General features: G+C 38.6%; 54 protein-coding genes (1 of these 54 running past the window's edge). 35 read left to right on the forward strand and 19 right to left on the reverse strand.

The genetic code is table 11. The annotated features are described in order from the left end of the window. Positions 1 to 188: 188 nt before the first annotated feature. The 3 genes from I6F54_RS17495 (at position 189) to I6F54_RS17505 (ending at position 2,309) form a co-directional block, all read left to right on the forward strand. Positions 189 to 716: a VC2046/SO_2500 family protein gene (locus tag I6F54_RS17495; RefSeq protein WP_165728208.1), complete on the forward strand. Its 528-nt coding sequence runs from the start codon at positions 189 to 191 to the stop codon at positions 714 to 716. Between the two features lie 179 nt (positions 717 to 895). Next, positions 896 to 1,198, forward strand: coding sequence for a DUF6172 family protein (locus I6F54_RS17500; protein WP_002961433.1), 303 nt, complete (start codon positions 896 to 898; stop codon positions 1,196 to 1,198). Between the two features lie 193 nt (positions 1,199 to 1,391). Then, the gene (locus tag I6F54_RS17505; protein WP_024598317.1) at positions 1,392 to 2,309 is read left to right on the forward strand and encodes a GGDEF domain-containing response regulator; all 918 of its coding nucleotides are present in this window, start codon (positions 1,392 to 1,394) and stop codon (positions 2,307 to 2,309) included. Between the two features lie 74 nt (positions 2,310 to 2,383). Here the strand turns inward: I6F54_RS17505 and I6F54_RS17510 are convergent, their stop codons facing one another. The 3 genes from I6F54_RS17510 to I6F54_RS17520 all read right to left on the reverse strand — a co-directional run bounded on the left by I6F54_RS17510 (position 2,384) and on the right by I6F54_RS17520 (position 4,099). Continuing rightward, positions 2,384 to 2,863 (reverse strand): YchJ family protein, encoded by a 480-nt coding sequence (locus I6F54_RS17510; RefSeq protein WP_010555087.1) that lies wholly within the window; start codon positions 2,861 to 2,863, stop codon positions 2,384 to 2,386. 38 nt (positions 2,864 to 2,901) lie between these two features. Further along, positions 2,902 to 3,336 (reverse strand): SulA-like leucine-rich domain-containing protein, encoded by a 435-nt coding sequence (locus I6F54_RS17515; RefSeq protein ID WP_007583705.1) that lies wholly within the window; start codon positions 3,334 to 3,336, stop codon positions 2,902 to 2,904. A 298-nt stretch (positions 3,337 to 3,634) separates the two neighbouring features. Next, the gene (locus I6F54_RS17520; protein WP_007583707.1) at positions 3,635 to 4,099 is read right to left on the reverse strand and encodes a tetratricopeptide repeat protein; all 465 of its coding nucleotides are present in this window, start codon (positions 4,097 to 4,099) and stop codon (positions 3,635 to 3,637) included. 118 nt (positions 4,100 to 4,217) lie between these two features. Here I6F54_RS17520 and I6F54_RS17525 point away from each other — a divergent pair, with 118 nt between their 5' ends. Beyond that, positions 4,218 to 5,510, forward strand: a complete 1,293-nt coding sequence (locus I6F54_RS17525) for an NCS2 family permease (protein ID WP_010555089.1) — start codon at positions 4,218 to 4,220, stop codon at positions 5,508 to 5,510. Between the two features lie 74 nt (positions 5,511 to 5,584). Here I6F54_RS17525 and I6F54_RS17530 read toward each other — a convergent pair whose 3' ends face one another. Then, entirely contained in the window at positions 5,585 to 6,343 is a 759-nt protein-coding gene (locus I6F54_RS17530; protein WP_007583833.1) for a hypothetical protein, read from the reverse strand. A gap of 324 nt (positions 6,344 to 6,667) precedes the next feature. On the opposite strand from I6F54_RS17530, the gene cysB reads away from it, so the two are divergent. Further along, positions 6,668 to 7,645 (forward strand): HTH-type transcriptional regulator CysB, encoded by a 978-nt coding sequence (cysB, locus tag I6F54_RS17535; RefSeq protein ID WP_002961670.1) that lies wholly within the window; start codon positions 6,668 to 6,670, stop codon positions 7,643 to 7,645. 77 nt (positions 7,646 to 7,722) lie between these two features. Here the strand turns inward: cysB and I6F54_RS17540 are convergent, their stop codons facing one another. The 3 genes from I6F54_RS17540 to pabB form a co-directional block, all read right to left on the reverse strand. After that, positions 7,723 to 9,099, reverse strand: coding sequence for an L-serine ammonia-lyase (locus I6F54_RS17540; RefSeq protein WP_010555091.1), 1,377 nt, complete (start codon positions 9,097 to 9,099; stop codon positions 7,723 to 7,725). Positions 9,100 to 9,202: 103 nt separating this feature from the next. Next, positions 9,203 to 9,778: an NUDIX hydrolase gene (locus I6F54_RS17545; protein WP_165741846.1), complete on the reverse strand. Its 576-nt coding sequence runs from the start codon at positions 9,776 to 9,778 to the stop codon at positions 9,203 to 9,205. Positions 9,779 to 9,784: 6 nt separating this feature from the next. Then, positions 9,785 to 11,143 (reverse strand): aminodeoxychorismate synthase component I, encoded by a 1,359-nt coding sequence (gene pabB / locus I6F54_RS17550; RefSeq protein WP_165728211.1) that lies wholly within the window; start codon positions 11,141 to 11,143, stop codon positions 9,785 to 9,787. Positions 11,144 to 11,298: 155 nt separating this feature from the next. Between pabB and I6F54_RS17555 the strand changes: the two genes are divergently transcribed. From I6F54_RS17555 to I6F54_RS17575, 5 genes are all read left to right on the forward strand, one after another. After that, entirely contained in the window at positions 11,299 to 12,825 is a 1,527-nt protein-coding gene (locus tag I6F54_RS17555; protein WP_007583843.1) for a fumarate hydratase, read from the forward strand. Between the two features lie 426 nt (positions 12,826 to 13,251). Continuing rightward, entirely contained in the window at positions 13,252 to 14,292 is a 1,041-nt protein-coding gene (locus I6F54_RS17560) for a Leu/Phe/Val dehydrogenase (RefSeq protein WP_197142467.1), read from the forward strand. A 136-nt stretch (positions 14,293 to 14,428) separates the two neighbouring features. After that, positions 14,429 to 15,067, forward strand: coding sequence for a CatA-like O-acetyltransferase (locus I6F54_RS17565; protein ID WP_165728271.1), 639 nt, complete (start codon positions 14,429 to 14,431; stop codon positions 15,065 to 15,067). Between the two features lie 187 nt (positions 15,068 to 15,254). Continuing rightward, complete coding sequence (locus I6F54_RS17570; protein WP_002961680.1) at positions 15,255 to 16,079, forward strand: M90 family metallopeptidase; 825 nt, start codon at positions 15,255 to 15,257, stop codon at positions 16,077 to 16,079. A 105-nt stretch (positions 16,080 to 16,184) separates the two neighbouring features. Next, positions 16,185 to 19,364: an amidohydrolase family protein gene (locus tag I6F54_RS17575; RefSeq protein ID WP_197142469.1), complete on the forward strand. Its 3,180-nt coding sequence runs from the start codon at positions 16,185 to 16,187 to the stop codon at positions 19,362 to 19,364. 40 nt (positions 19,365 to 19,404) lie between these two features. Here the strand turns inward: I6F54_RS17575 and I6F54_RS17580 are convergent, their stop codons facing one another. Next, the gene (locus I6F54_RS17580; protein ID WP_197142471.1) at positions 19,405 to 19,977 is read right to left on the reverse strand and encodes a TetR/AcrR family transcriptional regulator; all 573 of its coding nucleotides are present in this window, start codon (positions 19,975 to 19,977) and stop codon (positions 19,405 to 19,407) included. Positions 19,978 to 20,081: 104 nt separating this feature from the next. Here I6F54_RS17580 and I6F54_RS17585 point away from each other — a divergent pair, with 104 nt between their 5' ends. After that, positions 20,082 to 20,558 (forward strand): HPP family protein, encoded by a 477-nt coding sequence (locus I6F54_RS17585; protein ID WP_197142473.1) that lies wholly within the window; start codon positions 20,082 to 20,084, stop codon positions 20,556 to 20,558. 31 nt (positions 20,559 to 20,589) lie between these two features. Here the strand turns inward: I6F54_RS17585 and I6F54_RS17590 are convergent, their stop codons facing one another. Beyond that, positions 20,590 to 20,931 (reverse strand): hypothetical protein, encoded by a 342-nt coding sequence (locus tag I6F54_RS17590; protein ID WP_002961684.1) that lies wholly within the window; start codon positions 20,929 to 20,931, stop codon positions 20,590 to 20,592. A 150-nt stretch (positions 20,932 to 21,081) separates the two neighbouring features. Between I6F54_RS17590 and I6F54_RS17595 the strand changes: the two genes are divergently transcribed. Continuing rightward, on the forward strand, positions 21,082 to 21,834 hold the full coding sequence (locus I6F54_RS17595; RefSeq protein WP_010555099.1) for a Nif3-like dinuclear metal center hexameric protein: 753 nt from the start codon (positions 21,082 to 21,084) through the stop codon (positions 21,832 to 21,834). A gap of 24 nt (positions 21,835 to 21,858) precedes the next feature. Here the strand turns inward: I6F54_RS17595 and I6F54_RS17600 are convergent, their stop codons facing one another. The 3 genes from I6F54_RS17600 to I6F54_RS17610 form a co-directional block, all read right to left on the reverse strand. Then, positions 21,859 to 22,623, reverse strand: coding sequence for a YdcF family protein (locus I6F54_RS17600; protein ID WP_165740294.1), 765 nt, complete (start codon positions 22,621 to 22,623; stop codon positions 21,859 to 21,861). A 54-nt stretch (positions 22,624 to 22,677) separates the two neighbouring features. Further along, entirely contained in the window at positions 22,678 to 23,565 is an 888-nt protein-coding gene (locus tag I6F54_RS17605; protein WP_002961689.1) for a LysR family transcriptional regulator, read from the reverse strand. 412 nt (positions 23,566 to 23,977) lie between these two features. Then, a complete protein-coding gene (locus I6F54_RS17610) occupies positions 23,978 to 26,347 on the reverse strand; it encodes a GGDEF domain-containing protein (protein WP_197142475.1) in 2,370 nt (789 codons plus the stop codon). A 290-nt stretch (positions 26,348 to 26,637) separates the two neighbouring features. On the opposite strand from I6F54_RS17610, the gene pyrC reads away from it, so the two are divergent. From pyrC to I6F54_RS17655, 9 genes are all read left to right on the forward strand, one after another. Further along, complete coding sequence (gene pyrC / locus I6F54_RS17615) at positions 26,638 to 27,690, forward strand: dihydroorotase (protein WP_165740288.1); 1,053 nt, start codon at positions 26,638 to 26,640, stop codon at positions 27,688 to 27,690. Between the two features lie 440 nt (positions 27,691 to 28,130). After that, positions 28,131 to 28,334, forward strand: coding sequence for a cold-shock protein (locus I6F54_RS17620; protein ID WP_002961702.1), 204 nt, complete (start codon positions 28,131 to 28,133; stop codon positions 28,332 to 28,334). A 1,097-nt stretch (positions 28,335 to 29,431) separates the two neighbouring features. After that, positions 29,432 to 30,202 (forward strand): DUF3450 domain-containing protein, encoded by a 771-nt coding sequence (locus tag I6F54_RS17625; RefSeq protein ID WP_024590812.1) that lies wholly within the window; start codon positions 29,432 to 29,434, stop codon positions 30,200 to 30,202. A 6-nt stretch (positions 30,203 to 30,208) separates the two neighbouring features. Continuing rightward, positions 30,209 to 31,573, forward strand: coding sequence for a MotA/TolQ/ExbB proton channel family protein (locus I6F54_RS17630; protein ID WP_007583865.1), 1,365 nt, complete (start codon positions 30,209 to 30,211; stop codon positions 31,571 to 31,573). Then, entirely contained in the window at positions 31,573 to 32,097 is a 525-nt protein-coding gene (locus tag I6F54_RS17635; RefSeq protein WP_002961709.1) for a MotA/TolQ/ExbB proton channel family protein, read from the forward strand. Before I6F54_RS17630 ends, I6F54_RS17635 begins: the two co-directional genes overlap by 1 nt. A 14-nt stretch (positions 32,098 to 32,111) precedes the next feature. Beyond that, the gene (locus I6F54_RS17640; RefSeq protein ID WP_007583867.1) at positions 32,112 to 32,516 is read left to right on the forward strand and encodes an ExbD/TolR family protein; all 405 of its coding nucleotides are present in this window, start codon (positions 32,112 to 32,114) and stop codon (positions 32,514 to 32,516) included. Continuing rightward, the gene (locus tag I6F54_RS17645; protein WP_165728220.1) at positions 32,516 to 33,133 is read left to right on the forward strand and encodes an energy transducer TonB; all 618 of its coding nucleotides are present in this window, start codon (positions 32,516 to 32,518) and stop codon (positions 33,131 to 33,133) included. The genes I6F54_RS17640 and I6F54_RS17645 overlap by 1 nt, the downstream gene beginning before the upstream one ends. Before the next feature lie 11 nt (positions 33,134 to 33,144). After that, complete coding sequence (locus I6F54_RS17650; protein ID WP_197142477.1) at positions 33,145 to 34,404, forward strand: tetratricopeptide repeat protein; 1,260 nt, start codon at positions 33,145 to 33,147, stop codon at positions 34,402 to 34,404. Positions 34,405 to 34,465: 61 nt separating this feature from the next. After that, positions 34,466 to 35,509 carry a hypothetical protein gene (locus I6F54_RS17655; RefSeq protein WP_165742005.1) on the forward strand — a complete coding sequence of 348 codons (1,044 nt, stop codon included), beginning with the start codon at positions 34,466 to 34,468 and terminating at the stop codon, positions 35,507 to 35,509. 16 nt (positions 35,510 to 35,525) lie between these two features. On the opposite strand, the gene I6F54_RS17660 is transcribed toward I6F54_RS17655, so the two are convergent. After that, positions 35,526 to 35,852, reverse strand: a complete 327-nt coding sequence (locus I6F54_RS17660) for a TraR/DksA C4-type zinc finger protein (protein ID WP_024590816.1) — start codon at positions 35,850 to 35,852, stop codon at positions 35,526 to 35,528. Between the two features lie 61 nt (positions 35,853 to 35,913). Further along, on the reverse strand, positions 35,914 to 36,894 hold the full coding sequence (locus tag I6F54_RS17665; RefSeq protein WP_007583877.1) for a tRNA-dihydrouridine synthase: 981 nt from the start codon (positions 36,892 to 36,894) through the stop codon (positions 35,914 to 35,916). Positions 36,895 to 37,119: 225 nt separating this feature from the next. Between I6F54_RS17665 and I6F54_RS17670 the strand changes: the two genes are divergently transcribed. The 12 genes from I6F54_RS17670 to adk all read left to right on the forward strand — a co-directional run bounded on the left by I6F54_RS17670 (position 37,120) and on the right by adk (position 49,548). Then, a complete protein-coding gene (locus tag I6F54_RS17670; protein ID WP_197142479.1) occupies positions 37,120 to 37,593 on the forward strand; it encodes an HvfA family oxazolone/thioamide-modified RiPP metallophore in 474 nt (157 codons plus the stop codon). A gap of 69 nt (positions 37,594 to 37,662) precedes the next feature. Next, positions 37,663 to 38,520, forward strand: a complete 858-nt coding sequence (locus I6F54_RS17675) for an HvfB family MNIO-type RiPP peptide maturase (protein ID WP_165728225.1) — start codon at positions 37,663 to 37,665, stop codon at positions 38,518 to 38,520. A gap of 36 nt (positions 38,521 to 38,556) precedes the next feature. Next, positions 38,557 to 39,309, forward strand: coding sequence for an HvfC family RiPP maturation protein (locus tag I6F54_RS17680; protein ID WP_165728226.1), 753 nt, complete (start codon positions 38,557 to 38,559; stop codon positions 39,307 to 39,309). A 72-nt stretch (positions 39,310 to 39,381) separates the two neighbouring features. Continuing rightward, on the forward strand, positions 39,382 to 39,504 hold the full coding sequence (locus tag I6F54_RS20440) for a hypothetical protein (protein ID WP_002962301.1): 123 nt from the start codon (positions 39,382 to 39,384) through the stop codon (positions 39,502 to 39,504). A 169-nt stretch (positions 39,505 to 39,673) separates the two neighbouring features. Beyond that, positions 39,674 to 40,219, forward strand: a complete 546-nt coding sequence (gene apt / locus I6F54_RS17685; RefSeq protein WP_007584093.1) for an adenine phosphoribosyltransferase — start codon at positions 39,674 to 39,676, stop codon at positions 40,217 to 40,219. A gap of 3 nt (positions 40,220 to 40,222) precedes the next feature. Continuing rightward, entirely contained in the window at positions 40,223 to 42,748 is a 2,526-nt protein-coding gene (gene dnaX / locus I6F54_RS17690) for a DNA polymerase III subunit gamma/tau (protein ID WP_197142481.1), read from the forward strand. Positions 42,749 to 42,808: 60 nt separating this feature from the next. Further along, entirely contained in the window at positions 42,809 to 43,135 is a 327-nt protein-coding gene (locus I6F54_RS17695; protein ID WP_002962306.1) for a YbaB/EbfC family nucleoid-associated protein, read from the forward strand. Between the two features lie 7 nt (positions 43,136 to 43,142). Continuing rightward, on the forward strand, positions 43,143 to 43,751 hold the full coding sequence (gene recR, locus I6F54_RS17700) for a recombination mediator RecR (RefSeq protein ID WP_165728228.1): 609 nt from the start codon (positions 43,143 to 43,145) through the stop codon (positions 43,749 to 43,751). Between the two features lie 296 nt (positions 43,752 to 44,047). Next, the gene (locus I6F54_RS17705; protein WP_197142482.1) at positions 44,048 to 45,949 is read left to right on the forward strand and encodes an MFS transporter; all 1,902 of its coding nucleotides are present in this window, start codon (positions 44,048 to 44,050) and stop codon (positions 45,947 to 45,949) included. Positions 45,950 to 45,953: 4 nt separating this feature from the next. Then, complete coding sequence (locus I6F54_RS17710; protein WP_165728230.1) at positions 45,954 to 46,679, forward strand: RluA family pseudouridine synthase; 726 nt, start codon at positions 45,954 to 45,956, stop codon at positions 46,677 to 46,679. Positions 46,680 to 46,797: 118 nt separating this feature from the next. After that, complete coding sequence (htpG, locus tag I6F54_RS17715) at positions 46,798 to 48,711, forward strand: molecular chaperone HtpG (protein ID WP_007584077.1); 1,914 nt, start codon at positions 46,798 to 46,800, stop codon at positions 48,709 to 48,711. Between the two features lie 192 nt (positions 48,712 to 48,903). Beyond that, the gene (gene adk / locus I6F54_RS17720; RefSeq protein WP_007584076.1) at positions 48,904 to 49,548 is read left to right on the forward strand and encodes an adenylate kinase; all 645 of its coding nucleotides are present in this window, start codon (positions 48,904 to 48,906) and stop codon (positions 49,546 to 49,548) included. Between the two features lie 88 nt (positions 49,549 to 49,636). On the opposite strand, the gene tpx is transcribed toward adk, so the two are convergent. Then, positions 49,637 to 50,218: a thiol peroxidase gene (gene tpx, locus I6F54_RS17725; protein ID WP_024598337.1), complete on the reverse strand. Its 582-nt coding sequence runs from the start codon at positions 50,216 to 50,218 to the stop codon at positions 49,637 to 49,639. 233 nt (positions 50,219 to 50,451) lie between these two features. Here tpx and I6F54_RS17730 point away from each other — a divergent pair, with 233 nt between their 5' ends. Together I6F54_RS17730 and I6F54_RS17735 are read left to right on the forward strand one after the other, a co-directional pair. After that, positions 50,452 to 51,456 carry a response regulator gene (locus tag I6F54_RS17730; protein WP_007584074.1) on the forward strand — a complete coding sequence of 335 codons (1,005 nt, stop codon included), beginning with the start codon at positions 50,452 to 50,454 and terminating at the stop codon, positions 51,454 to 51,456. Positions 51,457 to 51,459: 3 nt separating this feature from the next. Next, the gene (locus tag I6F54_RS17735) at positions 51,460 to 52,431 is read left to right on the forward strand and encodes a sensor domain-containing diguanylate cyclase (protein WP_024592692.1); all 972 of its coding nucleotides are present in this window, start codon (positions 51,460 to 51,462) and stop codon (positions 52,429 to 52,431) included. A 98-nt stretch (positions 52,432 to 52,529) separates the two neighbouring features. Here the strand turns inward: I6F54_RS17735 and I6F54_RS17740 are convergent, their stop codons facing one another. The 4 genes from I6F54_RS17740 to I6F54_RS17755 form a co-directional block, all read right to left on the reverse strand. After that, a complete protein-coding gene (locus I6F54_RS17740; protein WP_197142485.1) occupies positions 52,530 to 54,044 on the reverse strand; it encodes a SpoVR family protein in 1,515 nt (504 codons plus the stop codon). Positions 54,045 to 54,063: 19 nt separating this feature from the next. Beyond that, positions 54,064 to 55,347, reverse strand: coding sequence for a YeaH/YhbH family protein (locus I6F54_RS17745; protein ID WP_024605317.1), 1,284 nt, complete (start codon positions 55,345 to 55,347; stop codon positions 54,064 to 54,066). A 31-nt stretch (positions 55,348 to 55,378) separates the two neighbouring features. After that, complete coding sequence (locus I6F54_RS17750; protein ID WP_165728232.1) at positions 55,379 to 57,301, reverse strand: PrkA family serine protein kinase; 1,923 nt, start codon at positions 57,299 to 57,301, stop codon at positions 55,379 to 55,381. Positions 57,302 to 57,511: 210 nt separating this feature from the next. Further along, positions 57,512 to 57,671, reverse strand: the 3' portion of a protein-coding gene (locus tag I6F54_RS17755; RefSeq protein ID WP_002960323.1) for a superoxide dismutase. 422 nt of this gene lie beyond the right edge of the window; 160 of the gene's 582 nt are visible here — the last part of the coding sequence; its start codon lies beyond the right edge, outside the window; it ends in the stop codon at positions 57,512 to 57,514.

The raw sequence follows: 57,671 nt of genomic DNA on the forward strand, positions 1-57,671 counted from the left end.
GAGCTGGATTCGAACCAGCGAAGGCTGAGCCGTCAGATTTACAGTCTGATCCCTTTGGCCGCTCGGGAACCCCTCCAATGCAACGGCGCTGATAATAGCAAATTGCGTATTTAAGTAAAGAAAAAAGCTAAAGAAAATTGAAATAAAGCCGATAAATATCTATCAGTTACCACAATCGGCTAAAGACTATGCAAATAGATGATTTGTTAATCACAGAGAGTCAGTTAAACAGTAGACTCAATAATAGTGTGCATGAAAATCGCCGTGGCGAATTTGCACTATTATTAGCGATGCTGTCACATGACGCACTCGACTTTAGTCAATTTCATTTACCAAAAACTGAAATAGATAATTTAGTTATAGAAGAAGAGGCGTTAAGAAAGCAATTTGGCGCAGGTCCAAAGCAACTTTTAGCCCCTGATGAATATAATATGTTGGTTGGACAATTTAATGCATCATTAATATCTCAAGAAGGAGAGCACTGTGGTATGACAAGTATTAAGTTAAGACAATGCTTAAGCCCTGAACCACTTGCGATTAGAAATGATGATAAGCATATTCCACTTAATATAATAGATAACTGTGAGCTTGCCGTCAGAAGAAGAATTAAAAGCGAACAAACCCAACTAGCTAATCCCCCTATAGATGCAGCTGCTTTTTACGACAGCCTTAATAATGATGCATTACATCAACCACTTCAGCTCATTGCGGTGTGATATATGATTGTAATAATCACCAGTTAATATATGCTTTATAACGGGTCTGCTTTATATATTTGCTAATAATTGATTTAATGAAAAAAAAGCATCCAAAAATTAAATGCAATTGCTATAATGGCGTCAAATGGTATGACATGAAATGCCATTATCATTAAACCAAGGTAATTAGGAACGTAATGAAGAAAACATTCACGCTAAATCACGAGAAAATCAAATACCCTCGTATGGTTGATGCTGCAAAGCACGAAGTGAAAAAATATTTGAAAAGAGAGCGTAATAAAACGCTACCTGAAGATGCTGACTATTGGGCATTTGACTGTAAGTTTGGTAACACAGCTGAAGATGCGCAAGTTGTGCACGTTGCTGAATTAAGTAACCAAATTGGCGAAATTGAAAAGCAAGGTTTGACCTCTTTCTATGTAGAGATTTTAGCTCGACCTGCTCAACGTCAACAGTTAGATTTAGATGATGACGAATAACACTTAATTTAATTAAGTGTTCGAAGTTTTAAAATGAGCCCAAGTGGCTCATTTTTTGTTTTTATGCATTAAAGATTCACCATAAATCATTTTTATTAGTAACCAATAAGTAGAATCTTACTTTATTAACATTTGCATAACAAAATGTAGTGATATAGGGTGTGTTTAATAAAAAAAACAAAACAGTTGTACCATGCCGATAAATTACTCTGACCACCAATTGAAATTAAGCTTAAAGAGCTCTAAGGTACTTGTCGTTGACGATCAGCTATTAAGCTTAATTGTATTAAAAAAAATATTATCAGAGCATTTTAGTGTAACAACAACGAGCTGTGGTGAGGATGCGATTGAAATTTGTAAACATAATCCGCCAGATATAATACTACTCGATATTAATATGGAAGGAATGAGTGGTATTGAAACATGTCTAAAATTAAAAAATATATCTGAAACACAAGATATCCCCGTTATTTTTGTAACCTCATCTGAAAATCAAGAAGAAGAGTGCTGGGAAGCCGGAGCTGTAGATTTTATAAAGAAACCAACTAACTCGGAAACTTTATATAGAAGAGTGCGCGCCCATATTACGATGAAACTTCAACATGACTTACTCAATCAAAAAGTATTTCTAGATGATTTAACAAAGGTATTCAATCGTCGTTATTTTGATGCGCATTTTTCTAAAATGGAACGAAGCGCCTTACGAGAAAAAGTCGACTATGCACTATTACTCATCGATATAGACTACTTTAAGCAATACAACGATCTTTATGGTCATGTGCAAGGCGATACGGTTTTAAACCTTGTTGCACAAACTATTACTAATAGTTTGCAAAGGCCAACCGATTTTGTTGCGCGTTACGGCGGCGAAGAGTTTGTAGTTGTTTTACCGCATACAAGCACTGAAGGTGCGATTTGTGTTGCTGATAAAATTAAACAAAATGTGGTCGATTTAGGAATATTACACAGATATTCAGAATATGACTTTGTGACTATTAGTATTGGCGGTGCAACCCTACAACCGTACGTAAATAACAAAAACACCTTGCAGATCGCAGATGAAAAAATGTATGAGTCCAAAATGCAAGGTCGTAACCAAGTGTGTTTTTAAGTTTAGCTAGCTAATAAATCACTTTGCCACTTAAAAACACCTTGTAGGTGATAAATATTAAATAAGATTATTTATTACACGCTATGACATTTTTTGTACTTTTTATTGCTACCACATGGGCAGTCATCATTTCTGCCCACTTTAATATCTTCAACAGGATATATAGTGCCATCTAAATAACGCCATTGAGTGTTTTCTTTAATAAACTGCGATTTTTCGTGGAGCTCACAAAATAAGTTTTGATAAAAATATTGGGCTTTAAATTCTACAGTACCGGTATCGCCATCATGGCTTGACCCAATTACATCAAGATTTATAAATCGACAGCTGTTAGCAAAATCATTGATTTCTTTAACCGGATTTTCAGCTTGTTTTTCTTTTGCGTAGGTTTGATAAACATATTCTGCATTTTTAATAACATAAGCACTGAATCGTGAGCGCATAAGTTGTTCAGGAGAATCAGCTTGCTTAACAGATAAGTGAAGCGGCTCGCAGCAATCAGCATAATTGTGCCCACTGCTGCAAAAACATAATGTGGTATTGAGTGAAGTCATAATAATAATACAAAGTCTAAAACATTAGTTTAACAAGCTTATTGGGCGAGTGATATCTCTGTTGTTTGAGACTTTTTAGTAAAACAGTATAGTTTTGTATTCGTTTTACTTAAATCGAACGATAAATTCGTAAGTAGTTGGTTATTAACTATATCGGTCCAGGTAATTACCGCTGCAAAGTTTCCGTTATGTAATGCAGAATTTAATACATACTCTAAATTTACTAGGTGCTTTTGTCTAATAACAAGTAATTTACTTGTATCAATAGAGCATGAGTCAAGTAAAGCTTTGCTAGGTACGTGATCTGGAGCAATTAGTAACGTCCATGCATTAGAGCTATTGTATTGGTGTAATACTTTTAAAAGCTCAAAGGTCGCTGAAATTTCATCTTCAATTTGAATCAAATTCACGCAATCGCTTTGCTCATCTTGTTGGTAACTTTTAACTGTTCTTACGGTAATAGGCTGTAACATAATTTCACTCACTGGGTTTTTATACAGTATTCATATACAGTAGTTTATACAGTGCTTTCGTGCAAGCCTTTTATGCTATTTATTTGTACAGTTATTCAGCTTTTGATCATTGTTTTTATTTTTTTAATTTATAATTCTTTATTAATCAGGTTGTTATAGGGTTGTTTTTGAGAAGGTATTCTAAAAATAATTTTTTTCGTAGTGTCTTCATTTTGGGGTTTTATACTGTATAGGATTATCTTTGTAACCATATACAGTATTTTTTTACACTGCATACAGTACTTCTGCCATAGCTAGCTTATGTGTTTTCACTCGTGCGAGGGATCATATGAGAAAACTGGAGTTGGTGGATTTGTTCGTACAAACTTGCCGCATAACACTGAGCATCTTTAAATCGCTTAGTTTCGATATGTTTGCGTATATCTGTAACCGCTGCAGTGGCAGGGGCGTACCCTTGGCTACTTGCTAAGCTTAACCAAGCTACAGCATGAAATACACTTTGTGGCACGCCTTCACCTTTCACAAAAAATAAACCTAAATAAAACTGTGCTCTATGGTTTCCCGCCATTGCAGCAAGTCGCATCCATTTTGCAGCCAATGGAGCTTGATTATTTTTTAAATAATATAGGGCTTTATTTAACGTACTTTGCTCATCTTTTTTATTATCAACGGGCACAGAGGTATTTTCGGGTTGAGTAACAAAACCTAAAATATTATCTAGCTGTTGCTCTAAGTCTTGCTCACAAGGTGTTGTTTTAAGCATATTGGTTCATTTATTATTTTAACTACTCTAACAGTTTAGTATATAGCAAGGTAAAATGTCCTGTAAAAGATAATTTTTATGTTAAAATCTCGCCACTTTTTACTATCACAAGTTTATTATGTTCGAAGCCTTATTTAAACTGAGCGAAAATAATTCAACAGTTAAACGCGAATGCGTTGCTGGCCTAACTACCTTTATAACTATGGTATACATTGTATTTGTAAACCCGGCTATGCTCGCAGAGGCTGGGATGGATCAAGGGGCTGCATTTGTAGCGACATGTATAGCAGCTGCGATAGGCTGTTTTATAATGGGTTTATGGGCTAATTATCCATTAGCATTAGCGCCTGGTATGGGACTAAATGCCTTTTTTACGTATGGTGTCGTATTAGGAATGGGTTATACCTGGCAAGCCGCGTTAGGGGCTGTATTTATGTCGGGTTGTATATTTTTGTTTTTAAGCTTATTTAAAGTCAGAGAGTGGATTATTAATGCCATACCTCTGGTGCTCAAGCGAGCAATCGCAACGGGTATAGGTGCTTTTTTAGCATTAATTGCCCTTAAAAATGCAGGCATTATTGTCTCAAGCCCGGCAACATTAGTGCAGTTGGGCGACATTACTTCTCCAGGACCGTTATTGGCTATATTAAGCTTTTTTGTAATTGCAGCGCTTTTATACCGCGATTTTAAAAGTGGCGTGCTTATTAGTATTTTATTAGTGACTGGCATTGCTTTAAGTTTGGGGCTTGTTGAATATCACGGTGTTATGGCTATGCCACCATCAATAATGCCTACTTTTATGCAGCTAGATTTTGCAGCCGCTTTTGATATATCAATGATGAGTGTTATTTTTGCTTTCTTGTTTGTCGATCTTTTTGATACTTCGGGTACATTAGTTGCGGTAACTCAAAAAGCAGGTTTAGCTGATGAAAAAGGTAACATGCCTCGTTTAGGGCGCGCATTAAGTGCTGACAGCTCAGCAACAATTGCAGGTGCGATGCTAGGTACGTCTACGACTACATCGTATATAGAATCGGTTGCTGGTGTATCTGTTGGCGGACGTACTGGCTTAACAGCTGTAGTTGTAGGCATTTGCTTTTTACTAATGATGTTTTTTGCACCGCTTGCACAAATGGTACCGGCTTATGCTACGGCAGGCGCTATTTTATATGTCGCTGTTCTGATGCTGCAAAATTTAAAGTTTGTAAACTGGGATGATATGACCGATGCAATTCCTGTTACTGTGGTATTACTAATGACACCATTAACGTTTTCGATTGCGCACGGTATTGCACTTGGTTTTATATCTTATACGGCGGTTAAAGTCTTGTGCGGTAAGCAAGATCAAGTCAGTATTAGTGTTTGGATATTAACAGCCTTGTTTGTTTTCAAGTTTGCATTTTTGTCTTAATAGCTAACAAAAATACAAAAAAGCCTGCACAAATTTTAATTTGTGCAGGCTTTTTTAATGCTTTTATAAAAGCACTACCATTTCTTTTTAGGAGCAAACAGTATATCTAAGTCGTCTTGCTCTTCTTCTGTTTTCTTTTTAAGTGCGCTTGCATTAGAAGCTCTCAGTTCAACACTAATTGCCTCTAAGTAACCCTCAACTTCTAGCCGTTTTGTTGTTACGTATTCATCAGAGTAGGTGACTGCACTGAGTGTTGCCTGCGCTTTTTCAAAGTACTGTCTTGCAGAGCCAACCATACTTGCTGAACGGGCAGATAGGCCCCGTTTTATTTGGCTTTCAATATTAATACGCAGTTGTAGTTTTTCGAGACGTTTATCTTCTAAAACAAAAACTTGGCTATCAATACGACCTTTGCTGTGTTCAGAGCGTAAAATTGAGCGTAATTTTTTAATGCCTTGAATTAGGCCTACAAGTTGTTTGTCATTACTCGGTAGCGTTAAAGCTTCACTGCTATTATCTTGAACTGGATTAGATAAGTGCGTTTTTGCTTCACTTAAGCGGCTTTTAAGTGCTTTAGATGTTTGCGAGTTAGTAACCATTGTATTTAAGGCTTCGTAAATACGGCGCTGTAATGTACGAATTAGATTTTCAGAAAGGGGGATGTTAGCACTATTCATTAGTGCCTCTTCCGTTTCTTCTATTATAGCTTTCTGTTTTGTAAGCTCTTTACGGCGTTCTGCCTCTTGTTTTTCTTTGTGTTGTTGTACAGCACTTACCCAAAGTGCAATCACAATCAATGCAACTATAAGCACTATTATAATAGAAACGATCATGGTGTAATTCTCGGATATATAACCTAATTATTTAATCTTACATTAAATATACGTTAACAGGGTAGCTTTGCGCCGATTAACTTAAAAAATATACCAAAAAATTGATAGGTTGAGCTCTTTATAAACTGCAGTAAGCCTAAGGGCTTATAAACTAAAGCTGAATAATCATCGCTACCTGAAGCATATTTATTATGCTAGCCTTGAGCTCTAATCAGATAATTGCACACCTAAAGACCTAAAGTGCTATTTTACGTAAATAACACTTGGTTTTAAGCGGTATTGCCTTTATAAATAATATGAATAATAACGTTAAAATTTGCAGCCATGAAATTACAACAACTCAGATACATCGTAGAAGTACAAAATCATAAATTAAATGTTTCAGCGACTGCTGAGAGTTTATTTACCTCGCAGCCAGGAATTTCTAAACAAGTACGCATGTTAGAAGATGAGTTGGGTGTGCAAATTTTTGGTCGCAGTGGTAAGCATTTAACGCATGTAACCGGTGCCGGCGAAGATATTATTAATATTTCTCGTGAAATACTCTCTAAAGTAGAAGGTATTAAAGCCGTTGCTAATGAGCATACGCTACCTGATCAAGGTAAGTTAAATATTGCTACAACACATACCCAAGCGCGTTATGCTTTGCCTAACGTAATTCAAGGGTTTATGAAAAAATACCCTGCGGTATCGCTTCATATGCACCAAGGTACTCCACAGCAAATATCGGATGCTGCAGCACGCGGTGATGCCGATTTTGCTATTGCAACAGAAGCACTGCATTTGTATTCAGATTTAGTTATGCTGCCTTGCTACCATTGGAATCGCAGTATTGTTGTCGCTAAAGACCATCCGTTGGCTAAAAAGGCAAATAGTTTAACCGTTGCTGATATTGCTCAATATCCACTCATTACATATGTATTTGGTTTTACGGGCCGCTCAGAGTTGGATAAAGCGTTTAGCGCACACGGGCTTGAACCACACATTGTATTTACCGCAACCGATGCTGATGTTATAAAAACATACGTACGACTGGGTTTAGGAGTTGGTGTTGTTGCTTCAATGGCGATAGATCAAGTAAGCGATACCGATTTAGTGTGTATTGATGCAAGCCACTTATTTGAAGCTAGCACGACCAAAATTGGTTTTAGAAAGGGCAGTTTTTTACGTACTTATATGTATGATTTTATCGAACGTTTTGCACCGCATTTAACTAAAGAGCGCGTGGAGCGAGCAAGCTTATTACGTAACCAAGATGACGTAGATAAGTTATTTGCAGATATAGAGTTACCCGTTAAATAATGTCACTACATTAAACGAATAATAAAAAAGCCGCCTATTTTAAAAATAGGCGGCTTTTTCTTTTTATAGCGAGCTGATTAACATTCGATAATATTAACAGCCAATCCACCGCGAGCGGTTTCTTTATATTTAGTTTTCATATCGTTACCAGTTTCAAGCATGGTTTTAATCACTTTATCAAGCGATACCTTTTGCTCGCCACTGCCACGTATAGCTAAACGTGAAGCGTTAATTGCTTTAATAGCGCCCATTGCATTACGTTCAATACACGGCACTTGTACTAAGCCACCAACGGGGTCGCACGTTAGGCCTAAATTATGTTCCATACCAATTTCTGCTGCGTTTTCTACTTGCACAACATTGCCACCAACAATTTCTGTTAATGCGCCTGCAGCCATAGAGCACGCAACGCCGACTTCACCTTGGCAACCTACTTCGGCACCCGATATAGAGGCATTCTTTTTATATAAAATACCAATAGCAGCAGCGGTTAATAAATAACGCGTGGCTATATCGCGGTCTACTTCTTTCACAAATGTGTGATAGTACATAAGCACAGCCGGTAAAATACCCGCAGCACCATTAGTTGGTGCAGTAACTACACGGCCACCTGCCGCATTTTCTTCGTTTACGGCAAGGGCAAATAAATCAACCCAGTCCATTGCACGAAGCGGGTCGTTACTGACCTCTATATTTAGTTTTAAGTATAAGCTGGGCGCACGGCGCTTTACTTTTAAGCCGCCAGGTAAAATACCTTCGGTGCGCATACCACGGTCAATACAAGCCATCATTACTTTCCAAATATGGAACAATGTGTCTTTTACTTCGTCTTCAGTGCGCAGTGTTTTTTCGTTTTTCATCATCAAGGTAGAAACACTAAACCCAGACTCTTTACACATCTCTAGTAGTTCTTTTGCGCTACCAAATGGGAAAGGGGCTGGATTTTCTTCTCTAATATCGAGGGCAGCCTGTTTTTCGTTTTCAAACTCTTCGTCGGTAACAATGAAGCCACCGCCAATAGAGTAATATACTTTGCTGTAAACTTTTTCGCCGTTGTTTGAGGCGATAATTTCCATTGCATTAGAATGCTTAGGCAGTGTTTTACGACGATGGAAAACAATAGCACCTTGTTTTGGGAATTTGGCTTTGTGTGTTTTGTTTAGATAAATAACCTGATCTTTTTCAATGGTTGCTAAAATGTCGTCGACTAAATCGGCATCAATTGTTTCAGGATCGTAACCGGCTAAACCAAGAATTACGGCTTTACCCGAGCCATGGCCAACACCTGTTTGACCAAGAGAGCCATAAAGCTCTACTTTAATATCGGTCACATTTGCTAATAATTGTTGTTCTTGTAGGTCATTAACAAATAAGCGTGATGCGCGCATTGGGCCAACGGTGTGTGATGACGAAGGGCCAATACCAATGCTAAACATATCAAATGCACTGATCATAATGTGTGTGTCTCTACTTTGTTTTATCAGCACGAAGCTGCTCTTTGAACGGTCGAGCATGATAACGTGGAATTGTGATTGTGTAACTACTAATAACGAAGATTTAAACTGGTAAGGCGAGTTGTTTTGTAAAGTTTTTTATAATGCTTGCCGTCGCACCCCAAAGTAAACCATGCGGCGTTTTAAAACCTTGCAAAATAACCGTTTTCCCAAATCGTTGAAAAGGTAAGGGTTGCCAGTTAGCTTCGTTATTTAATTCAGTAACAGAGAGCAAAAAGCTCGCTTGTACTTCATTATAGTCATTTTCCCAGGTGGTGTTTTTTTTGAGTAAACCCACATAGGGGCTAATATTAAAACCCGTTAAGGTTGAATACTCAGGTAAGTGACCTAATACATTAACGTTGCTTTGGGCAATATTTAGCTCTTCTTTTAGTTCGCGAAGTGCTGTGGTGCGAAGGGTAATGTCGCTTACTTCAAACTTGCCTCCGGGCAAACAAATCTCCCCAGGGTGATGGTGTAAATAAGTAGGGCGTTTACACAGTAAAATATGTGCATGGTTATCTATATCAATAATTGGCAGCATAACCGCGCTAGCGCGTTTTTTACGTGTGTCTTTTAACTGATTTGGCGCAGCTGTAGGGCTTAACAGAAACCGCGCCATAATGTGTTCACTATTCAAAACGACCTACTGTTTTAATAAAGGGAGGATTTTATTTACTTTATCGTAAGTTTCTTGATATTCCAATTCGACTTTAGAATCAGCGACTATTCCGCCACCTGCCCAGCAGTAAATTTGCGCTTTGTGGCACACCAAGGTGCGAATAGTAATACTCGTATCCATATTTCCACATGCACTTAAATAACCAATCGAACCACAATAAATGCTGCGGCGATGTGGTTCTAGTTCTTCAATTATTTCCATCGCTCTAATTTTGGGCGCACCGGTGATTGAGCCACCCGGAAAAGCCGCTTTTAGCTGATCGACCGCTGTTTTACCTTCATCAAGTTCTGAGGTTACCGTGCTTACTAAATGATGCACTGCCGGAAAGCTTTCAATAGCAAAAAGGGAAGGGACGTGAACGCTGCCTGGTTTTGCTACTTTGCCTAAGTCGTTACGTAGTAAATCAACAATCATTACATTTTCAGCGCGATCTTTAGCTGATGCTGCGAGTATTTTCGCTTGGCGTTGATCCTCTAGTGCATCTGCTTTTCGCGGCAGTGTGCCTTTAATTGGCTTGGTTTCTACAACGTTATTGTTTACAGATATAAAGCGCTCAGGAGAAATTGATAAAATAGCCCCTTGAGGGTGATTTATAAAGCTTGAAAACGGCGCTTTATTTGCCTCACGCAGTTTAATATAAGCTGCCCAAGGGGAGCCTTCAAACTGAGCGTTAAAGCGCTGCGCTAAATTAATTTGGTAACAATCGCCACTTTTTAAATACTCCTCAATTTGGGCAAACTTTGCAGCGTATTCCGTTTCGCTCATATTTGATTGCCAGTCGCTGTTTAGGGCAAAGGACTGCGTATTAACTTGGGAGTTAGGGTGTGTATTTAAGTATTGCTCATAAAGCGCTAATCGATCGGTGTTTGGCTGCGATACATAAAACCAGCTTTGTTGCTGCTTGTCGTAAATAAGGGCATCTAAGTAAAGGCCAATAGCCATTTGGGGAAGATTAATGTCTTCAATAGCACGAGTGGGGATGTTTTCAATTGTACGGCCTAGGTCGTAGCCAAAGTAGCCAAGCCAGCCGCCGTTAAAGGGTAAATCGTAATCGGCTTTTGTTTTATCAAGATGCGAAAGCTCATTATTCATAATTTCAAAGCAGTTATCACTACTTTCTATATTATTTAAAAAGCTTTTATTATTTTTTACTTCAAGGGTACTTTGCGGCTCAATGGCAATAATATCAAAACGGCTGTTTATATGATTACTATTTGCAGAATCTAATAGAATTGCATAAGGCAAATGTGAAAAATGCGCAAAAACGTCAATGCAGTTTTGTGTTATGCCTAATTTAATACAATTTTTTTTATTGTTTAGCATTTACTGCCCCTTTAAGAACTGGCTCGAAACGGGCTGGGAGGGTATCATAAGTCAAATTTTTTGGCAGCACTAAGCTGTAAAAAACAGTGCAAACCACCGTCACCGGTTTGATTTAGATTACGCGACAACGCGTAACGGTAACTTAAGGAACCACTATGAGTACAATTTGTCAGCAAGACTTTATTGATAGCATTGAAGATGCATTGCAATATATTTCGTTCTATCACCCACTTGATTTTGTTCAAGCTCTCGAAAAAGCTTACAACAAAGAACAAAGTAAAGCGGCTAAAGACGCCATTGCACAAATTTTAATTAACTCACGCATGTCGGCTGAAGGCAAGCGTCCACTTTGCCAAGATACCGGTATTATTACCTGTTTTGTTAAAGTAGGTATGGATGTTAAGTGGGATAAAACAGATTTAACCGTTCAACAAATGGTTGATGAAGGTACTCGTCGTGCATATTTGAATCCAGATAACCCTTTACGTGCATCTATTGTTGCAGACCCTGCTGGCACGCGTAAAAATACTAAAGATAACACGCCTTCGGTTGTGCATATTGATTTAGTAGCGGGTGGAAAAGTAGAAGTAATGGTTGCAGCTAAAGGCGGCGGCTCTGAAAACAAAAGTAAAATGGTTATGCTAAACCCGTCTGATGACGTTGCTGAATGGGTAGAAAAAACATTACCAACAATGGGTGCTGGTTGGTGTCCGCCAGGCATGCTAGGTATAGGTATTGGTGGTACGGCTGAAAAAGCGGCAGTGATGGCTAAAGAGTCGTTAATGGACCCGGTTGATATCCATGAACTAATGGAGCGCGGCGCAGAAACGACTGAAGAAAAACTACGTTTAGAAATTTTTGACCGTGCTAATAAGTTAGGCATTGGCGCACAAGGCTTAGGCGGTTTAACAACGGTTGTTGATGTTAAAATTAAAACGGCTCCAACGCATGCTGCTTCAAAACCTGTAGTAATGATCCCAAATTGCGCGGCAACTCGCCATGTACATTTTACGCTTGACGGTTCTGGCCCTGCGAATTTAAAAGCGCCTAAACTAGAAGATTGGCCACAAGTAACATTTGAAGTGGGCGAAGGCACTCGCCGTGTTGACTTAAATACACTGACTAAAAAAGATGTTCAAGAATGGAAAATGGGCGAAACCGTTTTACTTTCAGGCACTATTTTAACAGGTCGTGATGCAGCGCATAAACGTCTGCAAGATATGATCAATTCAGGTGAAGGTTTACCAAAAGGCGTAGACTTTGATAATAAATTTATTTATTACGTTGGACCAGTAGACGCGGTACGCGATGAAGCAGTTGGTCCTGCAGGCCCTACAACAGCTACTCGCATGGATAAATTTACCGATATGATGCTAGAAAAAACAGGCATTGTAGGCATGATTGGTAAAGCTGAACGTGGACCTGCGACTGTTGAGTCTATTAAAGAGCATAAATCTGTTTATTTGATGGCTGTAGGCGGCGCAGCTTACTTAGTATCTAAAGCGATTAAAAAAGCACGCGTAGTTGCTTTTGAAGATTTAGGTATGGAAGCTATTTATGAATTTGAAGTAGAAGATATGCCAGTGACCGTTGCAGTAGACAGTGAGGGCGCCAATGCGCATACACAAGGCCCTGCAATCTGGAAAGCTAAAATAGAAGAGCTTGATAGCAAGCTAAAATAACCTAAGTTGTGTTGTTAAAAGCGAGCCTGGTGCTCGCTTTTTTGTTTTTTAGATATAGCTATGATCAGGTTTGCACATCTGACCAGTTGTTCTAAATCATCATTTTTTACTGTAAACCTATAGAATATAGCGCTTAGCGGGCAGTTAGTACTTGTATATTAAACTTTACATATAGCAATGCCATTACGTTCACGTAAACGTAAGTTAGTGTGGTTTTTATATTTGCAGTTTTTAAAACTGCCTAATGATGATTTTATGGGTTTTTTATCTGTATAAAGGTTTTAATTTGATTATTTAATCTAAGAGTCATGTTTTCATCGGTTTTATCATCTGTGAGTGTAGCGAACTCTAATATGAAGTGATAAAGTCTCGTCAATTTCCAGCGCGCATACCCTCTCACGGGTTAACTATTTCGGAGTATTTTAAGTGGCTGTGTTTAATCGAGTTGAATTTGATAACCATGAACAAGTAGTTTTTTGTTCTGATGAAGAGTCGGGTTTAAAAGCAATTATTGCTGTACATAATACCAATCTAGGTCCTGCTGTTGGCGGATGTAGAATGTGGGATTATGCGAACGACGAAGATGCCGTTTACGACGTGCTACGTTTATCAAAAGGCATGACGTATAAAAATGCAGTAGCGCGCCTACCATTTGGTGGCGGTAAATCTGTTATTATTGGTAATGCAAAAGAAATTAAATCTGAGCAATTATTCCGTGCATTTGGTCGTCAATTAGAGCGATTAAATGGCAGCTATTACTCAGCAGAAGATGTAAATATCACATGTGCTGATGTCGCTATTATGAATAAAGAAACTAATTACGTACTGGGCCTTGAAGGTAAAAGTGGTAACCCATCGCCATTTACAGCATACGGTACGTTTTTAGGAATTAAAGCAGCGCTACAGCATCAACGTGGTCATCAAAATTTTGCAGGTGTGAAAGTGGCCGTTCAAGGTTTAGGTGCTGTTGCTTATGGTTTATGTAAACATTTACATGATGCGGGTGCTGAACTGTTTGTAACTGATATTAACCAAGCAGCAATTGACCGTGTAGTTAATGATTTTGGCGCCACTGCAGTTGGTATTGATGAAATTTACGACTTAAGCGTTGATGTTTATGCACCATGTGCATTAGGTGCAACGGTTAACGACTTAACGATACCGCGTTTAAAGGCGACTATTATTGCAGGCTGTGCTAATAATCAGCTGGCAGAGTCTCGTCACGGTGAAGTTATTCGTGAAAAAGGTATTTTATATGCACCAGATTACGTAATTAACGCCGGTGGTATTATTAATGTTTATTACGAAACAGCGCCAGAAGGTTACAGTGCAGCAGCGTCTAATAAACATGTTGAAGGTATTTTTAATACGTTAACTGAAATTTTTGCCCGTAGCGAAAAAGAGCAAAAATCAACGCATTTAATTGCCGACGAATTAGCGCAAGAGATCATTAAAAACGGTCTGTAATCTAAGTTTGAATTTATATAAAGGTGTGCAATTGCACACCTTTTGTTTATCTGTAAGTTAATGCAATTATTACTGAACAGCGGTACACTTTATTTTTAATTTTGTGCGGCAAATTATGACTCCCTCAACTTCTCTCATGCAGCCTATCGATTTAGATAATTGGCCTAGAAAGCAACACTTTGAATTATTTAAACACTTTTCTCAGCCTTACTTTAATGTGTGTGTGCGTTTAGATGCTCAAGCACTTTACGACTATTGCAAAACCAATCAATTTTCTTTTTTTCAAGCGTATGTATATTGCACCTTAAAAGCGTGCCATGAGTACGATTCAATAATGCTACGTATAATAGATAATCAACCATGGTTACTTAATAGTGTTCGCGCAAGTGTGGTTGAGTTGTCTGAAAACGATACGTTTGTTTTTAGTTATTTTAACAGCACAGGCGAGTTTAAAGAGTTTGCAAATCATGCAAGTGGCGTAAGCAAAAAAGCGAAATTACAGCCGTTATTTTCTGATGCATTTGCTCAAACAGAAGGGCAGGCTGATTTAATTCATATATCTGTTTTGCCGTGGCTGAATTTTAGTGCGTTTTCGCATGCATTTAGTGAAGGGCAGAGTTTAGGCATTCCTAAATTTGTATTTGGTCAGTTTGATAAACACACAGGCACAATGCCTTTAGCTATCGATGTACACCATTCATTAATGGATGGTTTGCACGTAGCGAAATTTATAAGCACATTGCAGGGTACATTTGATACCTTTTGCAAAGGTTAACTTTAAACACATCAGTAACGGCAGTGCAAAGCAGTAAACAATTTATAAGTAATCTATAAGTAATCTATAAGTAATCTATAAGCAATGCGATGTGAATTACTTTATATTCAAATACATAACCTTGTATGCTTGAAAAACACGTGTGCTGGACATATTTATATACCATACCTTAGCTCAGGAAATCCCCATGATAAATGGACTGTTAATTGTTGTTTTAATTCTTTTTGTGGTGATTTTCTGGCGTTGGCCATCAATTCAAAACCGATTATGGCGCAGTAAATATAAAGACTTTGCTTTAAATTCGCAGCAAAAAGATATTTTACTGCGTTGCATGCCCATCTATAAAAAAATGACCGACGCCGACAGAGAAAAATTAGAGCGACATATTACGTGGTTTTTAAACGAAAAACGCTTTGTCGGTTGTGATGGCTTAAGGCTAACGTCTGCAATGAAGTTAATTGTTGCCGCCGATGCGTGTGTATTAGTACTTAATAAACCGTGGCCGTTATATAGAAATGTAAAAGAAATTTTATTATATCCAAGTGCTTATTATGCTCCGCAATCAACTCGCGATAGTGCAGGACTTGTGAGTTACCATAATACGGTAAGACTAGGCGAGTCATGGCCTGGCGGCACACTCGTTTTAAGCTGGCATGATGTACTTGAGGGTAATCGTTTACCAAGCGATGGACATAACTTGGTATTTCATGAGTTTGCGCATCAACTCGATCAAGAAACAGGTAAAACAACGGGTACGCCCATTTTAAAAAGCTCAGCAGATTACAAAGAGTGGGGCAGGGTATTTAGCCGCGCCTTCACCCAGTTAAAAAGCCATGTTGCCTATAGCATGCCGCATGTTATTCACAGCTATGGTGCGACTAACGAAGCTGAGTTTTTTGCTGTACTCACCGAAACCTTCCTCGAAAAACCCGCAGAGCTTCGCCGATACGATCCTGAAATTTACAGTATGCTAGTTAATTACTATCAATTTGACCCTATTGTTTGGCATTAAACCTACATAAACCGCGCTTTATCATATAACGCTGGCAAGTTGCGTTTGTTTTTGTTGCAATCATGTGAAATAGTTTTTACTGCAACAATAACAAGAGAGAAACGCATGAAAAAAATGCTTCATACAGTATTGGCGCTGTCGGTGTCATTAGCGATAGGGCAGGTAAATGCCGCTGAAAAAGACGAAAAAAAATGGCAAGTAGATTCACCTAAGGGGCAATTTGTTGACGCTGCAATTAGCGTTGAGCAGGGCACATGGATGAATATTGATGTAAGCCCTGATGGTAAAACCGTGGTGTTTGACTTACTTGGTGATATTTACACTATGCCAATGAGTGGTGGTACAGCCACCAAGCTCACCTCTGATATTGCATGGCAAATGCAACCACGCTTTAGTCCTAATGGCAAAAGTATTGCGTTTACCTCCGATCAAGGTGGTGGCGATAACATTTGGATAATGGACTTAAATGGCGAAAACCAACACGCAGTTACCGACGAAACTTTTAGATTACTAAATAGCCCTGCATGGAGCCCTAATGGCGACTACTTAGTTGCGCGTAAACACTTTACGGCTAGCCGTTCACTAGGTGCCGGTGAAGTGTGGTTGTACCACAAAGCCGGTGGCAAGGGTGTTCAGCTTACAAAACGTGAAAATGATCAAAAAGATTTAGGTGAGCCAATGTTTTCACCTGATGGTCGTTATGTATACTTTTCGCATGATGCAACACCCGGTAAAACCTTTCATTACTCAAAGGATTCTGTAGCGGGCATTTATAAAATTAAACGTTACGACCGCGAAACGGGTGAAATTGAAACTGTAATCGATACGATGGGCGGTGCTATTAGGCCTACACCATCACCAGATGGTAAAAAACTGGCGTATATAAAGCGTGATGACTTTCAAACTAGCTTGTATTTATATGACTTAACCAGCGGTGAGCACACTAAGCTTTACGATAAGCTTGAGCGAGATATGCAAGAAACATGGGCTATTCATGGTGTATACCCAACTATTGCATGGACACCCGATAATGAAGAACTGGTATTTTGGGCTGGTGGTACAATTCACAAGCTAGATGTTGCAGACAAATCTGTAAAAACCATTCCTTTTAAAGTGCAAACCACTAAAAAAATTCAAAAAGCGGTGCGCTTTACACAAAACTTAGATACTGATGAGTTTGATGTAAAAATGCTGCGTAATGTGCAAGTAAGCCCAGATGGCGAAGCGGCAATTTTTGAAGCGCTTGGGCATATTTATAAACGTGATTTAGAGTCGGGTAAAATTAAGCGTTTAACAAAGCAAACAGATCATTACGAATTATTTCCACAGTATTCTCGCGATGGTAAAAAAATTGTGTACACCACATGGGATGATAACAAGCAAGGGTCCGTAAAGGTTGTGTCTGCACGCAGTGGCCGTGGCGATACCATTACTACGCAGCCAGGCAAGTATGTAGAGCCAACGTTTAGTCCAGATGGTAAAACGGTTGTTTATCGTAAAGCCACTGGCGGCAGTATTTTAAACCCTAAGTGGTCACTTAATCCGGGGGTTTATAGCGTAAGCGCTAAAGGTGGTAAAAGTGAGCTTATTTCAAAAAGTGGTTATCAACCACAATTTGGAGATGCAAACGATCGTGTTTTCATTATGAGTCCTTGGCCAAAACCAACGCTTAGCGTAGTAGAGCTTGAAAGTAAAAAAGTTCGCAAACTATACGAGTCAGAGCATGCGACAGAATTTAGAGTATCACCAGATGGGCAATACCTCGCTTTTGCTGAGCGATTTAAAGTATTTATAACGCCGTTTGTTCAAAGTGGTAAAACAATTAATATTGGGCCTAAAGACAGTCAATTTCCAATAGAGCAGTTATCGGTTCGTGCTGGTGAAAACATTAGTTGGAGTGCAAAGAGCAACAAACTTTATTGGACATTAGGGCCTGAGCTTTATCATGCAAGCCTTGAAGGAATGTTTGCTATTAACAAAGCCGAAGATACCGACTTTAAAGTGAAAAGTGGCGATAATATCGGTTTCAGTAAAAAAATGGCAGAGCCTAAAGGTATGATTGCGCTCACTGGTGCAAAAATTATAACTATGGATGGCGAAAAGGTTATTGAAAATGGTGTAATTATCACTGATGGCAAGCATATCAAAGCAATTGGTACAGCCAGCGATATAAGCATTCCTAAAGGTGCTGAGGTTATTGATGTAACAGGCAAAACTATTATGCCTGGTATTGTTGATGCTCATGCACATGGCTCGCAAGCAAGTGATGAAATTATACCTGAGCAAAACTGGAAAAACTTTGCAGGTTTAGCGCTGGGTGTAACTACAATTCACGATCCATCAAACGATACCTCCGAAATATTTACCGCAAGCGAAATGCAAAAGGCAGGCATGATTGTTGGCCCGCGTATTTTCTCAACGGGTACTATTTTATATGGCGCAAATATGCCAGGTTATACGTCGCATATTGACTCGTTAGACGATGCTAAATTTCATTTAGAGCGCCTTAAAAAAGTAGGTGCATTTAGTGTTAAGTCGTATAACCAGCCACGCCGAGAGCAGCGCCAACAAGTTATTGAAGCAGGCCGGATGCTTGAAATGATGGTAGTACCAGAAGGCGGCTCATTATTACAACATAACTTAAGTATGATTGTAGATGGACACACAGGTATTGAGCATTCAATCCCTGTAGAGCACATATACGACGATATAAAGCAGTTATGGTCGCAAAGTGATGTAGGTTACACACCTACGCTTGTAGTGGCTTATGGTGGCATTTGGGGTGAAAATTACTGGTACGATAAAACTGATGTGTGGAATCACCCGCGTTTAAGTAAATTTGTGCCAAAAAATCAATTATTACCACGCTCTATGCGCCGCATTAAAGCGCCCGATCATCACTATAATCACTTTAATAACGCACGCGTTGCTGCTGAGCTGCAAGACCTAGGTGTATTAGTTAACTTAGGTGCTCACGGTCAGCGTGAAGGCTTAGGTGCACACTGGGAGATGTGGATGTTTGCACAAGGCGGAATGACATCACTTGAAGCTATACGTGCATCAACACTCGATCCGGCTAAGTATTTAGGGCTTGATAAAAACGTAGGATCACTTGAAGTTGGCAAGCTTGCTGATTTAATGGTTATAAATGGCGATCCGCTTAAAAATATTCGAGATTCGGATAAAGTAGATTACACCATGATCAATGGTCGATTATTCAATGCAGAGACAATGAGTGAAGTGGGTAAAAAAGAGCGCGAACCACTTTACTTCGAAAAGCTATAATTTATTTTGATCTTTCGAAAGCGGCTACATAGCCGCTTTTTTAGCTTTGTATTATGTGTTTTAGCAACGCAGTGCTTGGCATAATAAGTGGTTGAGTATGCATGACACGTGCTTGGCATATAAGTCCTTCCTTTAGAATAAATAATGTTTGTGCGACATTTTCGGCTTTAGCTTTATTGTTTTTTAGCTGAGGAGTGGCAAGTAAAGCGTTCAATATAATTTTAAGTACAGCTTGTTTATGTGCTTTACACTTTATTGCAATAGTATGCGCTGCGAGTGGATATTCTGCTGCTGCGTTTATAAAAAAGCACCCATTAAAATCGCCCAATTCCGGCACTGCACTATTAAACCAGCTCGTTAACCCTTTAAATAATCCATTAGCAACGTCAAGGGCACTTTGTTTTTCACAGACTTGTTCTAGCCAATTATTAAAGTTTTTATCACGCGTGGCTAAGCAAGCAAGTATTAGCTCATCTTTGCTTGCGAAGTGATTATAAAGCGTTTTTTTAGCGATACCTGAAACGGCTAGAATTTCATTAATACCCACAGCATGTAAGCCTTTGCTATAAAAGAGATTAAGTGCTGTTGTAATAATTTGCTCTCGTTTATTCATAAAACCCCTTAAATATTAGCTGAAAGGTATCTTGACATAAGTAGACAGACTTGTCTATCATTGCCAGGTAGACAAGTTTGTCTACTCTTATTTAAGGATGTAGCATGAATATTGAAGATATTAAATTAGCCTGTGTTGCTGGCTTTTTTTCAGCGCTAGTATTGGGTTTTTTATCTTGGCTAAATAATATAGGAGGCTATGGACTGTGGTTAATGGCACCTTTTGGCGCAACGGCAGTACTTGTATTTGGCATACCAAATAGCCCATTAGCACAACCAAAAAATGTGATTTTTGGTCATCTTTTAACAGCATTTGTGGGGATCGTTTTTGTAACTTATGTTGGTGACGGTAGTGTATCTATTGCATTAGCTGTTGGTTTTGCAATTACACTCATGATGCTCACTAAAACAGTGCATCCTGCGGCGGGTGCTAACCCTATTCTGATTATTGTATCTGGACAAAGTTGGGACTTTTTAATTATGCCAGTATTAGTCGGGACGATGTTCATTGTTATTTGTGGCTTTGCTGCAAAGTGGTTACTGTCTTCCTCGGTAAATCGCGCACATAAAAAAACCGCTTAACGCGGTTTCTTTTAAAAATCATAAATGTTGATTAAACAACACCACGCGGTAAGCGACAGTCATGATCTTTACGAGCTAAAATTACAATCCAAAGTTCTTCAGCTGTGTAACCTTCTTCGTTTTCGGTAACAACAGTGAATGGCGCTTTTTTCTGTGCTTTAACAGGCGCAGCTGCTTTTGGTTTTTTCGTTTTAGTTGTTTTACCAGAGTTTAACTTTTTAGTAAGCTCTGCTACGTCAGCTAGGCGTAAATTTTTACCGCCATCAATGCTGTACCAACCAGGTTTAGTTGTGATTTCAGGTTTTTTACCATTGGCAGTTTCGTACGCTGCTTCAAAGGCAGATAACACTTCTGTTTTGTCTAGTTTGCTCATCAGAGACCCTATACGTTGTGAACACAGATAAAGAAGCCGTATTTATACCTATTTTAAAACAGTTTTTCAATTTTTTGCGATTTTCCTTCCATTTTAGAGCTATAAACGCCAAAATTTGCACAAAATTCAGTGCTAAGTAAGGTAAGTTATATGCAACGTAGAGAATTTAACCAACTCCTAAATGACATTTTAAAACCTCAATTAATTAAAGATTTTTGCCCAAATGGCTTACAAGTTGAAGGTAAAAACGAAATTAAAAAAATTGTGACGGGTGTAACCGCAAGTCAAGCATTAATAGATGCTGCCATTGAGCAACAAGCAGATGCTATTTTAGTTCACCATGGATTTTTTTGGAAAGGGGAATCCCAACCAATAACGGGAATGAAAAAGCGTCGTATAGGTGCGTTATTAGCACACGATATTAATTTATTTGGCTATCACTTACCACTCGATATTCATCCAGCAGTTGGCAATAACGCGCAACTAGCAAAGTTATTGGATATTGAAATTGAAACAGGGCTAGAGCCAACTTCAAATAGCGTAGCAATGAAAGGGCGTTTAAAAACACCATTAAGTGGTGAAGATTTTGCAGATAAAATTGCAAAAGTGCTAAATCGAACCCCACTCACAAGTTTAGTACGTTCAACAAAAATTGAAACCATTGCACTGTGCACCGGTGGTGGGCAAGGGTATATTGATTTAGCTGCAGAGCAAGGCATTGATGCCTACCTAACAGGTGAGGCATCGGAGCAAACTATTCATAGCTCTCGTGAGCAAAATATTGATTTTTTTGCAGCTGGGCACCATGCAACAGAGCGCTATGGCGTAAAAGCTTTGGGTGAGTTGCTTGCTCAAGAACATGGCTTTGACGTCACGTTTATAGATATAGATAACCCTGTTTAGTAGTATCTGTTTCTTAGTGAAAAACTAAAGCGCTTCTGGGTTTGCCCAGCGGCGCACTGTGATCCATGCATTTCCAATTACTTCATGAGCATACTGCGTTACTACCATTAAAGCCTGAGCATTAGGTATAAATTGTTTATGCCACGGTAATACAGCAAAGTTATGGTAATCAGTGGCTGCGGTTATTACTTCAATACCTTGAGCATTAAATAAGTCTTTGGCGCGAGGCATGTGCAGCACAGATGTTACTAGCGCGACTTTAAAATCAACTAATTTAGGTGCTAATAATTTAGCTTCTGCTGCGGTATCCATCGCTTTTGGGTTTTGGAATATACGACTCTTATTAACACCTAAACTAATTGCCGTTTGATACATAAGCCCGCTATTAGTGGTATTTTGATAACCCCCGCCTGACACTATAAGCTCTGCATTAGGGTAGTGCTTTGCTAGCTTTACACCTTCTACTAAGCGCGTTAGCGCACAATTGCCTAATTGATTATTAGCACTGAGTGCAGGATTTGGGTTTATATCGCAACCTAGTACAACTATTTTGTCTATTTTTGGATGCTTTAGGGTATTAAATGCAAGCGACGCAGGTTCATTATTTTGGATAATTAAATTGGCGATAAAGGGTGTGCTCAATGCAAGTAATACAATTAAGCTTAAAGTAGATAAGAAGAGAGCTGATTTGCGGCCTTTAAATGCGAGTAGGAGCATCAGGCACGCAAATAAACCAAATAGAGGCAGTGGCATAAGTAAGCCACCAATCATTTTTTTAATAACAAACATAAGAGTTAAACGCTGTAGAGTTAATTACAGCGATATTACTCATTATATTGATGATTATCGACCGTTATTTAGCTTACACGTATTTAAAAAGTGACGATAAACAGGGTTATCTTTCATGTCTTTTTTCATCGCTAAATACATAGGACGAGTAAGGCCAAGAGCGCCCAAAGGAATTGATTTAATTAAGCCTTGGCTTTCATAAGGTGTAACTAGCCAATCAGGTAAAGCGGCAACGCCCATGCCGGCACTTACTAGTTGAAAAATAAGTAATCCTTGATCAACCGTTTTTAACGTACCGTCAAAACGTGCATTTTGAATGAAATGCTTAAATATATCTTGGCGTTCACGCGGGATAGGGTATGAAATAATAGTTTCGTTTTTTAAATCAAGCGCTGTTACATACGCTTTTTTAGCAAGTTCATGATCCGGTGCCACAATAAGCTTCAATTTAAAATCAAATAAGTGCGCGTATTCTAATGTGTCGGGTTCACGTATGTCAGATGTTAAAACTAAATCGAGCTCATCGCTTAGTAAGTCAGGAATAGCGTCGTAACTAAAGCCGCGCTCGTAATCAATTTTTATATCAGGCCAAAAGTTATTAAATTCTTTAATAGTAGGCAATAACCAATGAAAACATGCATGGCATTCCACACTTAAACGCAGTTGAGAAATAGGCTGATTTAAGCTTTCTTTCAAACGGCATTTAGTCGCTTCCATTTTTGGTAATATTTCGTGAGCTAATTCAAGTAATAGCATTCCCTGAGGGGTAAAGCGGACTGGTTGAGTTTTACGCTCAAATAATTGGCAATCTAATTTATTCTCTAAATCTTTGATTTGATGAGATAAAGCAGACTGTGTCAAAAATAACTCTCGTGCCGTATTAACCAAAGATCCTGTTTCTTTTAGGGTTGCTATGGTTTTTAAATGTTTAATACCAATCATCTTTAAAAATTCTCATGGGAAAAGTGAGTTCAGCTCAGATTAACCACATACTACGCCTATACAAAAAACGTTTCAACGTCTAGATGGCTAAAAGTTTGCGATTTATTGTGGTTTATTGCAGTTTGTTGCTATGAATCGCGAAAATATTAGAATTAGTAACGATAAAAGTCATTCAAAAACTGGTTTGATGAGTTTTAGATGAGTTTGCTTCATGTTGTATTTTAAGTATATCGATTGCGGTGTGCTTCACCTCAGTGTGAATTTTGACTATATAAATAACTGTGTGGGGTGGGGAATGGTTACTTTAGGTTGTGGTTTAAAAACTAAAGTCATTTTGCTTTTTAGCTTTAGTTTAGGTCAATGGATGAGTATATACGTAATACCTAAGCCAGCGACCAACTCGCTGGCTCTTTTATAAGGGCTTATTAATAAGTAATATGGCTTCTTTGGCTGTGACCGGTTTTGACTTTAAAAAACCTTGGCCATAGTCGCACGCGGTGGATTGTAAAATGGCTAATTGTTCAAGTGTTTCTATCCCTTCAGCAACAACCTCAAGTTTTAATGATTGCGCAAGTGATAAAATGGCTTCAACAAGTGGGTTGGTGGAATCTTGTAGGTGGTCAATAAAGCTTTTATCTATTTTTAAAATATGAATAGGCAGTTGGTGCAAGTAGCCCAGTGCTGAATAACCCGTTCCAAAATCGTCAAGGCACAATTTTACTTTTAAAGGTGAAAGACCTTCTATTATTTGAGTGGCGAGTTCTAGATTTTCTATTAAGCCTGATTCGGTAATTTCTAAACATAAAGAACCCAGAGGTAATTGGTATTTATTATAAATAGAATGTATTTGCGCTACAAAATCGAGGCTTGCAAAATGTCGTGACGATACATTAACCGTTACTTTCAAAAAGCGATGACCTTGCTGGTGCCAATTAGAAATCTGCTGAGCGGCTAAATCAAGTAAATGTAAATCAAGATTTATAATTTGCCCTGTAGTTTCAGCTATCGGTATAAAGTCATTAGGTGGTACAAATCCTTTTTTAGGATGATGCCAGCGCACAAGTGCTTCAAATCCGACAACTTCACTTGTGGTAATTGTAAAAATTGGCTGAAAATAGAGTTCAAATTCGTTGTGTTCTATACCGTGTTGCAAGTCGTTTTCGATATCGGCATGGGTTTTAAGTTTTTTACGCATCGTGTTATTAAAAAACTTAACTTGTCCACGCCCGGTGGATTTTGCTTCATACATAGCAGCATCAGCTTGTTGCAGTAATATATAAGCTTGATCGTTTATGTTGTCGGTATAGGCAATACCAATACTAGTAGAGGCTTGAAGTAAGTGGCTATCTACATTTAGAGGTTTTGCTAATGCGCTTTTAATTCTGTTTAAAGCTTCATTAACTTGGTTTTTATGTGTAATATTTTCCATGAAAATAGCAAATTCATCACCGCCTAAACGAGCAAATGTATCGGTGCTTCGTACTGTACTTTTAATTAAGTCGCATATTTTTATAAGAAAATGGTCTCCGACCTCATGCCCCAGCGAATCATTAATACTTTTAAAACGGTCAAAATCTAGATACAGCAGGGCATGGCTAGTACTTTTTTTAGCGCGCGTTAAACGTAAAATAGCATGCTTTATTCTCTCAATGAGTAATGAGCGGTTAGCAAGGCCGGTAAGCTCGTCATGCAATGCTTTATGCTCGAGCTCTTGTCGGGCTAGTTGTCTATCAATTGCCATACTTATTTGACGACTTACGTAAGTTAGAAGAGCGCTGTCGTGTTCGTTGTATTGCAGTGTTTTATCGTAGCTTTGTACAACAATAACACCGCTTATACGATCACTTGTTTTAAATGGAACACCCAACCAAGACTCTGATTGTCGACCTATCATTTTAAAATCACCGTTATCAATATGACTTTGAAAGGCATCTTTATTGAGTAATAAGGTTTGCTCTGTTTGCAGTAGGTAATATGAAGCAGTGTCTTTTAGCTGTTCTTTAGATATTTTTTGATGTGTTTTAGTGTTTATGCCTTCTTCGACTATATAAACAAGGTCAAGTATATCTACTTTTTTGTCATATAAAGCGATAAAAAAGTTATCAGCACGAAGTAAGTTATTGATAATTGAATGCAAGGCTTCAAAGAAGGTATCTAAGTCGTTAGCTTTGTAGGTTAGGTTAGCTATTTGTAATAAGCTATTTTCTAATTTTTGTGCGTTGTTAAGTTGCTCAACTGTTTTTTGTAAGTTATTTACCGTATTTACCTGGTTAATTTTAGCACTGAGTAAGTGGGCAACTGTTGTAAGAATTTCAAGGTGTGCGTTTGTAAAGTAGCCTTTAATAGGGTGCTCACAATCAATAACACCTAAAACTTGTTCTTTATATATAAGAGGGACGCATAGTTCTGATTGGGCAGGGCGCTCATCTGCGATATAACGGCTATCTTTTGTTACATCATCGATAACTACGGCTTTACCAGTAGTTGCAACAGCTCCAGTAATTCCTTCACTAAAACGTATTACTTTACGTTCGGCTTGATATTTGTCTCGGGCGTGAGCAATACCCATCGATGCAACTTGATTTAATGTATAAGCATTGTTATCGGCAAGGTAAATAACGCAATCAACAAATCCTAAACGGTTAACAACGTGCGTTGTAACATACTCAAATAGCTCGTCTAGTGTGTCTAGTTGCAATAAGCTTGATGAAAATTGATTAATAATACTCAGTTGATCAGTTTTTATCTCAAGTGCTCTTGAGGCATTATTTTTGTAAGGCATAGGCAATTTATATTATTCTTTTTATTTTTAAATACGTAGCTAAGTTAACCTAATCTTAGATTTTGTACAAAATAAAGCGATGAGTGGTTTTAATTGGCTGTAAATTATTATGACGAATGACTTTAATTAATTGTAAGTAATAACAATGGCTAATCCCAATTGAATTGGAGTATTAAGCTTTAATTACACAACTCGGTAATGTCATCAACATATGCATTATTTTTAATAAAATCTTTACTCGAAAACATCATATGCCTATGATCGGATAAATTCAGCCTTGGAACAAAGTAATGACAAGCAATAATACAAACTCTGTAACAACCCTTACTATCACTCGCCCAGATGACTGGCATGTACATTTACGTGATGGCGACCAGCTAAAGGATACTGTACGAGACATTAGCAGATACATGGGTCGCGCTATTATTATGCCAAACCTTGTTCCGCCGGCAACATGTACTGATACCGCTCTTTCTTATCGAGAACGTATTATGGCAGCAGGCCCACAAGGTGCCTTTGAGCCTTTAATGGTACTTTACCTTACTGATAAAACGACACCAGATGAAATAAAGAAAGCAAAAGCAACGGGTAAAATAGTAGCTGCAAAATTGTATCCTGCTGGCGCTACAACCAATTCTGATTCGGGTGTTACATCAGTCAAAAATATTTACCCGGTTTTAAAAGCAATGCAAGAAGTAGGTATGTTGCTGTTAGTACACGGAGAAGTTACTGATTCATCAATCGATATTTTTGACCGTGAAAAAGTATTTTTAGAGACGATTTTAGGGGATGTGGTAAGTGACTTTCCTGAACTTAAAATTGTACTAGAGCATATTACAACTAAAGATGCAGTAGAGTTTGTAGTTAATGCACCTAGCAATGTAGCAGCAACAATTACAGCTCATCATTTACTTTATAATCGTAATCATATGTTAGCGGGTGGAATTCGCCCACATTATTACTGTTTGCCAATCCTCAAACGTAACATTCACCAGCAAGCATTAATGGCCGCAGCTATAAGTGGAAATAAAAAGTTTTTCTTAGGAACTGATTCTGCACCACATTATAAAGATAAAAAAGAAGCTGCTTGTGGTTGTGCTGGTGCATATACGGCTCATGCCGCTATTGAGTTATACGCTGAAGCATTCGAAGACGCAGGAGCTTTGGACATGCTTGAAGGATTTGCAAGCCACTTTGGTCCTGACTTTTATGAGTTGCCGCGTAATGCCGATACAATAACATTACAAAGAAAACCATGGGACGTACCTGCAAGTTATACCCTAGGCGACTCTGAAGTTGTGCCTATAAAAGCAGAAGATACTATTGATTGGTCTGTTAAATAGTTAATATTTTATATTTAAACCAAAAGCCGCTTAATTTTTAAAGCGGCTTTTTTGTTTGTATTTTTGATGTTATTGAAGCGTTGTTTGACAGTATTGCTGTTGTAGAGAGCTTTTATACGCGTTTATAGCAATATATATTACAATAATACTTTATAGTTTTTGCTTGGAAATTAGTCAGTTAAAGGCGATTTAAAACAAATTTATATTTTTAATAAATAATTCCCAATTAATAGAGCGAAAAAAAATATAATGTGTTAATCTTACCTTGCTTTGAGTTTTTATGTATTGAATTTACGGATATTGTGCTGCGTTTAAGGTTACCGGTTAGGTTATTACTTGTTCCTGTACTGTACCTCCATATTTTTGAGCATTGACTCAGGGAGGATATTGCCATAATAATATGGCTGAATTTTAATTATTGACTTACAGGAAAATTTAGTATGTCGGTTACTGGTAAAGTAAAGTTTTTCAACGAAGCTAAAGGCTTTGGTTTCATTGAACAAGAAAATGGTCCTGACGTGTTTGTACATTTCAGCGCAATCACTGGTTCTGGTTTTCGCACTCTTAGCGAAGGTCAAGCAGTGACATTCAGCATCAAACAAGGTCAAAAAGGCCCTGAAGCTGAGAACGTAGAAGCAGCATAATTTATTATGTGAACTCTAGTTCATCTTGGTGAAGCAGGTCTCTGTTTCACCATAATTCCTCTCTATGTACATAATTAATAAAATCCTTCTTTTTAAATCCTTGAACACAAATTTCATATATTCTTAAATCTTCTATTTTAATACAAACCCAAAATTCAATTATCTGAATAACTTATACAATCGAACCACTTTCTATCGCATTTAAAACATCCCTTACAATTTATCCAACTGATCCGATACTTATATACATAAAAATGATGCCAAATAACAATCTGTGTAAATTTTAGTGTAAGTCTTGCTAGTGCAATCAGGTTGAAGTTTTGTACTTTAACTATAAATGGGCAAGGGAACCTCTATAGGCCTCTGATAGCTTATTATGGAAGCGTTAGGCATCATTTATAGTCCATTATTATTAAAGTTGAGCAACTTTTTGTGATTAACTTTGTTACTAAATAAATTTAACTGTTAAATAGTATTAATGAGCACTCTAAAGCGGTAAATGTAACTCGTCTAATTATCGAAAGCTATTTGGCTATTTCAGGCCTTGCTAAAAGAAACTTATTATTACTATTTATGGGAAACACGTTTTATAAATGGCTTTAGGTATTGCGTGCATAAAGCAAGGTGGGCGGTATTAGAGATTATCCAGTGTTGTTTTTTTGTGCGACAAATGGTTTGTTTTTTCAGATGAAGTGTTATTGGGGAGATAAAATGTGCTGAAATCGTTTAAAAAATAACTTTTGTTATATCTATCTATATTTTTTTTTGTTTTTTTTCAGTGCGAATTCAGCTTTGGCTAAATGTTGCAATAATGTTGTTTTATGTCAGTACAATGCGAATAAATACACCCCTCAAAAGGCTTTAATCGAAATATTAAGCAAAAGCTTAGTTGCAATAATGTTAACAGTTGTGTGCTAGTACTTTTGTTTAAGCATTAACTTAGCTATTTATTTGCAGAGATTAGTAAACATCAAGTTGACAGCGCTAATTGCATTTAGCATTATTGGAAGGTTGATATCTATTAAAAGATATCAGGGTTGTTCTCTTCGGAGGATAATTAAATTATAAAAGTAACATTACTTAATTGGTTGGGAACTATGTCTGTTAAAATCAGAAAGAGTCTTGTAGCAACTGCGTTGGTTGGCGCATTTGCATTTGCAAGCAGCAATGTGATTGCAGATCCTTTGAATGACGTGCAAAAAGCAGGTCAACAAATTCAAAAGGCTGCGGTTAAGTCTCAAACTAAAATTGACAATGTATATGGTCAAACTCAGGAGCTAATCGCTGAGTACCGTAGCGTTGTTGATGAGACTGAACTTATGAAAGTGTATAACGATCACGTGTCGCGCTTGGTTGATAGCCAAAACGCGTCTATTGAATCGTTTGATCGTCAAATCGCTACGATTGATAACACGAAACAAAACGTTGTGCCTTTGATGTATCGCATGATCGATACGCTTGAGCAATTCATCAAAGCGGACGTTCCATTTAATCTAGAGACGCGTTTAGGACGTGTTGAAAGACTACGTGAAATCATGGTTTCTGCGTCTGTAACGACGTCTGAAAAATTCCGTCAAGTACTTGAAGCTTACACTATTGAAACAGCATACAGCTCACTTGTATCTGCTTCACAAGGTACACTAGAAGTTGATGGCAAAAGTATTAACGTTGATATCGGTCAGTTAGGTCGTATTACTTACGTTGCTCAGTCTTTTGACTTGAAACATGCTTGGGTGTGGGATAACAACACTAAACAGTGGAAAGAATTAGGTGAAGAATACCTAAAACCTGTTAAAGAAGTTATTCGTATGGCGCGTAAGCAAGCGACATTAGAACTTGTTAAACTACCTATCTTTGGCGCGGAGTAATCAATAATGAAGAAACTATTTAAAGGTTTTGCTGTTGCCGCAGTACTAACTGTTTCTGCAGGTACCGCGTTAAATGCACATGCAAATACTGGAGCTCTAGATAAAATACTTGAGCAAGTAAAGCAAGAGCGTATCTCTGAAGGTAAAATCGATAAGAAACGTGAACAAGAGTTCTTATCAGATCGTGCTGACAAGCAATCTTTACTTAATAAAGCTAAAAGCCAACTTGCTTCTGAGAAGTCTCGTGGTGAAAGCTTAACTAAGCAATATGCACAAAATGAAAACACGTTAGCTGAAAAAGAAGCCGCTCTTCAAAGTGCTCAAGGTACTTTGGGTGAGATGTTTGGTGTTGTACGTCGTGCAGCTCAAGACGCTATCGGTTCTATCGAAGCATCACTAGTTAGTGCTGAGAAACCTGGCCGTGCTGAAATCTTACGTTCATTAGCTGCTGCTAAAGAACTTCCTACAGTTCGCGAACTTGAAGAACTTTGGATTTCACTTCAAACAGAAATGACTGAATCAGCTAAAGTTTCAACTTTTGAAACTGAAGTTGCTGGTCTTGACGGTAACCCGTCAATGAAGAAAGTAACGCGTATCGGTAACTTTAACTTAGTTACAGACGATGGTTACTTAATTTATTCACCAGAAACTAAGTCTATTCAGCCTCTAGGTAAACAGCCTGATAGCTATATTTTAGACGGTATCACTGATCTTGAAAATACATCACCAGATAACTACGCTGGTGTTTATATCGATCCGACTCGTGGTGCTATCTTACGTATCAACACTCAAAAAGCGACACTTATGGAATACTTCCATCAAGGTGGCGTAGTTGGTTATATCATTACAGCTTTACTAGCTTTAGGTATGCTAATTACTCTAATTCGCTTTGTTGACCTTACACTTACTACTAGTAAGATTAAGAGCCAGCTTAAAAATGTTGCTACACCGAATACAAATAACCCACTGGGTCGTATTCTTAAAGTGTACCATGACAACAAGAACCAAGATGTTGAAAACCTTGAGCTTAAACTTGATGAAGCGATTCTACGTGAAACGCCACGCATCGAAGCTGGTATCAACATAATTAAGATTCTTGCTGCAATCGCACCGTTACTAGGTCTACTAGGTACAGTAATCGGTATGATCTTAACGTTCCAAACAATCACATTGTTCGGTACGGGTGATCCGAAGATCATGGCAGGTAACATCTCTCTAGCACTTGTAACTACAGCGCTAGGTCTAATTGCTGCATTACCACTAATTCTACTTCATGCTCTTGTAGCTGGTCGTAGTAAGTCGGTATTACACATCCTTGATGAGCAAAGCGCGGGTATCGTTGCTACTCACGCGGAGAAGGAGAAAGCCTAATGCTAGTCCTGATGGAGATATGGGAATCTATCAGGGATTTTGTTGGCACAGGCGGCCAGGTTTTATACGTGGTCGCGATAGCACTCTTTCTGATGTGGGTTTTAATGATTGAGCGCTATTGGTTTCTACTTGCAGAGTTTCCTCGCACAGCGAAAGAAATTGTAGCAAAGTGGGATGCCCGCCAAGACACTACGTCTTGGTACGCACACAGAATCCGTGAAGCATGGATTTCTGAAGCGTCTGAAAAATTAGATCAGCGTATGTTGTTGATTAAGACATTAGTAGCTGTTTGTCCTTTAATAGGCTTACTTGGTACTGTTACTGGTATGATCTCGGTTTTTGAAACCATGGCCAACCAGGGTACGGGTAATGCACGCTTAATGGCATCAGGTATTTCAATGGCAACAATCCCAACAATGGCTGGAATGGTTGCGGCACTATCTGGAGTATTTTTTAGCTCACGTCTTGAGACAAAAGCTAAAATGGTGAAAGCCAAACTTATTGATAGTATGCCTCATCACTAGAGAGAGAATTAAATATGGCACGTAAACAACGTTTTCGTGAAGAAGAAGAAGCAGCGGTTGATATGACGCCAATGCTTGACATCGTATTTATCATGCTTATTTTCTTTATCGTAACTACATCGTTCGTTAAAGAGGCTGGTATCGAGGTCAATAAACCAAAAGCTGCCCAAGCTACTAAGCAAAAAAATGCTAACATTTTTATTGCTATTCGTAGTAACGGCGAAATCTGGGTTGATAAACAACAAATTGATGTTGAACGTATTTCAGCAAAAATTGAAAGTTTATTAGCAGAACAACCTACTGAAGTTGTGATTATACAAGCTGATAAAGAAGCTAAACACGGCACAGTGGTTAAAGTTATGGACCAGATTAAAGCGACGGGTGACAACCTTAGAATTTCAATAGCTGGAGATCAGTAATGATTCGTTTTCTGTTTTCACTGATTGCAGGTGGGGCAGTTACTTTCGGCTTGTTCTACTTCATGGCCTTCCTCATCTCTGGTGGGGCTGACCGTAATACGGAACAAAAAGAGCAGATCATAGTCGAAATAATGACGAATCCGCCTGAATCTAAGGTGCAGGAGAGGAAGCGTGTACCGCCTCCTCCTCCACCACCGCCAAAGCAGCCGCCTAAACCGCAGCCGCCACAGCCGGAAAATAATAATCCAAACCCTGGTGCTATGTCATTTAACATGGGTAGCATTGATGTTGGTAGTTCAGCTGGTGGACTAAGTGGTCCTGGTGCATTTGGACGAGATGGTGATGCGACACCTATCGTTCGTATAGAACCAAAATATCCAACGCAAGCAGCACGTGATGGCAAAGAAGGTTGGGTACAACTTTCATTCACAATTGATGAGTTAGGTGGAGTGATTGACGTTGAAGTAATTGACGCAGATCCAAAACGTATCTTTGACCGTGAAGCTAAACGCGCACTGCGTAAGTGGAAGTACCGTCCTAAGATCATTGACGGAAAACCACAGAAACAACCAGGTTTACAAGTTCAATTAGACTTTAAACTTAACCAAGGCAACTAAGGAGGCGAGTAATGAGAAATTTTTCTAAAGTAACTGCTCTTGCGATTCTTATGTCTGTGTCGGGTGCTACTTTAAGTGCATCTGTTTTAGCAGCGCCAGATTACGCAAAGATTGAAGAGCGTAAAAAAGCAAAAACTAAAATCATGGGCGAGCGTACTGGTAAAAAGGTAATTAAAGCATTTGACTTGTACAACGAAGAAAAAGTTGATGAAGCAATTGTTTTGCTTAGAGAGATTGAACCTTCGAATGACTTTGATAAAGCGACCGTAAATCGTTACTTAGGTAGCATGTACGCTCAAAAAGAAAAGTATGACGAAGCGATTAAGTACTCTAAGCAAGCAGTTGCCCCTGATGTTTTAAACTTTGCTGATCAAGAACAGACTCTAAAACTGTTAGGCGATTTATACGCCGGTACTGAAAAGTATCAAGAAGCCAAAAAAGCTTATGTAGCTTGGATGGACTTCACTGGCCAAGAAGATCCTACGGTTTATACACGTATCGCTCAAGCTAACTATCAGTTAGAGGAATTTCGTGATGTTTTTGAACCAGCAGATAAGGCAATTAAACTTCAAAAAGAACCTAATAAAGGTCCTTACCAATTAAAACTGGGTGCATACTTTGAACTTAAAGACTATGCAAACATGGTTAAGATTGGCGAAGAGATTGTTCGTGTATGGCCTGATGATAAAAAAGCTTGGGTTAGCTTAGGTAAATATTACCTACAAACCGAAGACTATCAAAAAGGTTTAGCAACGATGGAAGTTGCTTACAAGAACGGTTACTTTGAAAATGAAGTTGAGTATAAAGTCTTATCTAACTTTTACTCTCTAAACGAGATCCCTTTTAGAGCAGCTGTAACGCTAGAAAAGGCCGTTAAGAGTGAAAAAGTAAAACGTACAAAGCAGAATGTTAGCGCGATTGCTAGTAACTATCATCGCTCTAAGGATCTAGAAAAAGCTGCTAAGTACTACGAAGAAGCTGCTAAATTTGATGACGACGCTGAACTTTACCGTAAAGCTGGTTCATTACTTTTACAATCTGAAAAATTCAGTGCTGCTGTTGTTCGTTTGAACAAAGCATTAGAGCTTGGCTCTGACAAAAAAGGTACTATTTATTCAGATTTAGCTGAAGCGTATTACTATCAAGGTAAGTATAAGCAAGCATATGCTGCAATTACTAAAGCTATGGATGACCCTCGCACACGTAAGTTTGCAAAGGGTTGGTCTACATATATTAAAGATAAAGCCGCTCGCAACGGTGTTAAAATTTAATTTTAATTAGCTAAAGCAACTTATAAAAAGCCCCTCTGGGGCTTTTTTTATTGGAACTACTATGTATAAAAAGCTCTCTTTTTCATTACTACTGTGCTTATTTTTAGCTGCATGTTCAAAGCAGCCTCAACCTTATGAGTCATTTGAAGACGCACAAGTTGCTTTAAAAACTTTAAACATGGCACTTGTACAACCAGACGCTAAAAAAATCGATAGGATTACTAAAGAGCAATTGGTCTTTTCTGATGCGTATTTAGTTAAACGTCATTCTATTTATCAGAACCTAATGGGTATGGAGCTTAATCTCAATCAAATTGCACAAGTAAACTACTTGGTTATTGCAGAGCGCTTTCCTGAGCGCTATTTTAATTGGCCGGCTCAAGTAAACGTATTAAAAAACATGCTTGCTTTTGAGGGGTCAAAAAGTACGCCGGATAATATTATTACTTGGCTTAAGTTAACCCAAGATACGCTAGACAGTGCTAAACAAAGCAATTTAAAGCTGAATAAAATTGAGCTCACACTACTACAAAGCTATGTATTGAGTGCGATAGGTAGTAATGACGTTCAACCAGCGCTTAAGAGTCATATAAGAGCTTTTAGCGATTATTTAGCTAGTTACAAGCCTAGAGGTAGTGTTGGTCTGAGAGGCCTGCCAAATGGGTCACAGTGGTATCAGAGCAAACTCAATTACTTTAGTGGCGAAGTACATTCACCGCTAGAGTGGGTTACTCTTTTAAATGAAAATATAAAAGTATTAGATCGTGTTGCAATCGATAGTAAATTGTCTATTTCTCATAAAAAATCGTTTTTAGTGCAGTATCTATCGAATGAAAAATTAATTGAAGGGCTTGATTGGCAGGCTGATTATCACGACTTACCTGCAATGGCGAGTAATATGAACATGTCTGATAAAGATAAAACATTGATGCTTGCAATGATGGAATCAGATATTGGCATTCATTACCATGCGTGGACTTTGCCACAGGCAAAGGTAAATCTTATGAAACGCTTAGAAATCACCCAAGAAGAGGCTCAATATTTAGTTGAAGATATAATACTCTACCCAGGGCAATCATTTAGCTTTATACAACAAATTATATAATGATTTGAAAGTGCGCTTATTGTGCGCACTTTGTACACCGTTGAGTTGCGGGGTCTAGTTCAAGTGATTTGGCTGGTATTTTTTCTTCACAGTCGCAGCAGTAGCCATATTGCCCAATTTCTATTTGGCTGACCGCCGCTTCTAATTTAGTCATGCGACTGATCAAAAACGCATACTCAGGACCTAGCTTCTCTGCTGCACAGTCTAACCATTCATTGTTTGCTGTATTATCTAAAATTTGTATTAAATGCTGATGTGTAGGGTAGGCTGATTTAGAAAGCATAGTTAATATATTTAATTTAATTTGTGCTATTTCATCGTTTAGTCTTTTTTGATGATGCATTATCAGTACAACCTTATTAAATTGGCTTCACGTTATACTGATATTATCTAGAGGCTTTAGGTTAGCCGTTATGATTTGAATCAAGTTGCGGTGCTTTGGCGTATTTATTTAATACGCTTGCCACATCTTCTTTACTTTTTAAACGCCTGATTTCATCAAATAAATCGATCGCTTGCGGGTATTGGCGTTTAAGGTAACCTAGCCATTGCTTTGTACGAGAAGCAAAATACTTTTCATCTTTTGCAGGGTCTTGATGAATAGCAGAGTGGATTAAGTGATAAATAATATGCTCCCATTGAAGGCCATCATATTGTTCATTATTTACATGAGCTTTAATTTTTTTTGCTAAATCAGGGTGTGAAAGGGCGCCACGACCAAGCATCAAATCAGTACATCCACTTCGTTTTTGGCAAAGCATTGCGTCCTCAACTTGCCAAATTTCACCATTGGCAACAACGGCAATATTTTTATCTTTTATTATTGGTGGAATTTTTTCCCAATAAGCTGGCGGGTTATAACCATCACGTTTGGTTCTGGCGTGTATAGCTACACTATTTGCGCCTGCGCTTACCACAGCATCAACAATTTCTTGGCTGTTACTGTCGTCATCAAAGCCTAAGCGAATTTTTGCACTTACTTCATGTTTATCATCTACAGCATCTCGGACTGCTTTAATAATCGTATACATGTGGTCAGGATCTTTAAGCAGTACAGCACCCCCTCGACTACGATTAACGGTTTTTGCTGGGCAACCAAAGTTAAGGTCGACCCCATGAGATCCTAAAGCAATTGCTCTTACTGCATTTTCGGCTAACGGATTTGCTTCTTGGCCGAGTAATTGAACACGCACAGGAGTACCTGCTCGCGTAAATCCATTATTATGTAGTTCAGGGCAAAATCGATGAAAAACTTTATCAGGTAAGCATGTTTCAACCACTCTTACAAACTCGGTAACGCACAAATCGAACCCACCAATGTCTGTGAGTAATTGGCGCATTTTAAAATCAACGACACCTTCCATAGGTGCTAAAACAAGTTTCATAAAGTGATTAATTTTGATAAAAAACTGGACGCATAGTTTACCTGTAAATCACACATTGATAAATCTGTAATTACCAACCATATTTAATGTAGAAACCGCAAAAGTAAATATTATGAAAATAAATGAAAGTTTTTATTCTTGTACAGGTCTACTTAAGCATACAAGCAATTTAAAATACATTTTTATTGCTGAGATTTACAATACTTGATTAAAGAGAGTCACAAAATGAATACAGTTAAAAAAAATACAATCGCGTTAACTTTAGGTGCAGTAGTTGTTGGCTCTGCAAGCTTTGTATCTGCAGATGTACAAGCCAACCCATTTGAGTTTCAACAATTAGTGACAGGTTACCAACTAGACGCTAAAGAAGGTAAGTGTGGTGAAGGTAAATGTGGCGGCGATGCAAAAGATGCAAAAGCTAAAACAGAAGGTAAGTGCGGCGAAGGTAAATGTGGCGGCGATGCAAAAGATGCAAAAGCTAAAACAGAAGGCAAGTGCGGCGAAGGTAAATGTGGCGGCGATGCAAAAGATGCAAAAGCTAAAACAGAAGGCAAGTGTGGTGAAGGTAAATGTGGCGGCGACGCAAAAGATGCAAAAGCTAAAACAGAAGGCAAGTGTGGTGAAGGTAAATGTGGCGGCGATGCTAAAAAAACTAAAAAAGAAGGTAAGTGCGGCGAAGGTAAATGTGGCGGTCGTTAATATCTTATTCTAAATAAGTTATGCTAAAAGGGCCTTAAGGCCCTTTTTTGATAAGTTAGAGGTAGAGTTATGACACAAATCCAGAGTACAGATTTCGGGATGGTGGGCCTTGGCCTACGACGAGAAATGCTTGATGAACTGCTTGAACACGTACCTAATCAAGTAGATTTTTTGGAAGTTGCACCAGAGAACTGGTTAAAACTAGGTGGGCGCTTTAAAAAGCAATTTAGAACATTAACAGATGCAAACAATTTTGTGTGTCATGGATTATCACTGTCTATCGGTTCACCCGAACCACTGGATGTTGAATTTGTTAAGTCTTTAAAAGTTTTTTTTGAAGAGCACAATATAAAAATCTTTAGTGAGCACTTAAGTTACTGCTCTGGTACAGGCCATATGTATGACTTAATGCCTATTCCGTTTACACAAGATGCTATAGCACATGTTGTCCCTCGCATTAAACAAGTACAAGACATACTTGAGCAGCAAATTGCGATAGAAAATGTTTCCTATTATGGCGCTCCTGGACAGCAATTATCAGAGCTGGAATTTACAAATACCATTTTAGAGCAAGCAGACTGCAAGCTTTTACTGGATGTGAATAACATTTATGTGAATTCGATTAATCATGGCTATAACGCACAAGCGTTTTTAACTGGGTTACCCTCTAATCGTATTGCCTATGGGCACGTTGCAGGCCATTATAATGAGGCTGATGACTTAATAGTGGACACACATGGTGCTGATGTCATTGATCCTGTATGGGAGCTACTGGATAAAGCATATAAAGTGCATGGCGTATTTCCAACCTTGCTTGAGCGCGATTTTAATATCCCTACAATGAATATTTTAACCAAAGAGTTAGATATAATTCATGAGCTACAAGCTAAACACATTACTTCAATGGTTTCAAAACAACGAGCTTAATATAAGCCTTTATAAATATTAAAAGAGTGCCTGGTTATGAGCTTTATTGAAATACAAAACGAATTTATGGCGCATATTCGCGAGCCTAAAAAAAATAAAAAGCCCAGCGGTATCGAAGACCGACGTATGGCCATTTATCGCGACCTATTTTTTAATAACATTGAAGGTTTTATATCATCAGGTTTTCCGGTATTAAAAACCTTATATACAGACAAGCAATGGCTGGTCCTTGTACGCCAATTTTTTAGCGAATATGATTGTCATTCGCCGTACTTTTTAGATATAGCAGGGGAGTTTATTAATTACTTATCAAGTGATTATAAAATGAAAAGATACGATCCCGTGTTTATGCTAGAACTTGCACATTATGAATGGGTAGAGCTAGATGTATCGATTGCACACGAAGATGAGCAAGAGCAAAAATTACAAACAACAGCGCTTACTAGTTCTGCTTTGTATTTATCGAAAACGGCAAGAAATTTAAGTTATCAATTTCCGGTTCAAAATATTAGCAATCACTTTAAACCAAAAGAGCCTTCACCTCAGCCTAATTATTTTGTTGTATATAGAGATGAAGATGATGACGTTCAATTTCTGGCTACGAATGCGATGACTGCTTTGTTACTATCAATTATTGAGGCAAGTGATGGAGCGACATTTGACGACGTTTGCCAACAGGTATTCGCTCATGCACCACAGTTTAATGCAGATCAAATTGCTCAAGGCGCATTGGTTACCCTCAATGCAATGGTTGAACGCGGTGTAATTGTGACAAAAAATCAAGATTAAGGTCTTTATTGATGATTTTACATCGTCTATTATGGCAGCCTTATTTGTCGTGCTTAATAAAAGGTTGTACCAATGTCAGATGATAAAGACTTTAAAGATCCGTTCAACGCTACTTATTTTCTTGCTTTCTTAGCTGTATTTGCAGGGATTGGTTGTTTAAATGCAATATTAGGCTGGATCACTAGCTTAACTTAAAATGCATAGCGTTTATTAAGGCTGTTGCTTACTTCAGCCTTGAACCACTTTATTTTAATTACCCCCCATAGTTAATACTTCTTTTATAGTAACGCCAAACTCGCAATTAAAGGTTAGTTAAGGTTATAATCACCTGCTTTGTAATATAAACAATTGAGCAGTTAAAATTATGACTCAAGTAACACCAGCAATTATCAAAAACAGCATAACTACAATTGCTGATTATCCAAAGCCGGGCATCATGTTTCGCGATGTAACCACTTTAATGGCAAATCCAGAAGCCTTTAAAGCAACTATTGACGCTTTTATCGCAGAATATAAAGATCAGGGTTTTACTAAAATAATTGGCACAGAATCACGTGGCTTTATTTTTGGTGCGCCGCTGTCTTACGCATTAGGCATTCCGTTTATCCCAGTTCGTAAACCAGGTAAGTTACCACGCGAAGTTATTCGTCAAGATTACTTACTTGAGTACGGTGAAGACACGCTAGAGCTGCATGTTGATGCAATTGTACCTGGCGATAAAGTATTATTAGTTGATGACTTATTAGCAACTGGCGGCACAATTGAAGCCACAGCTAAATTAGTTCATAAACTAGGTGGCGAAGCCACAGATGCTGCATTTGTTGTATCACTACCAGAACTTGGTGGCGAGCAGCGCATCAAAAAAATGGGTATTAAAATTCTAAAATTGGTTGAATTCGAAGGCGAGTAATCGATGAGTTATCAGGTTCTAGCGAGAAAATGGCGTCCTCAAACCTTTCATGAATTGGTTGGGCAGTCTCATGTTAAGCAAGCGCTTGTAAATGCGCTTACACAAAATAGACTGCATCACGCTTATTTATTCACTGGAACCCGCGGTGTAGGTAAAACCACTATTGCGCGTATTTTTGCTAAAAGCTTAAATTGCGACGAAGGTATATCTGCAAATCCGTGTGGCCAATGTAGCAGCTGTTTAGATATAGAAGCAGGGCGCTACATTGACTTACTCGAAATAGATGCGGCTTCTCGTACAAAAGTAGAAGACACCCGCGAAATACTCGATAACGTTCAATATGCACCAACACGTGGACGTTATAAAGTATACCTAATCGATGAAGTTCACATGCTTTCTAAGCACAGCTTTAATGCGCTTTTGAAAACGCTTGAAGAGCCACCAGAGCATGTGAAATTTTTATTGGCGACGACCGATCCTCAAAAACTACCAGTTACTATTTTATCTCGCTGTTTACAATTCAACCTAAATGCCTTGTCGCAAAGTGAAATTAAAACACAGCTTGAACACGTACTTACTCAAGAGCAGCTTAGCTTTGACACTGATGCACTTAGCATTATTTCAAAAGCCGCTGATGGCAGTATGCGTGATGCGCTTAGCTTAACTGACCAAGCTATTGCACAAACAAATGGTGATATTAATAATCAAGCAGTACAAACAATGCTTGGTTTAATGGATACTCATTATAGCCAAAGCTTGCTTGCAGCATTACTTGCACAAGATGGCGCTGCGCTAATGGATGAGATTGCACAGGTGGCAAGTCGTAATCCTAATTATGTTGCATTGCTTGATGATTTAATTGCACTTACGCATTTGACCCAACTAACCCAGTTAGTGCCAGAAGCGGCAGGGCTAGATGAAAAAAATGTAGATTATATTGCTCATGTTGCACAACATACGAGCCCACAACAAATTCAAATTTATTATCAGTTACTGTTAAATGGTAAAAAAGATTTACAATGGGCACCAGAGCCTCGTTTAGGTTTTGAAATGATAATGCTAAGATTATTAGCATTTAAGCCTACAGACGCTCAACAAACTGTACACACAGTAAACGAAGAGCCGGCCCCAAATAAACAAGGCCGCGCAAATGCACTGCGAGATATATTAAATAAAAATAAAACATCGCAAAACACTGTAGCTAGCCAAAGTAGTGTCCCTGTAAATAATACTAAGCCAGTTAGCAATACAGAGCAGCCTAAATCCCTTGAGATAGAGCCTTTACCAAATGTTGCCGCTCAGACATTGAATAATGATGTCGTACAAAGTAATAATGAGCCAACCCAAGTTGCAGTAGAGCAACCGGTTCAACAAAGTGAAAACGCTATTGAACAACAGGCTTCAGCTAATGAGCAACCACAAACCAATGTTGTTTCGGATGCTCAAGCCCAGCGCCAAAGTGAAGATGAAGCTTACATGCAACATAGTGATGCTGAGCAAACGTTAGCTTCGCAGTTTGATGATATAATGAGTAGCGCTGTAGATCAGGGTTTTAAACCTGCACCTACTGCAAACTCAGAGTCTTCACCAGAGCCCTTAACAAATCACAATGCAAGTACGCCAATAGCTGAACAAGAAGCGCAGGCGCAATCTGCCATTGCTCGTATTTTACGCGACAGAAACATATCGGGTGCGGGTAGGTTATCAGGCAAGAGTACAAGTACATCTGCAAATAATGTAGCAGTGCAGCCAAGCCAAGCGCCTGCTAAAAAGCCAGAACAGCATCCAAGAATGCCTAAAGCCCAAAGTGTTCATCAAGGTAGTGCAGATACAAGTGCAAGTGAGCTTAATAGCCCTTCAGGTAATGCGTCTGGCGATATCCCTCCTTGGGAAACTGATAGCGAAGGTGAGAGTGAAAAAAAGCATGAGCTCCCAGTAACAGGGGGCCAAACTCAGGCACATAATCACTCCAACATAAAGCCAGCTAGTAATATTGATTTTAAAGCAAAGCACCAAACAATTACTGAAAATCTTGCGCCAGAATTACTTGAGCAAATAAACCCTCAAAAAGCGCCTGAAATAGCGCCAGAGGAAGTAAGTATTCCTGCCCCTGATGATTTTCAAAGCCCAATTAGTGAAATTAGATTTGCACATCAACAAGATGAATGGGCTTATTTAATTAAACGTATGGGACTGGGTGGTCGTATGCGCCAATTTGCATTGCATTCAATATTTACCAAGCAAGGCAACAGTTTACATATAGACGTTGATGAATCACAAAAGCATTTAGATACACCGATGCTTCGCCAAAGATTAGATGCCGCATTGTCGAGTATTTATGAGCATAACGTGTCGTTAAGTATTAATTTTGCTAAGGGAGTTATTGACTCTCCTTATCTTATTCAGCAAAAAATTGATGCAGGTCGTCATCAACAAGCAATCGATGTGATCACATCTGATGAAAACATAGTACAATTTCAGCAAGTATTTAGCGCCGAAATTGACGAAAACAGTATTCAGGCATTGTAATTACTTACAATCGCCCTTATGTTCATGTTAATTAATGTATTAAAAGAAAGAGAGAAAGTTATGTTTAAAGGTGGAATGGGCAACATGATGAAGCAAGCGCAGCAAATGCAAGATCGCATGCAAAAAGCCCAAGACGAAATCGCAACATTAGAAGTTGTTGGCGAAGCCGGTGCCGGTTTAGTTAAAGTAACCATGCTTGGTAACCACAATGTACGTCGTGTTCAGCTTGATGAAAGCCTTATGGAAGACGACAAAGACATGATTGAAGACTTACTTGCAGCAGCATGTAACGATGCTGTACGCCGTGTTGCAGAAGAAACACAAGAGCGCATGGGTAAAGTAACTGGCGGTATGCAATTACCACCAGGTATGAAAATGCCGTTTTAAGTAAATAATGCAACTTTCAGATAGTTTAAATCAGCTTATAGAAGCACTGCGCTGTCAACCGGGCATTGGTCCAAAGTCAGCGCAACGTATTGCTTTTCACTTGCTTGAGCGCGACCGAAAGGGAGGCACTCAGCTTGGTAATGCATTGACTAAAGCAATGACAGCCATAGGGCATTGTCGGTCTTGTCGTACTTTTTGCGAACAAGCTCAGTGCGATATTTGTTTAAGTACAAAACGCCAAGACAGCGGCATATTATGTGTTGTTGAATCGCCTACTGACGTGCTTGCAATTGAGCAAACGGGTCAGTACTTAGGGCTATACTTTGTTTTAATGGGTCATTTATCGCCAATTGACGGTATCGGCCCTAAAGAAATTGGCTTAGATGTTTTAGAGCAAAAACTTGCTCAAGGCGGTATTAATGAGGTTATTTTAGCGACTAACCCTACCGTTGAAGGCGACACTACTGCTCATTATATTGCTCAGCTTTGTCATAAATATAAAGTAGGTGCTTCGCGTATTGCTCACGGTATTCCTGTGGGGGGCGAGCTTGATTTAGTAGATGGTAGAACGCTTATGCATGCTTTTAGCGGCAGGCGTTTAGTTACACAAGACTAACTCTAAGTCACTATTTGAAAAGATATTATAAAAGCCTACATGATTAAATTATGTAGGCTTTTTTGTTTTTAAGGTAAGCTTAGAAGCAATCTAATACCAATCCGCAATAATACTTAATCATTTTGCGGGGCTAAACGTGTCGCTACCTGCGTTAAAAAATTCTCATTTAGAACAACTAAATAGCGAATTTTTTGCCTAGCTATCAACACGTTTTTCCGCCCTCAAAATAGATCATTTAATTAAACAAATTGGTATAATATATTTTTGGGCTATGTCTCTAATTAGTAAGGAATACAATGAAAGATAATCAACCCTACCAAGGTACATTACTGGGTAGTAAGCGTTTTTTACCGCTTTTTATTACGCAGTTTTTCTCAGCGATTAACGATAACGTGTATAAGCAATCAGTGCTTATTTTATTGATATTCCAGGCTGCAACGCTTGCTGATGGCGCACTTTATTCAAATATTGCTGCTGGGTTATTTATCCTACCTTTCTTTTTATTTTCAGGGATGGCGGGGCAGCTAGCTGAAAAAACAGAAAAATCCAAACTAATCAGAATCGTAAAGCTATGTGAAATCCCTATTATGGTTGTAGGGGCTGTCTCTATTTTAACGCAGTATCTTTGGCTGATGTTAGCCACCGTATTTTTAATGGGCGTACAAAGTACGTTTTTTGGTCCATTAAAGTACTCTATTTTACCGCAGCACGTAGCCCCTAACGAATTAACAAAAGCGAATGGCTTGGTTGAATCAGGCACGTTTGTAGCAATTCTAATGGGTACAATCTTTGGTACTTACTATATTACTCAATCAGTAGGGCCCACAGTTATAAGTCTCGCAGTATTAGTACTGGCCGTTATGGGTTATGTGAGTAGTCGCTTTATACCCATTAGTGAGGCAAACGAGCCTAATTTAAAATTTACTTATAATATATTTTCATCCACAAAAAACGTATTTTCAGCACTTAATTCGCAAACAGAATCGGTTGGTAAATCGGTACTTGGGATCAGTTGGTTTTGGTTAATTGGTGCAATCGTTTTAACGTCACTACCGAACTATGTAAAACACACAATGGGGGGCGATGAGCTTGTAGTAACGAGTGCGCTTGTTGTGTTTTCACTGAGCATTGCCATTGGATCGTTATTGTGTGAAAAGCTTTCTCGCTCTCGTATAGAATTAGGGATTGTGCCTTTTGGCGCTATTTTAATTACCTTGTTTTTATACTTACTGAGCCAAGAGAGCGCTATTAGCGCGTATATGCCTCAAAATACTCAATCATTAACACTTGAGCAGGTATTAAAAACAGGCGATATGTTGTGGCATTTTGTATGGATGGCAGGCATTGGTATTGGCGCTGGTTTTTACACTGTACCGCTTTATGCGCTTATTCAACAGCGTACTGAAGAGTCGAGTCGTTCTCGCGTTATAGCGGCTAACAATGTATTAAATGCACTGTTTATGGTGGGCAGTGCTATTTTGAGCATTGTAACACTGTCTGTTTTTCAGTGGAGTATTTCAGAGCTGCTACTGTTACTTGCTGGGCTAAACCTGCTTATTTCTGTTTATATTTATACCAAGGTGCCTGAGTTCTTTTTACGGTTTGTTATTTATATTTTGGCTATTTGTATGTACAGAGTGCGTACAAAAGGTGAAAGTAATATTCCAGATGAAGGCGCTGCCGTTATAGTGTGTAATCACGTGAGCTTTGTCGATTGGATGTTTATTTTAGCAGCATCACCAAGGCCTATCCGATTTATGGTATTTGCCCCTATTTATTATTCGCCAGCCCTACATTGGTTATTTAAAATGGCCAAAGCTATTCCCATTAACAGTGAAAAAACCAATCCGGAAGCGTTTAAAAAAGCGTTTGACGAAGTGGCTGCTGCGCTTAATAAAGGTGAACTTGTTGGTATTTTCCCTGAAGGAAAACTAACCAGTGACGGCTCTATCGATATTTTTCGCCGTGGAATCGAGCGCATTATTGAGCGCTCACCTGTGCCTGTTATTCCTGTGCATTTAGGGGGCCTGTGGGGAAGTATGTTTAGCCGAAAAGCTAAGTGGCAACTACCACGATTAAAATGGTCTTTGGTGTCGGTTGCAGTAGGTACCCCGATTGCCGCTGACAAAGTAGTAGCAGACGATTTGCGTGAGCAAGTATTGGCTTTAAAAGCGCTTCATTCAAAAGATATTGATTAATTTAATGGCTAACTCAATATTGGATACACCAGTAGAGTCACAAATGATTGTTGATGACTTTGTAGCGCCTAAGTGCGACGGGTTTATTGAAATATTATATCAAGATGATGATATTTTACTGATCAATAAACCCAGTGGGTTATTAAGTTTGTCTGGTAAGAATCCGCTTAACTGGGACTCAGTACATTACCGTTTAGTACATGGTCAAAAAGGGTTAACAGCCGCATTTACTGAGGCTAAGTTACCGCATCGGTTAGATTTGGGTACATCGGGCATTATGATTGTTGGATTAAACGCCAAAGCATCAAAGCATCTTAATAAACAGTTTCAGGCGCGTACTATCCAAAAGCGTTATGTAGCCATGTTAGAGGGTAGCTTAGCTGTTGATGAGGGGGAAATTACTGCACCAATAGCAAAAGATAAACTGCTTTTTCCGCGAGTTAAAATTTGCCAAACGACGGGCAAAGTAGCGGTGAGTGAATACAGTGTGCTTGAGCGGCTTAAACAACCGTGCAGAACCTTAGTGCAATTTACGCCCGTTACCGGACGTACCCATCAATTACGAATACACAGCCAGTTTATAGGGCACCCAATTTTAGGCTGTGATTTATATAAAAGTGCGCAAAGTGAGTACATGGCAGGACGCTTACAATTACATGCCAGCGATTTATATTTTGAACATCCAACAACAGGTGAAAAGATTCATATTAATTGTCCGCACCCATTTTAGATAAACGAGATATTCTATTTTTTCGTTTCACCTTTTTTTGATTTTTCCCTTGAAGTTCTAACACCTCACCCCATATTAAGTGCATAACGCAGACACTTTGCAAATTGGAGATATATAAATGACTGCAGCACAAAAAGAAACATTAGGCTTTCAAACAGAAGTAAAACAATTATTAAACTTAATGATTCATTCTCTTTATTCTAATAAAGAAATATTTTTACGCGAACTTGTGTCAAACGCATCAGATGCAGCAGACAAGTTACGCTTTTTAGCGCTATCTCAAGGCGACCTTTACCAAGGTGATGCCGATTTACGTGTTCGTATTAGCGCAGATAAAGAAGCAAATACAATTACCATTTCTGATAATGGTATTGGTATGACACGTGATGAAGTAATTAGCTCATTGGGTACTATTGCAAAGTCGGGTACTGCTGAGTTTTTCAAAAACTTAACGGGTGATCAAAGTAAAGATTCACAGTTAATTGGTCAATTTGGTGTTGGTTTTTACTCAGCATTTATTGTTGCCGATTTAGTAACTGTTCGTACACGTAAAGCGGGTGAAACAACTGCTTACGAGTGGGAATCTCAAGGTGAAGGCGAATACACGCTTCAAGAAATTGAAAAAGAAGGCCGTGGTACCGACATTATTTTACATCTTCGTGATGAAGAAAAAGAATTTGCTGACGATTACCGCCTGCGCGGCATTGTTACTAAATACTCAGACCATATTTCAACACCGGTACAAATGTTTAAAGCAGAAGTACCAGAGTCTGAAGGCGAAGACGGCGAAAAAATTCCAGCAGTACCAGGTGAGTGGGAAAGTATTAACCGCGCAACTGCATTGTGGACGCGTGATAAGTCAGAGCTTTCTGATGAAGAATACAAAGAGTTTTACAAGCACGTAAGCCACGACTGGGAAGATCCACTTAGCTGGGCACATAATAAGGTTGAAGGTAAAACTGAATACACGAGCCTTTTATACATTCCTAAAAAAGCACCTTTTGATTTATGGAACCGTGAACGTCAAAGTGGCTTAAAGCTTTACGTACAACGTGTATTTGTAATGGATGATGCTGAGCAGTTCATGCCAAGCTACCTTCGCTTTGTAAAAGGTTTACTAGATTCAAACGATTTACCTCTAAACGTATCTCGCGAAATTCTACAAGACAACAAAGTAACGCAAGCTATTCGTAAAGGGTGTACATCGCGCATTATTAAAATGCTTGAGCGTATGGCTAAAAACAAAGCTGACGATTACCAAGTATTTTGGAATGAGTTTGGCCAAGTAATGAAAGAAGGCCCAGCTGAAGATGCGGCAAATAAAGAAGCCGTATGTAAGTTATTACGCTTTTCTTCTACTCATACTGATTCAGAAACGCAAGATGTGTCGCTTGAGCAATATGTTGAACGTATGAACGAAGGCCAAGACAAAATTTACTATGTAGTAGCTGATACATTTACTTCTGCGAAAAATTCTCCTCATTTAGAGATTTTCCGCAAAAAAGGGATTGAAGTATTGTTACTAAGTGACCGTGTTGACGAGTGGATGATGAGCCACTTAACTGAATTTGCTGATAAGCAACTACAGTCAATCACACGTGGTGATTTAGATTTAGGTAAGCTGGACGACGAAGAGACTAAAAAAGCACAAGAAGAGTCTGAAAAAGAGATGGCTGGCCTTGTTGAGCGTATTAAAACAGCACTAGGTGATGACGTTAAAGAAGTACGCTTTACGCACCGCTTAACAGACTCTCCAGCATGTGTTGTAAGCGACGACAACGACATGAGCTCACAAATGCAAAAGCTAATGGAATCTGTTGGTCAAGCAGCCCCTGAAGCGAAACCTGTGTTTGAGCTAAACCCAGAACACCAACTTGTTAAGCATTTAAATGACGAGCAAGACGAAGATAAGTTTTCACAGTGGTCACATGTTTTACTAGACCAAGCATTACTTGCAGAGCGCGGTACACTTAAAGATCCAACTGGATTTGTTACTCGCTTAAACAAGCTTATGCTTGAACTAAGCAAGTAGTCAGTTAGCTATTTATTTAGTTAATAAAAGTGTAAATTATATGCTTTAAATAAAAGGGAACGTATGTTCCCTTTTTTAATGCGCTGTAAATGCATCAACGACTCATCAATTAGTATAAGTTGCTTGAGTATCGGCGGCGCTTGTGGAAGAATTCAGGCTTTAAAATAAATATCCATACTAGGGGACAATAATATGCGCATTATTCTTTTGGGCGCTCCAGGTGCCGGTAAAGGTACTCAAGCTCAGTTTTTAATGGACAAATACGGTATTCCACAAATTTCTACTGGCGATATGTTACGTGCAGCAATTAAAGAAGGCACTCCATTAGGCTTAGAAGCAAAAAAAGTAATGGATGCTGGTCAACTAATTTCTGATGATATTATTATTGGTTTAGTAAAAGAACGTATTACTAAAGCGGATTGTGAGAAAGGTTTTTTACTTGATGGTTTCCCACGCACAATTCCTCAAGCCGATGCAATGAAAGAAAATGGCGTAGTGGTTGATCACGTTATTGAATTTGACGTTGCGGATGAAGTAATTGTTGAGCGTATGGGCGGACGTCGTGTTCATCCTGGTTCTGGCCGTGTTTATCACATTGTTTATAACCCGCCAAAAGTGGAAGGTAAAGACAACGAAACTGGAGATGACTTAATTGTTCGCGCTGACGATACTGAAGAAACAGTACGTAAACGTTTAGGTATTTATCACGAGCAAACTATGCCATTAGTTGATTACTACCAAGCAGAAGCTGCTGCTGGTAATACTCAATACCACAAACTAGATGGTACACAAGCTGTTGAAGCTGTAAGTTCACAACTTGGTGAGCTTTTAGGTTAATTATAAAAGCACATTAAAAAACCGCCAATTGGCGGTTTTTTGTTTTAAGGCTGTTTAGCATTGCTTAATCAGTGCTATTTAATCGGCTTTACAACGTTTTAAGTTTCTCAATTACGCTGTTGTATTCTGGTTCAGTTGAAAGGCTACTAACTAATTGTTTATAAATGACGTTATGGCTTTCATCTAAAATAAATACCGTTCGCGTTAATAAGCCCATATCTTTAATAATCAATCCGTATTTTTGGCCAAAATCGCGCCAAACAGAATCTGATAACGTAGTGATTTTATCAATATTTTCAGCTTTGCAAAAACGCTTTTGAGCAAATGGTAAATCAGCACTAATTGTTAGCATTACAACACTTGGAAATTGCGAGGCTACTTTTTCATTAAAATGCTTAGTTTGCAGGCTACAAATACCTGTATCAAGACTTGGCACTACACTTATCAATACAGCTTGGCCTTTGTAATCCTCAAGTGTCACAGGGATGAAGTTGTCATCAACTACTTTGAAATTTGGCGCGCTATCTCCAACAGAGATCCCTTTGCCTAATAAAGTGACTGGTTTGCCTTGTGCAGATACTTTTCCTATGTCTAGCGTGTTTTCTGGGTAATCGGCTGCAATAGCCACAGAGCAAAATGCGCTCAAAGCAAAGGTAAGTGAACGTAACATAAGGTATTTCCTTTTAAATTAACGCAATGGGCGTCAGTGTATTATACTGCGCTATAGTAACCAAGAGATTATACCGCCCTAATGAAGTTGGGATTAGTTCTGCAATATAAAAATTGTAACTGTGCTAAACTTTGATTAACATGAAGTTACAAAATATATCTTCAATAATAAAAATAAAAACCATCATAAAATGATTTTAATGCTCATTACTGGTTTAGAAACAGAGAGATAATATGTCAACATCGGTACTAATATGTGATGACTCAAAATTAGCTAGGCGTCAGCTAGCTCGTTCATTACCTGAAGATTGGGACATTAAAGTTGAATTTGCACTCGACGGCGTTGATTGCATAAAGCAAATAAAGTTAATTGAACCAGAAATACTTTTTCTCGATTTAAACATGCCTGAAATGGATGGGTATGAAGTATTAATCGCTATGAAAGAACAGGGGCTAAACATACTCACTGTTGTTGTCTCTGGTGATATACAGCCAAGTGCACATCAAAGAGTGCTTGAACTTGGTGCTATCGATTTTATTCAAAAACCATGTTCCCCCGAAAAACTAGCCAGCATAATTGAACACCATGGGATTAAAGATAAAGCCATGCGTGAGCGTCTCTCTCATTCGCTTGGAGAGCAAGTCGACCCTGATGTTCGGGATATATACCAAGAACTCACTAACGTTGCTATGGGACAGGCTGGGGATTTACTTGCACGTCTTCTTAATGTGTTTGTAGAGCTACCAATTCCTAATGTGAATATTTTGGAAGTTAATGAACTCGATATGGCGCTGCAGTCTATAGATAATAATGCAGCTACATCGGGTGTGTGCCAGGGCTTTATTGGCGGTGGCATTTCGGGCGAGGCGCTATTACTTTTAAATGATTCAAGCTTTAAAGAAATAGCTTCTTTGATGAATTATGACGGCGAGTTAAACGATAAAATTGAACTTGAGCTGCTTATGGATATTAGTAATATTTTGATAGGCGCTATTTTAACGGGTCTTTCAAAACAGCTCGATATGTCATTTAGCCAAGGGCACCCCATAGTACTTGGCCAACACAGAGATGTGTCTGAGCTGGTTAAATCAAACAAGTCACGTTGGCAACGCACCCTTGCTATAGAGATTAGTTACGGTATTGAAAACCATGATATAAATTGCGACCTCATGCTGTTATTTACTGAAGATTCACTTAAAACTTTGAAGTATAAAGTTGCTTACCTATTAGAAGATTAAGTTATGGCTGCAGATTTAGAAATGAATGAGATCCATTGGCTTATGGATATGTTTAATACCGTTGATGTAGGCCTTGTAGTACTTGATAGAGATTATAAGGTGTGTGTATGGAATGGTTTTATGGAAAACCATTCAGGGCTTCTACCAAGCGCAGTAAAAGATAAAGACCTATTTGATTTATTTCCAGCAATAGACGAAAAATGGTTTAGAAGTAAATCAGAATCGGTTTTTGTTTTAAAAAACCGCTCTTTTACGATTTGGGAGCAGCAGCCATACATTTTTAGGTTTAAAAATTATAGACCTATTACTGGTAAAGCTGATTACATGTATCAAAATGCGACATTTATCCCTCTTACAAATACGATGGGCGAAGTTAGCCATATTTGTATTATTTTGTATGATGTAACAGATGTCGCGGTAAATAAAAAAGAGCTTGAAGAGTTAAACAAAAAATTAGAACAAGTAAGTCAAACAGATAGCTTAACGCAGCTTGCAAACCGTGGACACTGGGAAGGTACGCTACGCCAAGAGTTTTTGAGAGTTAAGCGAAGTGGTGGCTGTAGTACATTATTAATGTTTGATATTGACCACTTTAAAAAAATAAATGATGAATATGGCCATAGCTGTGGTGATGAATCGCTTCGTCATTTATCTAACTTACTACGTACGACGCTGCGCGAAACTGATGTTGCAGGGCGCTATGGCGGTGAAGAGTTTGCAGTAACATTACTTGATACAGATAAAGAAGGCGCTTTTGTATTTGCTGAGCGTTTAAGGGTATTGATTGAAACTAACCCTGTTAAGTATAAACACTTTGAAATAACAATGACGGTAAGTATAGGGCTGGCTGGTAGCAGTAATGATTTTAAAAATCATGAGCGCTGGATAGAGGCTGCAGATAAAGCACTGTACCAGTCTAAAAATACAGGGCGAAATAAAGTAATAGCCTACGAAGATATAAAAAATGACGCTTAAGCGTCATTTTTTATATCCAGAATTTAGGGTTAAATAATACCGTGTTTTTATAACCTGCTGGGCAAACCCAATCAGTATGAAAATTTTATTGCTCTTCATTATTGTGTTGTGTGTCGAGAGTCATCTATTGGGCATTGACCAATCATTGAAACCTCACCAGAATTTGACTCTTTCTCTAGTTTTACTTTAAAGCCCCATAACCTGTAAAGATGCTTAAGTACTTCCTCGTGCGAGTTTGCTAAAGGAATGTTGTTATGAGGTACGTAGCGTAGGGTTAGTGAACGGTCACCTCTAATATCAACGTCATATACTTGAATGTTAGGCTCATGATTACTCAAGTTGTACTGCGCTGAGAGCGCTTCTCTTACAGCTTTATAGCCGTTGTCGTTATGTATTGCGCCAATTTCTAAATGGGGATTATTAGTATGATCAATAATAGTAAATAATTTAAAATCACGAATTAACTTAGGCGATAAAAACTGGCTAATAAAACTCTCATCTTTAAAGTTTTCCATTGCAAAATGCAGTGTATCTAGCCAATTACTGCCTGCATATTCAGGAAACCAGCGTTTATCTTCTTCAGTTGGGTGTTCACATATTCTGCGAATATCCACCATCATATTAAAGCCTAAAGCATATGGGTTAATGCCTGAATAATATTTACTGTTATAAGGTGGCTGATAAACTACGTTGGTATGGCTTTGTAAAAACTCTAACATGAAAGAGTCGGTGAGCTTTCCCTCATCATATAAGTGATTAAGGATGGTGTAATGCCAAAATGTTGCCCAGCCTTCGTTCATTACTTGAGTTTGTTTTTGTGGGTAAAAGTATTGCGAAATTTTACGAACAATACGTATAACTTCACGTTGCCAAGAATCGAGTAATGGGGCATTTTTTTCAATAAAATACAAAATATTTTCTTGGGGTTCAGAAGGAAAATGGCGTACTTTCTTTTTGGTTTCTTGCTGTTGCTCAGGAATAGTCCGCCATAATTCATTTACTTGCGATTGAAGGTAGTCTTCACGCTCTTGTTGGCGTTTTTGTTCTTCAAATAACGATATTTGTTGTGGACGTTTGTAGCGATCCACTCCGTAATTCATTAATGCATGACATGAGTCGAGCAGGGCTTCTACTTGTGTAATACCGTGCTTTTCTTCACAGCGGCTTATGTAGTTTTTAGCAAATACCAAGTAATCAATAATTGAGCCAGCATCGGTCCAGGTTTCAAATAAGTAATTACCTTTAAAAAATGAGTTATGTCCGTAACATGCGTGCGCCATTACAAGCGCTTGCATAGGTAAGGTATTTTCTTCCATTAAGTACGCAATACAAGGGTCTGAATTTATCACTATTTCGTAAGCAAGACCCATTTGTCCGCGCTTATAATTTTGCTCTGTTTGAATGAACTTTTTACCGTAAGACCAATGGCTGTAACCAATAGGCATGCCAACGCTTGAGTAAGCATCCATCATTTGCTCTGCGGTTATCACTTCAATTTGATTAGGGTAGGTGTCTAACCTGTAGTGAGCTGCAACACGGGCAATTTCACTTTGGTACTCATCTAATAAATCAAAGGTCCAATCTGGGCCATCACTCATTCGTTTATCATTCATAATGCTACCTCGCTTTAGGCTATGCAGAGTTTTGCTGTTGACGACCTTTTTTAAATAGCTCCCTAAAAATTGGGTAAATATCTTCAACGCTTTGAATATGCTGTATGGCGAAATTATTATGGCTGTGTGTTATAGATTCATATTCGCGCCATAGGCTTTGATGAGCACGAGTGGTTATTTCAATATAAGCAAAATAGCGTACTGCGCTTAAGAGCTTATTACGTAAAATTTCACCACACTGCGGGGTGTCGTCCGCCCAGTTGTCGCCATCAGAGGCTTGTGCGGCGTATACATTCCACTCGTTTGCGTGATAACGCTCTTTTATTATTTCGTTCATTAATTTAAGTGCGCTTGAAACAATAGTGCCGCCAGTTTCTTGAGAATAAAAAAACTCTTGCTCGTCTACTTCTTTTGCTTGTGTGTGGTGGCGAATATAAACAACTTCTATGTCTTTATAGCTGCGTGTTAAAAATTGATAGAGCAAAATATAAAACCGTTTTGCCATGTCTTTTGTTGGCTGATCCATTGAGCCTGACACATCCATAATACAAAACATCACGGCTTTGCTGGTGGGGTGAGGGCGTTTTTCGTAATTACGAAAACGTAAATCGTAGTTATCAATAAATGGAACCGACTTAATTTGCACTTTTAATGCTGCAATTTCTTTTTGTAATAAAGCAATTGCTGCTTTATCGTTATGTGGACCAGCAAGCAGCAGAGCAAGTTGTTCTTCGAGCTCTTTTAAACGGCGTTTTTTACCTGCACTCATGGCAACACGCCGTGCAAGGGAGCCTTGAAGAGAGCGGACAATGTCAATATTGCTAGGTATACCATCGCTACAAAATCCTGCGCGATGGGTTTTCATTTGCACTAGCTTATCAAGCTGGTTTTCTTGTAAGTTAGGGAGCTCTAAATCTTCAAACAGTAAATCAAGGTATTCATCTTTTGATATTGAAAATACAAACTCATCTTGTCCTTCGCCCGAATCGCTGGCGTCACCTTCACCGGCACCGCCGCTTTGTCCACCTTTAGGGCGCTCAATTTTATCACCTGTAGAAAACTGATCGTTGCCTGGGTGAATTTGTTCTCTATCCCCACCTTGCCCTTGATGAAATGTAGGTTCGCTGATATCGCGTTGTGGAATAGAAATACTCTCACCAGAGCTTGAATCGGTAACGCTGCGTTTGTTAATCGCATCTGAAACCGCTTCTTTAATTTGTTTTTTATAGCGCCTAATAAAGCGCTGGCGATTAAGCGTACTTTTATTTTTTCCGTTTAAACGCCTATCTATAAAATGCGCCATATTGACCTCCTATATACTACGACTATGAAGGTTATTGCGATTTTCTAACCCGTAAATACCACTCAGAAAGTAAGCGAACTTGTTTTTGTGTATAGCCTTTTTCGACCATACGGTTCACAAAGTCTTCGTGCTTTTGCTGATCCTCTGCAGACGTTTTAGTATTAAACGAAATAACAGGGAGTAAATCTTCGGTATTAGAGAACATTTTTTTCTCAATTACCGTGCGTAGTTTTTCGTAGCTTGTCCATAGTGGGTTTTTACCGTTGTTGTGCGCACGGGCACGCAATACAAAGTTTACTATTTCATTTCGGAAATCTTTAGGGTTAGAAATACCCGCCGGCTTTTCTATTTTTTCAAGTTCGGCATTAAGTGCCTCACGGTCAAATAGTTGTCCCGTATCAGGGTCGCGATATTCTTGGTCTTGTATCCAAAAGTCTGCATAAATAACATAACGGTCAAAAATGTTTTGTCCGTATTCTGAATACGATTCTAAATAGGCGGTTTGCAGTTCTTTGCCTATAAACTCAACATATTGCGGAATTAAATAGCCTTTTAAAAAGCTTAAATAACGCTCTTCTATTTCGCTTGAAAATTGTTCGCGCTCTATCTGTTGTTCAAGCACATAGAACAAATGCACTGGGTTTGCGGCAACCTCAGTGGTATCAAAGTTAAACACGCGGGATAAAATTTTAAACGCAAAGCGAGTAGAGAGCCCCGTCATGCCTTCATCAACACCTGCGTAATCACGGTACTCTTGATACGATTTTGCTTTAGGGTCGGTGTCTTTTAGAGTTTCGCCATCGTATACCCGCATTTTTGAATAGATACTTGAATTTTCTGGCTCTTTTAAACGTGATAGCGTCGTAAATTGCGCCAATGTTTTAAGTGTACCTGGTGCGCATGGCGCGTTGTATAGCTCGCTGTGCTCAAGTAATTTGTCGTAAATTTTAATTTCTTCAGTCACACGTAAGCAGTAAGGTACTTTTACAATATAAACACGGTCTAAAAATGCTTCGTTGTTTTTATTGTTTTTAAAAGTTTGCCACTCAGATTCATTAGAGTGAGCGAGGATCATGCCATTAAAGGGCAGAGCACTAATGCCTTCTGTGCCGTTGTAATTACCCTCTTGGGTTGCAGTAAGTAAAGGATGCAGCACTTTAATAGGTGCTTTAAACATTTCTACAAATTCCATCAGCCCTTGGTTAGCTAAACATAAAGAGCCCGAGTAGGCGTATGCATCAGGATCGTTTTGAGCAAAGTGCTCAAGTTGGCGAATATCTACTTTACCCACTAGCGCCGAAATATCTTGGTTGTTTTCATCTCCTGGTTCGGTTTTGGCAATGCATATTTGGTTTAAAATTGAGGGGTAGCGCTTAACCACTCTAAACTGGCTAATATCACCATTGAATTCTTTTAAGCGTTTGCCAGCCCAAGGGGACATAATGGTTTTTAAGTAGCGCGGTTTAATACCGTATTCTTGCTTAAGTACCTCGGCGTCCTCTATTGGGTCAAATAATGCAAGAGGATGGTCGTTTACCGGAGAGCCTTTAATTGAATAAATAGGTACTTGTTGCATTAAATATTTTAGTTTTTCAGCAATGGATGATTTACCCCCACCAACAGGTCCAAGTAAATAAAGCACTTGTTTGCATTCTTCAAGCCCTTGGGCGGCGTGTTTTAAATAAGAGACTATTTGCTCAATGGCGTCTTCCATACCATAAAAATCTGCAAAGGCAGGGTAGCGCGCAACTACTCTATTTGAAAATAATCGACTTAGTCGTGCATCCGTTGCGGTATCTACCATGTTTGGTTCGCCAATTGCCATGAGTAGGCGTTCTGGTGCGCTGGCGTAGGCAGACTTATCGGTTTTACAAATCTCAAGAAATTCAGCGATACTATATTCTTCTTCCTGTGCCGCTTCGTATCGTGCTTGGTAATGCTCAAAAATCGTCATAATAACCTCCGAAACCCGCTGTAAAAAGGTGCTTACCTTTTAAAGTCTAGTCACGAATCTGTATTTTTGTGCAATAAAATTAAAAATTTAAGTGAAAAAAGATCATGTTACTAAAAGTGTTTTATTAAATGATGAGGCGCTTGGGTGTGATAAACAAGAAACAAAAAAAGACGCCTAAGCGTCTTTTTTACATTAGCGTTTAAAGGCTAATTAAGCGAAGTTAGCGTTCGCGAATTCCCAGTTAACAAGCGACCAAAAACCTTTAAGGTAATCTGGACGAACGTTACGGTAATCAATGTAGTAAGCGTGTTCCCATAAATCCACTGTAAGGATTGGAGTAACGCCATCATCAGTTAATGGTGTAGCAGCG

Source organism: Pseudoalteromonas sp. SWXJZ10B (genome assembly GCF_015864475.1).
GTDB classification, from domain to species: Bacteria; Pseudomonadota; Gammaproteobacteria; order Enterobacterales; family Alteromonadaceae; genus Pseudoalteromonas; species Pseudoalteromonas arctica.

Excerpts from the sequence above, each read along its gene's own strand:
- I6F54_RS17495 (WP_165728208.1), top strand. The coding sequence starts at position 189 with ATGCAAATAGATGATTTGTTAATCACAGAGAGTCAGTTAAACAGTAGA.
- I6F54_RS17500 (WP_002961433.1), top strand. The coding sequence starts at position 896 with ATGAAGAAAACATTCACGCTAAATCACGAGAAAATCAAATACCCTCGT.
- I6F54_RS17505 (WP_024598317.1), top strand. The coding sequence starts at position 1,392 with ATGCCGATAAATTACTCTGACCACCAATTGAAATTAAGCTTAAAGAGC.
- I6F54_RS17510 (WP_010555087.1), bottom strand. The coding sequence starts at position 2,863 with ATGACTTCACTCAATACCACATTATGTTTTTGCAGCAGTGGGCACAAT.
- I6F54_RS17515 (WP_007583705.1), bottom strand. The coding sequence starts at position 3,336 with ATGTTACAGCCTATTACCGTAAGAACAGTTAAAAGTTACCAACAAGAT.
- I6F54_RS17520 (WP_007583707.1), bottom strand. The coding sequence starts at position 4,099 with ATGCTTAAAACAACACCTTGTGAGCAAGACTTAGAGCAACAGCTAGAT.
- I6F54_RS17525 (WP_010555089.1), top strand. The coding sequence starts at position 4,218 with ATGTTCGAAGCCTTATTTAAACTGAGCGAAAATAATTCAACAGTTAAA.
- I6F54_RS17530 (WP_007583833.1), bottom strand. The coding sequence starts at position 6,343 with ATGATCGTTTCTATTATAATAGTGCTTATAGTTGCATTGATTGTGATT.
- cysB (WP_002961670.1), top strand. The coding sequence starts at position 6,668 with ATGAAATTACAACAACTCAGATACATCGTAGAAGTACAAAATCATAAA.
- I6F54_RS17540 (WP_010555091.1), bottom strand. The coding sequence starts at position 9,099 with ATGATCAGTGCATTTGATATGTTTAGCATTGGTATTGGCCCTTCGTCA.
- pabB (WP_165728211.1), bottom strand. The coding sequence starts at position 11,143 with ATGCTAAACAATAAAAAAAATTGTATTAAATTAGGCATAACACAAAAC.
- I6F54_RS17555 (WP_007583843.1), top strand. The coding sequence starts at position 11,299 with ATGAGTACAATTTGTCAGCAAGACTTTATTGATAGCATTGAAGATGCA.
- I6F54_RS17565 (WP_165728271.1), top strand. The coding sequence starts at position 14,429 with ATGCAGCCTATCGATTTAGATAATTGGCCTAGAAAGCAACACTTTGAA.
- I6F54_RS17570 (WP_002961680.1), top strand. The coding sequence starts at position 15,255 with ATGATAAATGGACTGTTAATTGTTGTTTTAATTCTTTTTGTGGTGATT.
- I6F54_RS17575 (WP_197142469.1), top strand. The coding sequence starts at position 16,185 with ATGAAAAAAATGCTTCATACAGTATTGGCGCTGTCGGTGTCATTAGCG.
- I6F54_RS17580 (WP_197142471.1), bottom strand. The coding sequence starts at position 19,977 with ATGAATAAACGAGAGCAAATTATTACAACAGCACTTAATCTCTTTTAT.
- I6F54_RS17585 (WP_197142473.1), top strand. The coding sequence starts at position 20,082 with ATGAATATTGAAGATATTAAATTAGCCTGTGTTGCTGGCTTTTTTTCA.
- I6F54_RS17590 (WP_002961684.1), bottom strand. The coding sequence starts at position 20,931 with ATGAGCAAACTAGACAAAACAGAAGTGTTATCTGCCTTTGAAGCAGCG.
- I6F54_RS17595 (WP_010555099.1), top strand. The coding sequence starts at position 21,082 with ATGCAACGTAGAGAATTTAACCAACTCCTAAATGACATTTTAAAACCT.
- I6F54_RS17600 (WP_165740294.1), bottom strand. The coding sequence starts at position 22,623 with ATGTTTGTTATTAAAAAAATGATTGGTGGCTTACTTATGCCACTGCCT.
- I6F54_RS17605 (WP_002961689.1), bottom strand. The coding sequence starts at position 23,565 with ATGATTGGTATTAAACATTTAAAAACCATAGCAACCCTAAAAGAAACA.
- I6F54_RS17610 (WP_197142475.1), bottom strand. The coding sequence starts at position 26,347 with ATGCCTTACAAAAATAATGCCTCAAGAGCACTTGAGATAAAAACTGAT.
- pyrC (WP_165740288.1), top strand. The coding sequence starts at position 26,638 with ATGACAAGCAATAATACAAACTCTGTAACAACCCTTACTATCACTCGC.
- I6F54_RS17620 (WP_002961702.1), top strand. The coding sequence starts at position 28,131 with ATGTCGGTTACTGGTAAAGTAAAGTTTTTCAACGAAGCTAAAGGCTTT.
- I6F54_RS17625 (WP_024590812.1), top strand. The coding sequence starts at position 29,432 with ATGTCTGTTAAAATCAGAAAGAGTCTTGTAGCAACTGCGTTGGTTGGC.
- I6F54_RS17630 (WP_007583865.1), top strand. The coding sequence starts at position 30,209 with ATGAAGAAACTATTTAAAGGTTTTGCTGTTGCCGCAGTACTAACTGTT.
- I6F54_RS17635 (WP_002961709.1), top strand. The coding sequence starts at position 31,573 with ATGCTAGTCCTGATGGAGATATGGGAATCTATCAGGGATTTTGTTGGC.
- I6F54_RS17640 (WP_007583867.1), top strand. The coding sequence starts at position 32,112 with ATGGCACGTAAACAACGTTTTCGTGAAGAAGAAGAAGCAGCGGTTGAT.
- I6F54_RS17645 (WP_165728220.1), top strand. The coding sequence starts at position 32,516 with ATGATTCGTTTTCTGTTTTCACTGATTGCAGGTGGGGCAGTTACTTTC.
- I6F54_RS17650 (WP_197142477.1), top strand. The coding sequence starts at position 33,145 with ATGAGAAATTTTTCTAAAGTAACTGCTCTTGCGATTCTTATGTCTGTG.
- I6F54_RS17655 (WP_165742005.1), top strand. The coding sequence starts at position 34,466 with ATGTATAAAAAGCTCTCTTTTTCATTACTACTGTGCTTATTTTTAGCT.
- I6F54_RS17660 (WP_024590816.1), bottom strand. The coding sequence starts at position 35,852 with ATGCATCATCAAAAAAGACTAAACGATGAAATAGCACAAATTAAATTA.
- I6F54_RS17665 (WP_007583877.1), bottom strand. The coding sequence starts at position 36,894 with ATGAAACTTGTTTTAGCACCTATGGAAGGTGTCGTTGATTTTAAAATG.
- I6F54_RS17670 (WP_197142479.1), top strand. The coding sequence starts at position 37,120 with ATGAATACAGTTAAAAAAAATACAATCGCGTTAACTTTAGGTGCAGTA.
- I6F54_RS17675 (WP_165728225.1), top strand. The coding sequence starts at position 37,663 with ATGACACAAATCCAGAGTACAGATTTCGGGATGGTGGGCCTTGGCCTA.
- I6F54_RS17680 (WP_165728226.1), top strand. The coding sequence starts at position 38,557 with ATGAGCTTTATTGAAATACAAAACGAATTTATGGCGCATATTCGCGAG.
- I6F54_RS20440 (WP_002962301.1), top strand. The coding sequence starts at position 39,382 with ATGTCAGATGATAAAGACTTTAAAGATCCGTTCAACGCTACTTATTTT.
- apt (WP_007584093.1), top strand. The coding sequence starts at position 39,674 with ATGACTCAAGTAACACCAGCAATTATCAAAAACAGCATAACTACAATT.
- dnaX (WP_197142481.1), top strand. The coding sequence starts at position 40,223 with ATGAGTTATCAGGTTCTAGCGAGAAAATGGCGTCCTCAAACCTTTCAT.
- I6F54_RS17695 (WP_002962306.1), top strand. The coding sequence starts at position 42,809 with ATGTTTAAAGGTGGAATGGGCAACATGATGAAGCAAGCGCAGCAAATG.
- recR (WP_165728228.1), top strand. The coding sequence starts at position 43,143 with ATGCAACTTTCAGATAGTTTAAATCAGCTTATAGAAGCACTGCGCTGT.
- I6F54_RS17705 (WP_197142482.1), top strand. The coding sequence starts at position 44,048 with ATGAAAGATAATCAACCCTACCAAGGTACATTACTGGGTAGTAAGCGT.
- I6F54_RS17710 (WP_165728230.1), top strand. The coding sequence starts at position 45,954 with ATGGCTAACTCAATATTGGATACACCAGTAGAGTCACAAATGATTGTT.
- htpG (WP_007584077.1), top strand. The coding sequence starts at position 46,798 with ATGACTGCAGCACAAAAAGAAACATTAGGCTTTCAAACAGAAGTAAAA.
- adk (WP_007584076.1), top strand. The coding sequence starts at position 48,904 with ATGCGCATTATTCTTTTGGGCGCTCCAGGTGCCGGTAAAGGTACTCAA.
- tpx (WP_024598337.1), bottom strand. The coding sequence starts at position 50,218 with ATGTTACGTTCACTTACCTTTGCTTTGAGCGCATTTTGCTCTGTGGCT.
- I6F54_RS17730 (WP_007584074.1), top strand. The coding sequence starts at position 50,452 with ATGTCAACATCGGTACTAATATGTGATGACTCAAAATTAGCTAGGCGT.
- I6F54_RS17735 (WP_024592692.1), top strand. The coding sequence starts at position 51,460 with ATGGCTGCAGATTTAGAAATGAATGAGATCCATTGGCTTATGGATATG.
- I6F54_RS17740 (WP_197142485.1), bottom strand. The coding sequence starts at position 54,044 with ATGAATGATAAACGAATGAGTGATGGCCCAGATTGGACCTTTGATTTA.
- I6F54_RS17745 (WP_024605317.1), bottom strand. The coding sequence starts at position 55,347 with ATGGCGCATTTTATAGATAGGCGTTTAAACGGAAAAAATAAAAGTACG.
- I6F54_RS17750 (WP_165728232.1), bottom strand. The coding sequence starts at position 57,301 with ATGACGATTTTTGAGCATTACCAAGCACGATACGAAGCGGCACAGGAA.